The 54032-nt window shown below is 69.7% G+C and carries 42 protein-coding genes, 3 tRNA genes and 1 pseudogene (1 of these 46 only partly in view); 23 read left to right on the forward strand and 23 right to left on the reverse strand.

Annotated features, from left to right (window positions below; translation table 11 throughout):
- Positions 1-134, forward strand: partial view of a hypothetical protein gene (locus ACWIFB_RS08005; RefSeq protein WP_454057907.1) — the 3' end only. The gene continues 355 nt to the left of window position 1, outside the view; the window shows 134 of its 489 coding nt (coding positions 356-489); its start codon lies off the left edge, out of view; it ends in the stop codon at positions 132-134.
- 13 nt (positions 135-147) lie between these two features.
- Positions 148-1338: a tyrosine-type recombinase/integrase gene (locus ACWIFB_RS08010; RefSeq protein ID WP_454057908.1), complete on the forward strand. Its 1191-nt coding sequence runs from the start codon at positions 148-150 to the stop codon at positions 1336-1338.
- An 83-nt stretch (positions 1339-1421) separates the two neighbouring features.
- Here ACWIFB_RS08010 and ACWIFB_RS08015 read toward each other — a convergent pair.
- Together ACWIFB_RS08015 and ACWIFB_RS08020 are read right to left on the reverse strand one after the other, a co-directional pair.
- A tRNA-Arg gene (locus tag ACWIFB_RS08015) sits at positions 1422-1494 on the reverse strand.
- A 53-nt stretch (positions 1495-1547) separates the two neighbouring features.
- A tRNA-Ser gene (locus ACWIFB_RS08020) sits at positions 1548-1639 on the reverse strand.
- A gap of 105 nt (positions 1640-1744) precedes the next feature.
- Between ACWIFB_RS08020 and ACWIFB_RS08025 the strand changes: the two genes are divergently transcribed.
- From ACWIFB_RS08025 to ACWIFB_RS08035, 3 genes are all read left to right on the forward strand, one after another.
- Positions 1745-2803: a histidinol-phosphate transaminase gene (locus ACWIFB_RS08025; protein WP_454057909.1), complete on the forward strand. Its 1059-nt coding sequence runs from the start codon at positions 1745-1747 to the stop codon at positions 2801-2803.
- Positions 2804-2922: 119 nt separating this feature from the next.
- Positions 2923-4698, forward strand: a complete 1776-nt coding sequence (locus ACWIFB_RS08030; RefSeq protein WP_454057910.1) for a bifunctional metallophosphatase/5'-nucleotidase — start codon at positions 2923-2925, stop codon at positions 4696-4698.
- 286 nt (positions 4699-4984) lie between these two features.
- Positions 4985-5860: an alpha/beta hydrolase family protein gene (locus ACWIFB_RS08035; protein WP_454057949.1), complete on the forward strand. Its 876-nt coding sequence runs from the start codon at positions 4985-4987 to the stop codon at positions 5858-5860.
- Here the strand turns inward: ACWIFB_RS08035 and ACWIFB_RS08040 are convergent.
- The 7 genes from ACWIFB_RS08040 to ACWIFB_RS08070 form a co-directional block, all read right to left on the reverse strand.
- Positions 5841-6509: a YoaK family protein gene (locus ACWIFB_RS08040; protein WP_454057911.1), complete on the reverse strand. Its 669-nt coding sequence runs from the start codon at positions 6507-6509 to the stop codon at positions 5841-5843. The two genes, ACWIFB_RS08035 and ACWIFB_RS08040, sit on opposite strands and share 20 nt — an antisense overlap.
- 99 nt (positions 6510-6608) lie before the next feature.
- Positions 6609-8051: a class II fumarate hydratase gene (fumC, locus tag ACWIFB_RS08045; protein WP_454057912.1), complete on the reverse strand. Its 1443-nt coding sequence runs from the start codon at positions 8049-8051 to the stop codon at positions 6609-6611.
- Positions 8048-9691 (reverse strand): NAD-dependent malic enzyme, encoded by a 1644-nt coding sequence (locus tag ACWIFB_RS08050; RefSeq protein WP_454057913.1) that lies wholly within the window; start codon positions 9689-9691, stop codon positions 8048-8050. Before ACWIFB_RS08050 ends, fumC begins: the two co-directional genes overlap by 4 nt.
- 909 nt (positions 9692-10600) lie before the next feature.
- The gene (locus ACWIFB_RS08055; protein WP_454057914.1) at positions 10601-11077 is read right to left on the reverse strand and encodes a hypothetical protein; all 477 of its coding nucleotides are present in this window, start codon (positions 11075-11077) and stop codon (positions 10601-10603) included.
- Positions 11078-11119: 42 nt separating this feature from the next.
- Entirely contained in the window at positions 11120-12355 is a 1236-nt protein-coding gene (locus ACWIFB_RS08060) for an alpha/beta hydrolase family protein (RefSeq protein WP_454057915.1), read from the reverse strand.
- Positions 12356-12357: 2 nt separating this feature from the next.
- Positions 12358-13626: a lipase family protein gene (locus ACWIFB_RS08065; RefSeq protein WP_454057950.1), complete on the reverse strand. Its 1269-nt coding sequence runs from the start codon at positions 13624-13626 to the stop codon at positions 12358-12360.
- Between the two features lie 23 nt (positions 13627-13649).
- Complete coding sequence (locus ACWIFB_RS08070) at positions 13650-13955, reverse strand: hypothetical protein (RefSeq protein ID WP_454057916.1); 306 nt, start codon at positions 13953-13955, stop codon at positions 13650-13652.
- Between the two features lie 171 nt (positions 13956-14126).
- Here ACWIFB_RS08070 and ACWIFB_RS08075 point away from each other — a divergent pair, with 171 nt between their 5' ends.
- Together ACWIFB_RS08075 and ACWIFB_RS08080 are read left to right on the forward strand one after the other, a co-directional pair.
- Complete coding sequence (locus tag ACWIFB_RS08075) at positions 14127-15713, forward strand: AAA family ATPase (RefSeq protein ID WP_454057917.1); 1587 nt, start codon at positions 14127-14129, stop codon at positions 15711-15713.
- The gene (locus ACWIFB_RS08080; RefSeq protein ID WP_454057918.1) at positions 15710-16813 is read left to right on the forward strand and encodes a helix-turn-helix transcriptional regulator; all 1104 of its coding nucleotides are present in this window, start codon (positions 15710-15712) and stop codon (positions 16811-16813) included. Before ACWIFB_RS08075 ends, ACWIFB_RS08080 begins: the two co-directional genes overlap by 4 nt.
- On the opposite strand, the gene ACWIFB_RS08085 is transcribed toward ACWIFB_RS08080, so the two are convergent.
- Together ACWIFB_RS08085 and ACWIFB_RS08090 are read right to left on the reverse strand one after the other, a co-directional pair.
- Positions 16814-17878: an HtaA protein gene (locus ACWIFB_RS08085; RefSeq protein WP_454057919.1), complete on the reverse strand. Its 1065-nt coding sequence runs from the start codon at positions 17876-17878 to the stop codon at positions 16814-16816.
- A gap of 102 nt (positions 17879-17980) precedes the next feature.
- Positions 17981-18066 (reverse strand) — tRNA-Ser (locus tag ACWIFB_RS08090).
- 167 nt (positions 18067-18233) lie between these two features.
- Between ACWIFB_RS08090 and ACWIFB_RS08095 the strand changes: the two genes are divergently transcribed.
- From ACWIFB_RS08095 to ACWIFB_RS08105, 3 genes are all read left to right on the forward strand, one after another.
- Complete coding sequence (locus ACWIFB_RS08095; RefSeq protein ID WP_454057920.1) at positions 18234-19274, forward strand: NAD(P)H-quinone oxidoreductase; 1041 nt, start codon at positions 18234-18236, stop codon at positions 19272-19274.
- A 68-nt stretch (positions 19275-19342) separates the two neighbouring features.
- Positions 19343-20332 carry a helix-turn-helix domain-containing protein gene (locus ACWIFB_RS08100; protein WP_454057921.1) on the forward strand — a complete coding sequence of 330 codons (990 nt, stop codon included), beginning with the start codon at positions 19343-19345 and terminating at the stop codon, positions 20330-20332.
- A gap of 127 nt (positions 20333-20459) precedes the next feature.
- Positions 20460-21638, forward strand: a complete 1179-nt coding sequence (locus tag ACWIFB_RS08105) for a serine hydrolase domain-containing protein (protein WP_454057922.1) — start codon at positions 20460-20462, stop codon at positions 21636-21638.
- Positions 21639-21762: 124 nt separating this feature from the next.
- On the opposite strand, the gene ACWIFB_RS08110 is transcribed toward ACWIFB_RS08105, so the two are convergent.
- From ACWIFB_RS08110 to ACWIFB_RS08145, 8 genes are all read right to left on the reverse strand, one after another.
- Positions 21763-22311: a PadR family transcriptional regulator gene (locus ACWIFB_RS08110; RefSeq protein WP_454057923.1), complete on the reverse strand. Its 549-nt coding sequence runs from the start codon at positions 22309-22311 to the stop codon at positions 21763-21765.
- A gap of 4 nt (positions 22312-22315) precedes the next feature.
- On the reverse strand, positions 22316-23314 hold the full coding sequence (locus tag ACWIFB_RS08115) for an NAD(P)H-dependent flavin oxidoreductase (protein ID WP_454057924.1): 999 nt from the start codon (positions 23312-23314) through the stop codon (positions 22316-22318).
- A 205-nt stretch (positions 23315-23519) separates the two neighbouring features.
- The gene (locus tag ACWIFB_RS08120; protein ID WP_454057925.1) at positions 23520-24236 is read right to left on the reverse strand and encodes a CPBP family glutamic-type intramembrane protease; all 717 of its coding nucleotides are present in this window, start codon (positions 24234-24236) and stop codon (positions 23520-23522) included.
- Positions 24237-24315: 79 nt separating this feature from the next.
- On the reverse strand, positions 24316-25383 hold the full coding sequence (locus ACWIFB_RS08125) for an NAD(P)H-binding protein (RefSeq protein ID WP_454057926.1): 1068 nt from the start codon (positions 25381-25383) through the stop codon (positions 24316-24318).
- 48 nt (positions 25384-25431) lie between these two features.
- On the reverse strand, positions 25432-25920 hold the full coding sequence (locus ACWIFB_RS08130) for a pyridoxamine 5'-phosphate oxidase family protein (RefSeq protein WP_454057927.1): 489 nt from the start codon (positions 25918-25920) through the stop codon (positions 25432-25434).
- Between the two features lie 91 nt (positions 25921-26011).
- A complete protein-coding gene (locus ACWIFB_RS08135; protein WP_454057928.1) occupies positions 26012-26359 on the reverse strand; it encodes a hypothetical protein in 348 nt (115 codons plus the stop codon).
- Positions 26356-27852: a polysaccharide pyruvyl transferase family protein gene (locus ACWIFB_RS08140; protein ID WP_454057929.1), complete on the reverse strand. Its 1497-nt coding sequence runs from the start codon at positions 27850-27852 to the stop codon at positions 26356-26358. Before ACWIFB_RS08140 ends, ACWIFB_RS08135 begins: the two co-directional genes overlap by 4 nt.
- 106 nt (positions 27853-27958) lie before the next feature.
- A complete protein-coding gene (locus tag ACWIFB_RS08145) occupies positions 27959-28975 on the reverse strand; it encodes an NADP-dependent oxidoreductase (RefSeq protein ID WP_454057930.1) in 1017 nt (338 codons plus the stop codon).
- 66 nt (positions 28976-29041) lie between these two features.
- Here ACWIFB_RS08145 and wzm point away from each other — a divergent pair, with 66 nt between their 5' ends.
- The 5 genes from wzm to ACWIFB_RS08170 all read left to right on the forward strand — a co-directional run bounded on the left by wzm (position 29042) and on the right by ACWIFB_RS08170 (position 33101).
- The gene (gene wzm / locus ACWIFB_RS08150; protein ID WP_454057931.1) at positions 29042-29929 is read left to right on the forward strand and encodes a galactan export ABC transporter permease subunit Wzm/RfbD; all 888 of its coding nucleotides are present in this window, start codon (positions 29042-29044) and stop codon (positions 29927-29929) included.
- A 12-nt stretch (positions 29930-29941) separates the two neighbouring features.
- Positions 29942-30760 carry a galactan export ABC transporter ATP-binding subunit Wzt/RfbE gene (wzt, locus tag ACWIFB_RS08155; protein WP_230931178.1) on the forward strand — a complete coding sequence of 273 codons (819 nt, stop codon included), beginning with the start codon at positions 29942-29944 and terminating at the stop codon, positions 30758-30760.
- Positions 30761-30968: 208 nt separating this feature from the next.
- Positions 30969-31913, forward strand: a complete 945-nt coding sequence (glfT1, locus tag ACWIFB_RS08160) for a galactofuranosyltransferase GlfT1 (protein ID WP_454057951.1) — start codon at positions 30969-30971, stop codon at positions 31911-31913.
- Positions 31914-31957: 44 nt separating this feature from the next.
- Positions 31958-32557, forward strand: coding sequence for a TIGR03086 family metal-binding protein (locus ACWIFB_RS08165; RefSeq protein ID WP_454057932.1), 600 nt, complete (start codon positions 31958-31960; stop codon positions 32555-32557).
- A 70-nt stretch (positions 32558-32627) separates the two neighbouring features.
- Entirely contained in the window at positions 32628-33101 is a 474-nt protein-coding gene (locus ACWIFB_RS08170; RefSeq protein ID WP_454057933.1) for a PaaI family thioesterase, read from the forward strand.
- A 31-nt stretch (positions 33102-33132) separates the two neighbouring features.
- On the opposite strand, the gene ACWIFB_RS08175 is transcribed toward ACWIFB_RS08170, so the two are convergent.
- The 4 genes from ACWIFB_RS08175 to ACWIFB_RS08190 form a co-directional block, all read right to left on the reverse strand.
- On the reverse strand, positions 33133-34239 hold the full coding sequence (locus ACWIFB_RS08175; RefSeq protein WP_454057934.1) for a hypothetical protein: 1107 nt from the start codon (positions 34237-34239) through the stop codon (positions 33133-33135).
- A 133-nt stretch (positions 34240-34372) separates the two neighbouring features.
- Positions 34373-36244: a glycosyltransferase gene (locus ACWIFB_RS08180; protein WP_454057935.1), complete on the reverse strand. Its 1872-nt coding sequence runs from the start codon at positions 36242-36244 to the stop codon at positions 34373-34375.
- 26 nt (positions 36245-36270) lie between these two features.
- Positions 36271-38493 (reverse strand): DUF6541 family protein, encoded by a 2223-nt coding sequence (locus tag ACWIFB_RS08185; protein ID WP_454057936.1) that lies wholly within the window; start codon positions 38491-38493, stop codon positions 36271-36273.
- On the reverse strand, positions 38493-39014 hold the full coding sequence (locus tag ACWIFB_RS08190; protein WP_454057937.1) for a GtrA family protein: 522 nt from the start codon (positions 39012-39014) through the stop codon (positions 38493-38495). The genes ACWIFB_RS08185 and ACWIFB_RS08190 overlap by 1 nt, the downstream gene beginning before the upstream one ends.
- 95 nt (positions 39015-39109) lie before the next feature.
- Here ACWIFB_RS08190 and ACWIFB_RS08195 point away from each other — a divergent pair, with 95 nt between their 5' ends.
- The 8 genes and pseudogenes from ACWIFB_RS08195 to ACWIFB_RS08230 form a co-directional block, all read left to right on the forward strand.
- Positions 39110-40540 carry a lipase family protein gene (locus ACWIFB_RS08195; protein ID WP_454057938.1) on the forward strand — a complete coding sequence of 477 codons (1431 nt, stop codon included), beginning with the start codon at positions 39110-39112 and terminating at the stop codon, positions 40538-40540.
- Between the two features lie 140 nt (positions 40541-40680).
- Positions 40681-42129: an FAD-binding protein gene (locus ACWIFB_RS08200; RefSeq protein WP_454057939.1), complete on the forward strand. Its 1449-nt coding sequence runs from the start codon at positions 40681-40683 to the stop codon at positions 42127-42129.
- 203 nt (positions 42130-42332) lie between these two features.
- Positions 42333-43094 carry a decaprenylphospho-beta-D-erythro-pentofuranosid-2-ulose 2-reductase gene (locus ACWIFB_RS08205; protein ID WP_454057940.1) on the forward strand — a complete coding sequence of 254 codons (762 nt, stop codon included), beginning with the start codon at positions 42333-42335 and terminating at the stop codon, positions 43092-43094.
- A gap of 2 nt (positions 43095-43096) precedes the next feature.
- A complete protein-coding gene (locus ACWIFB_RS08210; protein WP_454057941.1) occupies positions 43097-45064 on the forward strand; it encodes an arabinofuranosyltransferase in 1968 nt (655 codons plus the stop codon).
- A 6-nt stretch (positions 45065-45070) separates the two neighbouring features.
- A complete protein-coding gene (locus tag ACWIFB_RS08215; RefSeq protein WP_454057942.1) occupies positions 45071-48439 on the forward strand; it encodes an arabinosyltransferase domain-containing protein in 3369 nt (1122 codons plus the stop codon).
- 22 nt (positions 48440-48461) lie between these two features.
- Positions 48462-51860, forward strand: coding sequence for an arabinosyltransferase domain-containing protein (locus ACWIFB_RS08220; protein ID WP_454057943.1), 3399 nt, complete (start codon positions 48462-48464; stop codon positions 51858-51860).
- Between the two features lie 330 nt (positions 51861-52190).
- Positions 52191-53855: a CapA family protein gene (locus ACWIFB_RS08225; RefSeq protein WP_454057944.1), complete on the forward strand. Its 1665-nt coding sequence runs from the start codon at positions 52191-52193 to the stop codon at positions 53853-53855.
- 10 nt (positions 53856-53865) lie between these two features.
- Positions 53866-54032, forward strand: a pseudogene (locus ACWIFB_RS08230) (amidohydrolase family protein); the annotation flags it as partial.

Consider the following 54032-nt stretch of genomic DNA (forward strand, 5'->3'; position numbering starts at 1 on the left):
AGGCGCTAAGACATGCGGACGATAACCCGTACCTGACCGATGACCGTATCGCCAAGATGGTGAACAGCATTCCCGAGTTGGAGCAACACGCCCGGGAAGATGGCTGGACAGTGAAGGGCCGCGACGATGGCTAGGCGTCGGCTCCGCGTGGGAGAACTCGGAGAAGTCCGCGTTAAACAACTCGGCCCACGCCACCACCGTGCATTCGTCAATGTGCGGTGCCGCGACGATCAACTACGTCAAGTCCAGGCGGACGGCGAGTCCAGCGAGAAGGCACGCGCCGCCGTCCGTATCGCTGCCAAACGTCGCGCCGGTGTCATCGAGGACGGCATCGGCCCGCAGACCAAGTTGTCGAGAGTCATCGACCTTTGGATCGACGGGAAGCTGGAGGCCGGGGAGATCGCCGTTCAGACGGCAGAAACGTACCGTGCTGACGCTCGCGGCATGTCCGGCGACAACGGCGGCATCGCCGACATGCGCCTGGAGGACTGCACGGCGGAGATCGTGCAGACGTGGTTGAAAGACGTGTCGAAGTCTCGGCCCGGATTGGCTAAGCGGTTCAAGGTCATCGTGCGTGGCGCGTTCGCGCTCGCTGATGAACGTGGCGCGAACCTGGATCGGCCCGACCCCGTAGGGCAGGTGCGGTTGACTCGCTCCAAGCGGACAGCTCCACGCGCCGCGACCCTCGATGACCTCCAGGCGGTGCGCCGCCGGATAGCGGCATGGCAGGCAGGCGACGACAGTAAGCAACGCGGAGGCCGTCCACGGTGGCAACACACGGGGCACGCCCTGGACATCATGCTGGCGACAGGATGCCGCATCGGCGAACTGCTGGCACTCACGTGGGATGACGTGGACCTCACGTCGACCCCTGCCACCATCACCGTGTCGGGCACCATCATCCGGCTGGAGGGGACCAAGGCCGAAGGCGGTGGGCTGGTCCGTCAACCGACCCCCAAAACTGCGAGCGGGTATCGGACGGTGGCGCTGCCCCGGTTCGCCGTCGACGCCCTCATGGCCTTGAAGGTGAACGCTCCACGCTCCGACCAGAACCTAGTGTTCGTCAATGCCGTGGGTGGGCCGATTGATCCCCACAACTGGCGTAGGCGGTGGCGGGAGATTCGGGGCGACGAGTACGCCTGGATCACTCCGCACACGTTCCGGCGGACGGTGGCAACGCTGGTGGATCGGGAAGTCGACACTGAGTCGGCGGCGGCGGTGCTCGGGCACTCCGGTACTGCGGTCACTCGGAAGCACTACGTCGAGCGGGCATCGGTCGCGCCGGATATGTCGATGGTTCTGGATCGGCTCGGCCCGCAGGACGTAAACACTGGATAAGTGCTGGATCGGTGAACCCATAACCGACCAAACAGAAACCCCCGCTGACCTCATTCGTGCAGGTCAACGGGGGTTTCTTCTTGTGCGCCCGAAGGGATTCGAACCCCTAACCTCTTGATCCGTAGTCAAGTGCTCTATCCATTGAGCTACGGGCGCATACTCATATTCTTCTGTCGTGCCAGATCAGCCGGTCGCCCGGCTCTCCGACATGGCGGAGGCGAGAGGATTTGAACCTCCGGTCCCCTTTTAGGAGGACAACTCATTAGCAGTGAGTCCCATTCGGCCGCTCTGGCACGCCTCCTGGAGGCTCTGCTGAGCCAACGAGGAATAACAGTACACACAGCCGTCGTCGGTTCGCAAAACGCCCGGTCACCTGCTGGTCGCCCGATAGTCCTACGCTGTACTCATGTCCCCTGACGTGCGCAACGATCTCGACGCCATCCCCGCCTACGTTCCCGGCGCGACAGTGCCGGGTGCGGTGAAACTCGCCTCGAATGAGACGACGACGGGGCCGTTGCCGAGCGTGGCCGTCGCGATAGGTGAGGCCGCCTCCGGCGCCAACCGATACCCCGACATCACGGCGCGCGCGCTCGTGGAGCGGCTCGCCGACTACCTCGGGGTGGCACCGGAAAACGTCACGACCGGCTGTGGCTCGGTGGCGCTGTGCCAGCAGCTCGTGCAGGCGGTATGCGCGCCGGGCGACGAGGTGATCTTTGGCTGGCGATCGTTCGAGGCGTACCCGATCATCACCCGCATCGCCCACGCCGTGCCGGTGCAGGTCCCCAACAGCGCCGACGGCTCGCTGGACCTGGACGCGATCGCGGCCGCCGTCACCGATCGGACCCGCCTGATCTTCGTGTGCACCCCCAACAACCCGACGGGCCCCGCTGTCAGTCGCGCCGAACTCGGGGCGTTCCTGGACCGCATCCCCGATCGCGTCACCGTGGCCCTGGACGAGGCCTATTACGAGTACATGCGTTCCGAGGACCCCGTGGACGGGGTCGTCGAGGCCATGTCCCGGACGAACGTCGTCTCCCTGCGCACCTTCTCCAAGGCCTACGGGCTGGCCGGCCTGCGGGTGGGCTACCTGGTGGGCCCGGCGGAGCTCGTCACGTCGGTCGCCAAGATGATGGTGCCGTTCTCGGTGAGCTCGCTGGCGCAGGCCGCGGGCATCGCATGCCTCGAGGCCGGCGGCGAACTGCGGGTGCGCACCGATGCGGTGGTCGCCGAGCGCGGCCGTGTCCGTGATGCCCTGCTCGGGATGGGCTTCACGGTTCCGGACAGCCAGGCCAATTTCGTCTGGCTGCCGCTGGGCGACCGGTCCGCGGCGTTCGACGAACACTGCGGCGAGCGCCTGGTCATCGTCCGCTGTTTCGCCGGCCACGGGGTGCGGGTGTCGATAGGCGATCCCGATGAGAACGACAGGTTCCTCGCTTCCGCGAAGGAATTCGTAACCGGAATGTGACTGTTCCGGCGGGGTCCCGTGACCTGGCGACGGCACCATGGGCGAGGTTCGGGAAGCAGACCTCAAGTCCGCTTTCCCTTCTGCCACGCCCAACTACGGCCGCCCTGTGAGGAGTCGATGTGCAGCAACTGAGTTCACGCCCTGTGCCGAACTCCGCAGCTGCCCATACGTCCGTAACGACGATCACGTCCCGGCCGGGCTCCGCCGCCACGGTGGCGGCGCTCGTCATCGCGGCCGTCACCGCGCTGGCCATGGGTCTCGTCCAGGCGCCCGTCGCGGCTGCTCAGGCGGGTGCGGCCAACGAAACCAGTAAGCCCTGGAGCCCGTCCGTCGAGGCGCAGACGGTGCGCATCCTCGGGATCGGCGAGTTCTCGGGGGCACTGTCCCGACCGGTCGGCTTCCAGGGCGAGTTGCGCGACGGATCCGGGAACGTCCGCCCCGCCGGCGGGGGTCCCCACCTCGCCGCCACCGTCGCCAAGCTGCGCGCCCAGTCCGACAACGCGCTCCTGCTGGCCACCGGCGACTCGATCGGCGGGACCGCACCCGAGGCGGCGTTGTTGGGCGACCGTCCGACCATCGAGTTCTTCAACCGCATCGGGGTCGACGGGGCCGGCATCGGCCGCCGCGAGCTCGACAAGGGCGCCGACCACATCCGATCCCTGGTCAAGCCCGCTTGCCGGTCCGAGCAGGAGTGCCGGGTCGACCCGCCGCTGCCGCCCTTCCGCGGGGCGGCTTTTCCGTTCCTGGCCTCCAACGTGGTCCCGTCGCACGACGCGGCGCCGACGTTTCCCTTCGCCATCCACCGGGTCGGCGACGTCCGCGTGGGCGTCGTGGCGGTGACCATGCCGCCGGAGGGGGCTCCGGAGACCACCACCCGGCTGGCCGACCCCATGCGCGCGCTCGATGACACGGTGGAGTCGCTGCAGTTCCTGGGCGTCGAGGCGATCGTCGGCCTGGTCCAGTCCGATTCCGTGCACGACAACCTGGACCCCGGGGCCTGTCCGGAGCAGCTCACCGAGATCGACATGGTCAAGAACGTCAACCCGGCGGTCGACGCCCTGATCGTCGGCGCGTCCGGCGGCCCGGCCACGTGCCGCATCCTCGACGCGGACAACGACGAGCGGGTGGTCGTCGCCCCTGCTTCCCACGGCCGCTCGGTCACCGTCGTCGACCTGGCCGTGGATCCCACGACCGGCCACGTCATCCGTCCGCAGACGTCGGTGTTCAACCAGACGGTCAACCTGGACATTGAGCCGGATGCCGCCACCGAGGAGCTCGTCCGTCAGGCGCGGGCAGCCTCGGCGCCGGCTGCCCGCGAGGTGATCGGCGAGGCATCCGAGACGATCCCGCTCGAGATGGACGAGAACGGTGAGTCCCCGCTGGCCGACGTCATCGCCGACGGGCAACTCCACGCGGCGCGCGGCCGGGGCGCGGATCTCGCGCTGTCCAATCCGGATTCACTCCTGGCCGACATGCCGCGAGGCCCCCTCGACTATGCCACCCTGCACACCGTCCAGCCTTACGGCGACCGCCTCTACCTGGTCACCATCACCGGCCAGGACCTCCAGGACGCCTTCGACCAGTTCGCCGACGACATCGGCCACCACGGCCCCGCCGTGTCCTCGAACGTGCGCTACACCGTCGATATGAGCAAACCCGAGGGGGCGCGCGTCACCGAGCTGACGGTGGACGACGAGCCGGTCGACCCGGCCGCCGAGTACACCGTGGTGGTCAACGAGTTCCTCTCCTCCCCCGAGTGGAACGGCTCGCCGTTCGCCGAGCGCGGCACCCGCCGCGAAGCCGGCCTCACGGACATCTCCGCGCTGACGCGCTACGTCACCGATGAAGGACCGCTCACGTCGCCGAAGCCGGGCCGGGTTCGCGTCATCCGCTGACTCACCTGTGCTTTCCGTTGTGGCTCAGCCCCGTACGTGGCGGTACGTTCGCTTCGCCTCAGCCAGACGCTAAGCTGAGCTTCATTCTTTGTGCGGCGTCGTGCCGCGCGAGACGCCCTGCGGACGCTCGCGCCGTGCGAGGTTGCTCTTGTCGAATGAAGACTCTAACGAGGTAGTGACTGTGCCCCTGAGACGTGGTGTCAGCCGTCGTCCGTATACCGCGGCGATCGCGCTGTCCCTGGCCTCTGCGCTCATCGCGCTGCCGGCCTGCGCCTCCCCCGAACCGGTGGCGAAAGTTGACCCGACGGTCGACGGCCCCGCGCGACTGGACGAGGTCGCGGTGCAGCGCTTCGAGTACCCGACTCGTGCCGGTGAGCCCGATCCCGAGCAGAACTGGGCCGATCTCTATATCCCGGCGGGTGAGGAGGAGGTCGATTCCCTGCCGCTGGCCGTGATCATCCACGGCGGCGCGTGGCAGAGCGAGATCGGCGCGGATGCGTTCGACCCACTGGCCCGCGAGCTGGCCACCCGCGGCATGGCGGTCTACAACATCGAGTACCGGCGACTCGGTTCGGGCGGAGGCTGGCCCACGACGTTCCGGGACGTCGCCGACGCCCTCGACCATGTGGTGAAGGTCGACGAGATGTTCCCGCAGATCACGATCGACGACGAGGTGGTCGTGGGGCACAGCGCCGGCGCCCAGCTCGCCGTGTGGGGTGGGACCAGGCATCTTCTCGACGACGACGAGGTCGGCTCCCGTCCCCGGTTCCGCCCCACCCGGGTCGTCTCGATCGCCGGGCCCCTGGACGCGGTCTACGCGGCCGAGAACGGCGACGATCGGATCGTCAAGGCGATCGGCGGCACCCCGTCGCAGGTGCCGGACCGCTACGCGATGGTGGACCCGATCCAGAACATCGCCCCGGACACCCCGGTCGTGGCGTTGCACGGCTCCGAGGACACGGTGGTGTCGCCCGAGAATTCGCGCCGCTACGTCACCTCGGCCCGCCGGGCCGGCGGCGACGCCAAGCTGATGGTCATCGACGGCGAGAACCACGTGTCGATCGTCTCCGGCGACTCCCCCAACTACTCGAAGGTCCTCGATACGATCACGCGGGTGTCAGCAGCGGACCTCGGGGGCGTCGTCAACGACCGACCGTCGTAGGTGAGTCCGTGCGGTGCGGAAGCACGCACGCGACGAGAGCCAGGCCGACGGCACACCACAGCGCGGCGGTACCAAGTTTGCTGAATGCCGCCCCGCCGACAACTGCTCCACCTGCGAAGACCGCCCAGAATCCAAGAGTTTTCGACCATGCCCACGGCCGGTCTGATCCGACTCCCTCCACCAGCTGATGCGCAGCCTTGACAAGGGTGCCGGTGACGTAGGTCAGGCCGACGTGGACATCGGTCTTCGCCGCGAGCGCCGAGTTGATGAGGCCCGCCGCGATCGCTGTGACTACCAGACCGGCCATCGGTGACACCGTGTTGGCGACGATCGTGCCAACCAGTATCACCGCCGCTATCGAGACCATCAGTAGCCGGTGGGCAGCGCGCCCCGCATATCTGACCAGCGCCGCGCCCCCCACGTTTCCGGCGAAGAACAACGCGATCAACACCGCGGACAGACTGGCCGGATGCCAGTGCCCGTTCGCTGACGAGGAACCCAGGATCGTGGTGTTTCCCGACATGAACGCGACGAAACTGCCCTGCAAGACCACGAACGCCACCGCATCGACGAATCCTGCGATTGCCAGCAACCATGCACCGAGCAGCGCCTCGGACTGGCCTACTCGACCAGTCTCAAACCCAACCACGGGATCCTTCTTTCTCGCATCGTGATATCCGGAGAAGGCCTCGGCTCCCGGTGGATGCTGGATGCATCCACCGGGGACCGGGGCCCACCGTGGTTTGCTCTATCCGATCATCTTGCTCGGATCGACGACGTCATCGAAGGTTGTCGCGTCGATGTACCCGGTCGCGAGTGCGGCCTCGCGCAGGGTAGTGCCCTCATCATTCGCCTTGTGGGCGATGGCCGAGGCCTTGTCGTATCCGATCACCGGAGACAGCGCCGTGACGAGCATCAGGGACTGCTTTAGCAGATCGGCGATCCGATCCTCGTTCAGTTCGACTCCCTCGATGCAGTACTCGCGCAGCTTGACCGCGGCGTCGCCGAGGATCCGTGCGGAATGGAGCACATTGTTGATGATGATCGGGCGCATCGCGTTCAGCTCGAAGTTGCCCTGCGAGCCGGCGAAGGCGACGCAGGAATCCTCGCTGAGTACCTGAATGCAGACCATCACCATGGCCTCGCACTGGGTCGGGTTGACCTTGCCCGGCATGATGGAACTGCCGGGCTCATTCGCGGGCAGCGACAACTCACCGAAGCCGCAACGCGGCCCCGAGGCCAACCAGCGGATGTCGTTGGCGATCTTCATCAACGGCACCGCCAGCGCTCGCATACCCGAACTGGCCGCCACCATCGCGTCCAGCCCGCCCTGGGCTGCGAACTTGTTCTCCGCAGTCACAAAGGGATAGCCGGTGAGCTCGGCGATCTTGGCCGCGGCCTCGACGTCGAAGTTCTCCGGCGCGTTCAACCCGGTTCCCACGGCCGTACCGCCCAGGGCCAATTCATACAGCCCCTCGGCGGTCTGCTCCAGCCTCGCGATGCCCTGCTCGAGTTGACGCGCGTAGCCGGACCATTCCTGCCCGACGGTCAGCGGTGTCGCGTCCTGCAGGTGGGTGCGGCCGATCTTGACAACGTCTTTCCACTTCGTCGCATTGTCGACAAAGGCCTTCTGCAACTCCTTGAGGGAGGGCAGGAGCCGCTCATGGATCTCCTTGACGGTGGCGATATGCATCGCGGTCGGAAAGGAGTCGTTGGACGACTGGCCCATATTGACGTGGTCGTTCGGATGGATCGGATCCTTAGACCCCAGTATCCCGCCGACCAACTGGATCGCCCGGTTGCTGATGACCTCGTTGACGTTCATGTTCGACTGGGTGCCCGAGCCCGTCTGCCACACGTAGAGGGGAAAGTGCTCATCGAGCGCTCCGGAGATCACCTCGTCGGCAACCTGCGCGATCACGCCCGATTTCCACTCGGGAAGCCGTCCCGCGGCACCGTTCACCAATGCCGCGGCCTTCTTCACGTAACCGTAGGCGCGGTAGACCTCGTGCGGCATCTTGTCGTTGCCGATCGAGAAGTGCAGCAGAGAACGCTGGGTCTGGGCGCCCCAGTACCTGTCGGCCGGAACATCGATTCTGCCCATAGAGTCTGTCTCATGGCGCTCACCGGTCGCATCGATCCCGATCGGCAGATCCAGAATTTCGGGTGCAGTGGTCTCGTCAGCACTCATTCGGCAACCTCCGGGTAGACCGGCTGCCACATTGCATCCTCGACTGCCTGCACCAAGTTCTCGGGTGTGTTGGTGGCGACCCCCTCCTCCATAGCCTGCTTGGCTACCGCGAGCGCGACGATCGCGGACGACGCACGCAAATCGTCTACGGGTGGCAGAAGCGATGCTCCGAGCGCAGTCGGGTCGACCTGATCGGCAACGGCCTGTGCCGCAGCGAGCAGCATGCCGTCGGTCACATGCGTGGCGCCAGAGACGATGGTGCCCAGCCCCAGCCCCGGGTAGAGAAGGGCGTTGTTCGCCTGACCGATGTTGTAGTCGACCCCGTGGTATGACACGGGGTCGACCGGGATCCCGGTCGCGATGAGCGCACGGCCTTCCGACCAGGGAACGGCATCGGCAGGCATGACCTCGATGCGCTCGGTCGGGTTGGAGAGCGGCAGCAGGATAGGTCGTTCGACACCTGCGGCCAGGGCTTCGACGACGGCCTTCGGGAATCCGTTGTGCATCGTCGACGTACCGATGAGGACCGTCGGCTTCACCTGCCGGACCACATCGAGCAGGCCGATGACGCCGTCGGTCCGTGACCAGTCAGCCACCTCTGCCGCCGGCCGGGCGTAGGCCGCCTGGTAGTTGGGCAGGTCCGGCATGTCGTCGGTCACCAGACCGTTCCGGTCCACCAGCCAGACCCGCGCCTTCGCCTCCTCGGCGGACAGCCCATCCCGGACCATGGCTGCACTGATCTGGTCCGCCATGCCCGTGCCTGCGGTACCTGCACCGAAGACCACCAGTCGCTGTTCGGAGAAGGTCTGCTTGGTCACCTTGAGTCCGGAGAATACCGCGGACATGACGATCGCGCCGGTGCCCTGCATGTCGTCGTTGAAGATCCGGTAGTTCGGGCGGTTCTCTTCGAGGATGCGACGCGCGTTGCTGGGGCCGAAGTCCTCGAAGTGCAGAAGGGCGTTCGGGAACAGCTCGGAGGCTGTCTTCAGGTAGAGGTCGATGAAGTCGTCGTAGCGCTGGCCGGTGATCCGGGCATGCCGGTTGCCGAGATACGCAGGGCTGTTCAACAGCACCTCGTTGTCGGTGCCGACGTCCAGGTTCACGGCGATAACCCGGCCCGGGTCGATTCCTGCAGCAGCGGTGTACACCGCGAGCTTGCCGATCGAGATATCCGTGCCGTTCACGCCCCAGTCGCCGATGCCGAGGATCTCCTGGGCGTCGGAGACGACGATCAGATCGACGTCGTCGGCACCGAGGCCGAGACCCTCGAACGATGCGCGCACGTCCTCCGGGCGATCGATCGACAGGTACACGGCGCGGGAGTCGCGGTAGTCGTTGCTCCATTGCTTGATCGCATCACCGATGGTCGGGTCGTACACGATGGGCAGCATCTCGGCGATGTGGTCGACCACGACCTTGTAGAAGAGCACCTCGTTGCGATCATGCAACTGGTCCAGGTATGTGTACTTCTCCAGGTCAGTCTGGTACTGGCTGATCTGCTTGTAGCAGCGCGCAGCCTGCTCGTCGAGGGTCTCGACCGCGGACGGCAACTTGCCGACCAGGCCGAGACGAGCACGCTCTTCGACCGTGAACGCAGTTCCGCGATTCCGCAACGGGTCATTACCGATTTCTGTGGACATGGCTCCTCTTCGACGCTCCATCGTGGACAAGACTTGTGCGCGCTCGCCATTTCATTTCGCCGTGCGAAGATGAAATACTTCGCTCCGAAAAGAAACCCTTCGTCGCACAATTCTGGATGTTAGCGAAGATTAACGGTTCCAGCAATAGGGGAACAGCAACCGCCGCCCGAGCGCCTCGCCACACCTCACTTAACACACAATTGGCGAAATTATGCGGGTTCTACGAGCTGCGTGACAACGTCCACATGCACGCGCACTAGAACAGCCAAGCCGGCTACCGCGAGGTCACCGGCCGTTACGGAGCCGGAACACTCCGCTAGCTGAGATTCTCCTCAATTAAATCAGTTGCGACAGCAGATGTGCGAGACTGCGAGACGCGCCATTACAAACGTCCTAAGCGGAATTAATCACCATAACTCCGCGCCGAGGAATCACGCGTCCGTATACGTATTAGTTACTGTTCCGTTCACCAATCGACCGCCAGAATTAGCCTCGTGACTCTCACGAACCGTGAGTCAAGCCGCTGAACGCAGTCACGGGTCCGTTCTGGGCTGATTTCGAGGGCGGGGCATGGCCGGGGCCCGACTGGCGCCCCGGGTATGCGGGTTCCGGGAGTCCTTCGGGGGCGTCGGCGCAGAGGTTCGGCAGTCAGCTGAACGCGGTGCGTATTTGGTGCCAGCCTGCGACGACGGCGGTGGCCCAGCGCCAAGTTCTGTCGTTCGTAGGCACGTCTGTCTGGCTGGGGGGGTGATGCGTGCGGCCACATGCAGGACGCGATAGCGGAACGCGGCGATCTCACAGCGGGCCCGCGCCGGATCGCCGTGGAAGGTCATGAGTTTGGTCCAGGCGATCAGGTCGATGGCCATCGTGGCGACCCCGAGCCAGGCGGCCCCGACGCCGAACTGGTGGTTATCGACGGCGAGAACCACGTGGCGATAGTCTCCGGCGACTCCCCCCAACTACTCGAAGGTCCTCGACACGATCGCGCATGCGTCCACCGCGGAACTCGCCGACGTGGTCGGTTGAGCCGCCCTTCGGTCGGGCTCTCCTCGCCCGCCGTCCGGCGGGGTCGGCATAGGTGTTGGTGACGTGGATCATCAGCCTGATGACGGCGACCGGTACGACCCAGTTGAGCAGGAAGTCGAGGAGGTGGGGATCGTTTGTGCTCGCCGCCTGGTCGTCCAGGGCGGTCACGAACAGCGACGCCGCCCCCATGGCGATGATCGCGATGCCCCCACAGCGCCGACTGGACCAGGTTCGTCCGACGGAACGGCGCGCCCCAGCACTCCCTGCGAGGCGCTGGGCCACCAGGGCGAAGCCGATCCACGGGACGAAGCCACCGACGATCGTTAACGTGTGGAGGTTCTTCTCCGATGTGTCTGACATGCTGTGCTCCTCTCTGCGGCGTGGCCGCGAGGCGGCAGCCAGTCAGGACAACGTGGAGTCGAGCCAGGCGAACATTCGGGTGTCGGTGAGTTGCCGCGCCAGCGGTTGGCAGTGGAGGTTGGCGCCCTCGGCCGCGGTGAATGTCGCGACCTCGGTGGGGCCGCCCGCCTCATCCGCGAGACGGACGGACTGGCCGGGCCAGAACTGCTCGCCCTCGGGGTCGGTGACCAGGAGCGGGGTGGTGATCCGCGCGGCCTCCTCGCTGGTCAACCTGTATCGGTGCACCTCCGTGAGCGTGTCGAAGTAGCTGTCGGTGCCGTAGGGGCGTGCGCGGAATGTCCACGTCCGTGCCGTGGTCGGTGAGAACCTCATCCCGAGGGCCATGTCGCGATCGAACGCGTCCTTCTTGCCCGACCGGAACAGCGTCATCAACGGAGACGGGATGTTCGCGTTCCACGACGCCGCCACGTCCACCACGCCGGGATCGGCGATCGCCGCGGCGAACCGGTGCTCGTGGGCCAGCGCCCGCGCCACCCAGAACCCGCCCTGGCTGATTCCGTACAGGGCGAGCCGCCCGGCGTCGACGTCCTCGCGCTGTAGCAGGAAATCGACGACGGGGCTGATCACCGCCTCCCAGTCGGGACGGAAGCCGATCCCCCGCTCGAAGAGCATCGACTGCTGGCCCGGACCGTCGAAGAGGAGCACGTTGTATCCGCGGGCCACCGCGCCTGCGGCGCCGTTGGTCCAGAGCCCGCTGGTGGCCCCGTCGCTGCCGTTGACCATCACGAGGGTGGGCGCCGGTCCGGGGTGGACACCGGATCGGAGGAACCAGCCCGGCATGTGGTCCGCCTCGTACGGGATCTGCACGCGATCGATCGGCCTGTCGGTGGTGTCGACAAAGCGCTCCCAGGCGGAGTGCTGGAGGCGGAACGTGGGCAGCAGTTGTTCATCGGACTGCAGTCCGCTCACCGAGTTGACGGCCACCGAGAAGTAGGTGGACGACCGGAGGTAGGCCATGGAGGCGCTCACCGTTCGACCGGCAGCCGCCTCCTCGTCGGCGGCGGCACGGACCCGGCTCCCGAGGTCGTGCCAGGCCCGGAACCAGTGATCGTGGTCGCCGTCGGCGACATCGTCGACCGTGGCCAGGACCTCGCCGGCCTCGGCGGCCCCGTAGGCGACCGCCCCGAGCAGGCCGCGCACCTCGTAGTCGAAGTCGGCGCTCCGGTAGAAGCCCTTGCTCAGTGCGCGGTGGGGGCGGGCCGAGAAGAAGGTCGTCATGGTCAGCGTCCTCGGCAGTTGGAGGTGGGTGGAAGGCCGGCGAACCGCTCGGTGAAGAACTGCGCGGTCTGGGCCTGGAAGGGCAGGAAGGCCTCACCGTGGGCCAGCCGGTCGTACCGCGCGTACGTCACGGCGACACCGCGACGGCAGTAGTCGCCCGCCAGCCCCGCGACGTCGGCGGTCACCATCACCGAGTCACCTGTGCCGTCGGCGTCCCCCACCGCGAGCAGCATCGGGACACGCGGGGTTCCCGCCGTACCCATGATGTTGTCGTCGATCGCGCTCACGACCGCCGGCACGTCCAGGAGAGACGCATAGGGCTCGCGGACCATCTGCGCGTCGGTGAGGCCGGGGTAGCTGGCCGCGAAGGCGTTGATGCACTGCGTGCTGACGGTGTCGACGATCTGCTGACCGCGATCGGACAGGAAAGTGCTCGTGTCCAGTCCGTAGGCGCGTTGATAGGCGACGACGAGCGCGGGGATGACGCCGGCCCACGAGGAGCTGCCGCTCACGTACGGGAGGTTGTGCGTGGGGTTCACCGGTAGTCCGCCTGCGGCGGCGCCGACGATGTTCAGCTCGGGCGCATAGTCCGGCGCCACCTCGGCTCCCCATTCGGTGGGCACCGAGCCCCCGGAGTATCCGATCAGCCCGACCGGGGTGGAGGGCGGCAAGCCCAGCACGTTCTCGGCCGCCCGGATGCCGTCCAACGCGGCATAGCCCGACTGTCGCCCGATGGTCCACTCCAGGTCGGGGCCCTCGTAGTCCGGGACCACCACGGTGAACCCGGACGCGAGGTATCCGGCGATGACCCCCTGTTCGAACGTTCCCGCCTGGCTGGGAGCGCCGTCGCCGGTCAGGGTGTACGACGGGTCGCACTCGGCGCCGAGCGCGTCGTAGGCCATGTGGTACGAGATCAGTTTGGCCGGGCCGGGTACGACCGGCCGCAGGACCGTGGCGACCGTGGTGGTCGCTCCTCCCGCCTGATCGGTGGTCCGGTACAGGATCTGGGTACCGGTCAACGGGGTCTCGTGGGCGAGCGAACCGTAGGGCATGGTGCGGGTGTCGAGCACCGAGCCCGGCGCCCGGTCCTCCAGCGGGCCGTCGGTCGTGTAGAACGGGTCCGCGGACGGCAGGGGCACCGTCGGCGGAGCCGCGGACTGCGCCGCCGCCGCGCCGGCCCCTGTCGTCACCCCGGCACAGAGCAGGAGGGCGGCGACGCCGGTGGCGGCACCCCGGCGGAGCGCGTTCGTGGTGGGGTTGTCCCACCGCATGGCGATTATCAACGGACGTCCGTCTAGGCGATGAATTCGTGCGGGACCAGGTCACCGATGTCCATCGGTGGGAGGGCTCGGACGCCCATCATGATGACGTCGCAGATCAGCGCGGTGGGAGCGCCGGTGGTGCACACGTAGTTGTCCAGTTTGTCCCAGTTGTCGCAGTAGCCCGCGAAGCAGTAGGTCAGCCCGTCTGGCGAGGCGCTCCAGGGTGGTCCTGCCGGCTTGGGCCGGTCGATGTGGTCGGCCGAGGCTGTGCCCGACGCACCGAGCACGGCTGCCGCGGCGAGACCGCCGGCGGTCGCGAGGACTCGAAGCTGTCGCATCATGACGAGGATTCCGTTCCCGGTCGCCGGGGTCGTGGGAGGGCGGCGGCCGACACGACCATCGTGGCGGCAAAACGCTGTCTGTTCATCGGTCTGTACACGCATTTTTCGCTGCCATCGGCGGTTCCGGACCGCCCGTCCGGGGCGACTCCGTCCGCTACGCTTCGAAAGATGCGATCGCCGCCGCCCGGTTCACGACTGGCGGTGATCGACGACATCGCGTCGGCGGTGGACCTGACGACCGGCGGAACGCGGGCTCGCACCGTGGTCGTCACCGCCGGGCCGGGAGTGGGAAAGACGTACGCCCTCCGCGAACTCGCCGGCCGTCCCCTGGGCAGGGCGACGCGGTGGACGGTCGCCGACGACCTGTCCTGGCGGCAGCCCTACGCGGTGGCCGCCACGCTGCTCGGCGTGCCCGTACCCTGTCCTGTCCCGCTGGATTTCGTCACCTCGCTGGACGCGGTGGTCGATTCGCTGTGCGCGGAGGAGCCCCAGCTGCTGATCGTCGACGACGCCCACAACGCGGACTCGGGCACCCTGGAGTTTCTCGGCTCGTTGTCCGCCGTCGCGCGCGACCTGCCGCTGGCGATCCTTCTGGCCCGCCGACATCTTCCGCTACGTGCGTCGTTGGCCAGACTCCTCTCCCGCCCCTGGGTGGCCGAATGGCACCTGCCCGCGATGGACGAGGCGGAGCTCGCGGCGCTCTGCCACCAGCAGCTGGGCGCGTGGCCAGACCGCGCCCTGGCCGACCTGTTGGCGCGGTCCTGTGGAAACCCGCTGCATGCCAGGGCGATGCTCGACGAGCTCAGGGCGGCGGGCAACGTGGTGGTCGCGGACGAGCGGGCCACCGTCCGTGGCGCGGTGGGCACGGTGTCGTCCGTCTCCCTCGAAACCGCGGTCGGCCAGCAACTCTCCCTTCTCGACGCACAGTCCCGCGCTCTGGTCCAGAAGGTGGCGGTCTGGGGTGGGCCGGTGACGCTCGACGAGTTGGCCCTGCTCGACGACGTCCCGCCCGCCTCGCTCATCGGTGCCGCACAGACGGCGATCGACGCCGGGGTGATCATCGCCGCGGCACAGGGCGGACTCACCGTGACACACGATGTCTACGCGGACGTCGCCTACGACGGCCTCGACCAATCCCTGAGGCGGGTGCTCCACACCGCCATCGCCCGACACCACGAGAGTCGCGGGCGGCCCCAGTTGGTGGCCCACCACCTGCTGGCGGCCGGGGCCGACGGGTCGACCGCGGCCACGGCGATCTCCGACGCGCAGGGAGAACTCGTCGGGGCGCCGGCCGTGGCCGCGGATCTGCTGGACACGGCGGTCGCCTCGGACACGCCACTGCCCACCCGGACCCTTGAACTCGATCTCGCCACCGCACTCGCGCGGTCCGGTCAGCTCGCCCGCGCGACCGAGGTGGCCGAGCAGGGCTTGGCCGCCTGCTCCGACCCGGCCATCCTGGCCCGGCTCCACCGCGTCCTGCTGTTCAGCCTGATCGCGCAGGGACGCACGTCGCAGGTGCTGGAGCTGATCGCGCAGACCCTCCGGCTGCCGGTCGACTCACCGACGCGCGACGTCCTGCTCGATCTGCAACGCTATGTCCGCCTGCTCGCCGGCGAGGCACCTGTGTCCCCGGAGCCGTATCCCGTCTCCGACCCCGGAAACGTCAGCGAGATGGTCACCGAGGCCCTGCGCCGCTTCCTCACCGGGGACGGGATCGGCGGTCTGGGGCTGGCGCCGGCGAGTGGTCCGAGTTGAGCACCTCCGCCGATATCTGGCCGCCGTTCATCGAGCTCTACATCCACGGTCCGGCGGCCGCGGATGCCCTGCTCGACAGCGCGATCCAGCGACGCGCCGAGAGGGGCGTCGGGTGGATGACGGCGTATCACGACTTCACCCGTGCGGGGATAGCGCTGTACCAGGGGCGGCTGGGCGATGCCGTCGCGTCGGCGGATGCCGGTCTCGAGCGGGCCGCCGGCGGTGATCTGGGCTGGACGTCGCTCGCCGAGGGGACGCGGGCGATCGTCGGCGTCTACCGCGGGGAGTTCTCCCGCGCGGCGACCCGCCTGGACCGGTTCGCCGCGTCCGGGCTACCGGACCAGTTCGGCCTCCCTGTGCTCGGGCAGGCGCGGGTACTGCTCCTCGAGATGCAGCGCAAACTCCGGCCCGCGCTGGCCGCTGCGCGCCGGTGCTGGGACCACACCGGGGGCCTGGGCCTCGACGGGTGGCTGCCGGTGATGGCCGTGGACTGTGCCCGGATCGCCCACCGCGCCGCGGACACGGAGTTCTCGCGGGAGATCTCCGCAGCCCTCGCCGGGCTGCCATCGCCGCCGGCGCCCGCGATGGTCGGCCCGGTCGGTCTGGCCCGGGCTGTGTGCGCGGGAGATCCCGGCGTCATCCTCGGGGCTGCCGTGCCCTGCGCGCACTCCGCACGCGAGCTCGGAGACGTCCTCACCGAGTCGGCGGCCTGGGAGGAGGCGGCGTGCGCTGCCGCTTCGGCCGGTGACAAGGCGGCGGCCCGGGGGCACGGCCACCGCGCGGTGCTGCTCTGCCAGAACATGGGGGCTGCGGCGTTGTCCGCCCGCATCACCTCGCGGCTGCGCGCGTCGGGGGTGCGGATGGATGCCCGCAAGGTACGGGAGCGGCCCCGCGCCGGGTGGGAGGCCCTCACCCGCACCGAGATGACCGTCGCCGAGTTGGTGGCGGCCGGGCACAACGGTGCGGAGATCGCCCGCGAGCTCTGCATCTCGCCGCGCACCGTCCAGACCCATGTCTCCCACGCCCTGCACAAGCTCGACCTGCGCACGCGGGTCGAGCTCGCGGCGCTGGTCGCCGCGCGCGGGCAGCGGCGTCGTTGATCAGCCGTCGACGGCTACGTGCCCGACGGTGACGGGCCCCAGGACGACGGGGTGGAGGCCGGCCACGTCAGCCGGCTCCAGCACGCCCAGGTCGACCCGGTGCAGGAGGTCCGCCCCCACATCGTGGCGCTGTGACACCAGAGCGGTGAGCACTCGACTGCCGTCGGCACGGGTCTCGATCCAGGGGTCCTTCATCGCGACCTCGACGATGTTGAACCGCGCCGTGGCCGTGACGGTGCCGCGGTACCGCTGGACACCGTCGCCGACGGCGGCCTCGGCGGCGTGGTCGCGGGTGAAGCTCACGCGCTCCCCATCCTGCTCGGCTGCCCCGGCCCGGGGGTTGATGCCGCCCTGGAGGGCGGAGGTCGCCTGGTGGACGAGGCCGGCGTCCACGACGAGGTCAGGGGTCGGCTCGGGCGGGGTGTCGGGCCCGGGCTCGGGCGAGTAGGCGATCGGGACGTAGAACTCCTCGGCGGCGTTGACCGAGCCGGCGCCGGCGTAGACGTACACGCCCCAGTTGTCGCCCGGGGTGTTCTCGGCAGGGTCTACGACGATCCGGGCGGTGAAGCTGCCGTCGTCGGCCATCGGCTGGGCCACGCGGGCGATCGACCGATGCATGTCGATTGGCGCCTTGGGAATCGCCTCGAGCGTTCCGGCGGGGGTCACCCATGCCATCCGGTCGTGCGGGTGGGTGCGGGAGCCGGACGGGGCGTCCTCGCTCGGCTTCCAGTGGTCGGGGAACGCACTGTAGAGGACGTACACACCGTTCGGGACACCCGGCGGGACCGGCAGTGGGAAGCCGCCCTGGTTGGCCTGCGGGGAGAAGCCGGTGCCGTGGATCAGCAGGACGTCGCCGCGGTGGACGGTGAGGCCGTCGACCGGCCGGCCGTCCCCGGTGGTCACGGTGACCTGTGGGTTCTGCTGGACCTCGGGGAAGAACGGGAGGTCGTCGGGGACCGTCGGCGCGGCGGACGCCGTGGCCGCGGTGCCGGCCACGGCGGGGGCGAAGGGGACGACGACGGCGAGGGCGATCGCGCCCAGGAAGCTCTTCCACAAGCTGGTCATACCCACAACCATAGGTTAGGTGACCCTAAGATCGACCTTCGCCCTCGAGTTCACGCCCGCGCCTTGCGCAGCGCTTGCACTGCAATACCTGCAGGTCTTCTGCGGAAGTGGAGGGATTTGAACCCCCGGTGCTGTTCAGGCACGCTCGCTTTCAAGGCGAGTGCATTCGGCCGCTCTGCCACACTTCCCCGCCGCCGGCCGCGACACGCACGACTGCGTAGTTCCACGTGGAACCACACGCTGACGACGGTGACCATCGTAGTGGACCCCCGACGACCGCACGAAGCCGCGCCTCCACGACCCGATCGATCCCGGCCGGATGCCCGGTCCTGCGGTCGCGACTACGGTCGGGTTCATGAAGGCCATCGAGTACACGAACGGACCCGACACCCTCCGCCTGACCGAGGTCGACGATCCGACTCCCGAGCAGGGCGAGGTCGTGATCGATGTGGCGGCCACGGCAGTGAACCGCGCCGACCTGCTGCAGTCCCGGGGTCACTACCCGCCGCCTCCGGGCGCGTCGGAGATCCTCGGACTGGAGTGTTCGGGTCGCATCTCGGCGGTCGGCGAGGGCGTGGAGGGCCTGGCGATCGGCGACGAGGTGTGCGCGCTGCTCGCCGGCGGCGGCTATGCCGAGAAGGTCGCGGTCCCGGCCGGGCAGGTGATGCCGGTGCCGGCGGGTCTGACGCTGCACGAGGCGGCATCGCTACCGGAGGTGGCGTGCACGGTGTGGTCCAATCTGGCGATGACGGGCGGCCTCGGCCGCGGAATCCTCGCCGGGGACGCCCACTGGGGCGATCAGGAGCTGGGCGCGCCGCGGGTCCTCATCCACGGCGGGGCAGGCGGGATCGGCTCGCACGCGATCCAGGTGTGCCGCGCCCTCGGCGCACGGGTGGCCACCACCGCCGGCGGACCGGAGAAGGTGCAGATGTGCCGCGATCTGGGCGCGGACCTGGTGATCGACTACCGGGACGAGGACTTCGTCGAGACGGTCACGGAGTGGACCGAGCACGACGCGCGCGGCCGCGGTGTCGACCTGATTCTCGACGTGATGGGGGCCAAGTACCTCGAGCGGAACGTGGCATCGCTGGCTCCGGACGGCCGCATCATCGTGATCGGCCTCCAGGGCGGGGTGAAGGGCGAGCTCAACCTGGGCGGATTGCTGCCCAAGCGCGCCGGGATCATGGCGACGAACCTCCGGGCCCGCCCGGTGGACGGGCCCGGGGGGAAGACCGGCATCTGCCGGGAGGTCGTGGATGCCGTGTGGCCGCTGGTCTCCGCGGGCGATGTGACCACCCGCGTCTCACGCGAGATCCCGCTCGCGCAGGCGGCCGACGCACTGGCCCTCCTGGAGTCCGGCGACTCGCACGGGAAGATCCTGCTGACCGTCAGCTGATCGGACTCCGCGGTCCCGGAGCGGTCGATGTGCATCGGCCGAGTACCGGTCGCACGTAATGTGTCCGCATGATCACCGAGTTCGATCCCCGACCGGGATCCGCCCGGAATCGGCCAGGAGCCAGAGACTGGGACTTCATCCGCGCCTGGACCGATGACAAGTACATGAGCTTCGATGTCCGCCCTCACGGGAGGCGGATCACCCCGTCGTCGTCGATGTACTCGGTCGCCATCGGCGAGATGACGATGACGCATTTCACCTACGGCATCCACGTCGACCTGGACGGGTTCGCCGTGGACTCGGGCAACATTCTCGTACTCACCACCGTCGACGGGAACACCCGGCATGCGGGCCTGCGAAACAGCACGGAACTGACCGGCGGCCAGACCTACGTCGTGGACTGTGCGCACTCCCCCTACCGGCTGGAGGCGGACACCGAACACCTGCAGCTCAACCTGACCATCCCCCAGCGTCTCCTCACCGACCTGTCTCTCCGGTGGTACGGCACAGCTCCCGACAGTCGGCTGTGGTCCCGGCCGTGCGTCGTGGGCGGCCCCGGCAGTCCGTGGCTGAGCCTTCTCGACTACACGTCCCGGACCGCCGCGGTGGATCCCGCGGCGGTCGCGTCAGGGCCGGCAGGTCGCCACCTCGAGGAGATGCTGGTCGCCCAACTGCTGGGCGACTGGTCACGCGGGGTCGGCCTCGACCTGTCGTCGCCGCGTTCCGTTCCGGCCCCCGGATACATCCGGACAGCCGTGCACTACATCGATGCCCACGCCCATGACCTGCCCACCGTTTCCGAGATCGCTGCGGCGGCCGGGGTCAGCGCCCGCGCCCTGAGCGGCGGTTTCGCCAAGTACGTGGGAATCTCCCCGCGGGCCTATCTCAACGAACGCCGGCTCTACGGAGTGCGCCGCGAACTGGCCGGCGGAGCCGCTTCGGTCGCCTCTGCCGCGCACGCCTGGGGCTACGTCAACCTCGGTTCCTTCGCCGCCTCCTACCGCCGCCGATTCGGCGAGAACCCGTCACAGACCCTGAGAAGCTCCTCGCACATCTGAGTGCCGACTCCGGACATCCGGTTCCGATCCGCGACGTCAGCTGCCGAGCCGACGGGTGACGATCCTCCCGACCCGCTCCCCGCGGGCCCCTCGGCCGCACCGCGGCCCCGACCTCGGAGGTTGACCGATGTCCACCCTAAACGCCCGCCTCGATGACATTTTGAACCGCACCACGACCGCCACGGTCCCCGAGGCGCGAATCCCCGGAGTCGTCGCCACCGTCACGCGGGCCGACGGCACCATCTACGAAGGCGCGTCGGGGTTGCGCTCGATCGCCGACGAGGCACCGATGTCGACTGACACGGTCTTCTGCATGTTCTCCACCACTAAAGCCGTCACTTCGACCGCGGTCCTTCAGTGCGTCGAGGAGGGTCTGGTCGATCTGGACGCGCCGGCCTCCGAGTACGTGCCGGAGATCGCGGAACTACAGGTTGCCGAGGGCATCGATTCAAACGCCGCGCCCGTCCTGCGCGCCCCGTCCACGCCCGTCACCACCCGGATGCTGCTCCTGCACACGGCCGGCCTCGGCTACTCGTTCTTCTCCGACCTCTACGCTGGATTGCTCGCAGAAACCGGCCAGCCCGACATCATCGGCGCCACCAAGGCCTCACTGATGTCGCCGCTGCTGTTCGAGCCCGGCACACAATTCAACTACGGCACCAATATCGACTGGGCGGGCCTGGTGGTCGAGGCCGTGCGGGGCAAGCGATTGGGCGATGTCATGGGCGAGAGAATCTTCACCCCGCTGGGGATGAACGACACCGCCTTCACCATGACCCCGTCGATGGCAGGACGACTAGCCGCCGTCCACCAGCGCACCGAGGGCGCATTGGCCCCGACCGAACTGGTGCTCCCCCAGGACCCCGAACTCGATATGGGCGGGCACGGCCTGTACTCGACCATGCCGGACTACACCCGGTTCCTCCGGATGTGGCTCCGCGACGGCGACGGAGAACACGGCAGGGTTCTGCAGCCAGCCACGGTGGCTGCCGCGGCGGTAAACGGGCTGGGCGACCTGAAGGTCTCCACAATCAAGACCTCGATACCCGCGCTTTCGCACGACGCGGAGTTCTTCCCGGGGCAGAGCAAGTCGTGGGCGTACTCATTCATGGTCAACGACGAGGAAGCACCCACCGGCCGCAGCGCGGGGTCCCTGTCCTGGGCCGGGCTGGCGAACCTCTACTACTGGATCGACCGCGAGGACGGCGTCGCCGGAATCTGGGGCAGCCAGGTCCTGCCGTTCATGGACCCGGCCGCCGTCGACAACTTCCTCGAGTTCGAGACTGCCGTCTACCAGTCCATGTGACGTGTGAGGCGGCTACTCGGTGAAGCCGCGATCACCTCGGTGCGACATCCCCGTTCTCGACGTCCACAGCGGGAGCCTGCCCATATTCGCTCGATTGGGCGTCCGCCCTGTGAGGGCATCCACCTCACACTTGGAGCCGGTCCAGTGCGCCGAGGGTCTCGTCGCACCACGCGAGCCACGACCGCTCCCCCTCGATGCCCAGGTTGAGCACCCGGTGCTGGAGCACCCCGCGCACATCCGAGGGCTCCACGGCGGGGAAGTCCCTCTCCTCGATGGCGAGGTAGTGCTCGAGGAGGTCCTTCCGTCTCCGGCGGTGATGCTCCAGGGCGTGGCGGAGCTCGTCCGTCCTACCGGTCACCGCGGCCGCCCGCACCCGCACGGCGAGCGTCGAGCGCATCGGCTCCGGCTCGTCCGGTTCGCCGACCCAGTTCTCGAGCAGGCCCCGCCCTTCGGCCGTCACCGCGAAGCGCTTGGGCTGCCCGCGCCGCGGCGGGCCCTCCTGCGGCAGCTCGCGAATGAGGCCGTCGGTGGTCAGTCGGTCGAGCTCCCGGTAGATCTGCTGGTGCGTGGCCGGCCAGAAGTAACCGATGGACTTGTCGAACCGGCGGGCGAGTTCGATGCCGCTGCCCTCCCGCTCGGTGAGCGAGGTGAGGATCGCGAACTTCAGGGACATCCGCTCAGCGTGCGGACGAGGACGTGGTGGTGGCGGCGGCGGTCGCCGAGAGCGCCCCGGCAGCCAACTCGTACTCGGTGCGCAGCCGGTCCACGAGCTCGCGGGAGGTGACGGTCGCCGTCACCGCGCCCACCCCCTGGCCGGCGCCCCAGATGTCGCGCCACGCTTTGGAATCACCGGCCTCGCCGGTGCCGAAGTCCATCGCGGACGGGTCCGACTCGGCGAGGTTGTCCGGGTCCATACCGGCCGCCTCGATGCTGCCGCGCAGGTAGTTGCCGTGGATGCCGGTGAACAGGTTGCTGTAGACGATGTCGGAGGCGGTGCTGTCGACGATCATCTGCTTGTAGCCGTCCGTCGCCCGCGACTCCTGGGTGGCCAGGAACGCCGAGCCGATGTAGGCCAGGTCGGCGCCCGCGGCCTGGGCAGCGAGGATCGAGCGCCCGTGCGAGATCGCTCCCGAGAGCAGCAGCGGGCCGTCGAACCACTCACGGATCTCCTGCACCAGCGCGAACGGCGACTGGGTTCCCGCGTGGCCGCCGGCGCCCGCCGCCACGGCGACCAGACCGTCGGCGCCCTTCTCGATGGCCTTGCGCGCGAATTTGTTGTTGATCACGTCGTGCAACACGATGCCGCCGTACGCGTGCACGGCCTCGTTGACCTCCTCACGCGCGCCCAGCGAGGTGATGACGACGGGCACCTCGTGCTCGACGATCGTCGCGAGATCCTCCTCGAGCCGGTCGTTGGAGCGATGGACGATCAGGTTGACCGCGAACGGTGCGACATACGCGCCGGGATTCGCCGCCGCGTAGGCGGCGTTGCTCTCGGTGATCTGGTCGAGCCACTCGCCCAGCAGCGACTGCGGGCGCGCGTTGAGGGACGGGAACGAGCCGATCACGCCGGCCTGGCACTGTGCGGCCACGAGCTCGGGACCGGAGTAGATGAACATCGGCGAGGCCACCACGGGGACGGTCATCGGGCCGGAGAGAACTGGGGGAAGGGCCATCGGGCTTTCCTTTCGGGGCGGGAGGCGCACACTGGCGCATCGATTCCGACGGTACGTCCGCCCGCGCGTTCATGCAACAGTTTGCATAAAGATCGAGCGGGCCCCGCTGACGAGCCGCCACTACCGTCAGCACATCCCCTGGTGCACGGCAGGGAATGCGTACCGGGGTGACGGCTGGTCACCACGTAGTTGGGGGAGCCACGCACTAGAGGGCTGAGGCGGCGTCCAGAAGCGGCCCCAATGCGATGAGCATGACCAGCGACCACGCGACGTGGGTGATGCACGGGCCCAGGACGCCTCCGGTACAGCGTCGTTGAACCGCCGTAACTACACCGAGAATCACGGCGGCCAGTACAAGAAGCGGGATGCCGGTGGTCGCGGTCACCGCCGCGTAGACGATCGTCGTGATGATGACCGGATGGACCCGCTGCGTGGCGGAGTAGACGGCGCCGCGATGGAAACACTCCTCGGCGATCCCGTTGACGGCGGTGAGCGCGGCGACCGCCACGAGATTGCCGCGGGTGCCGTGCGCGAGGAGGTCGTCCACTGGATCACGTAACGCGGGGATCTGGGCGACGACGAGCGCGCCGGCACAGAAGAGCGCCACCAGCGCCACCGCGATGCCGACAGAGGTCACCACGGGCCGCCGGCCGGGGCGATACGGTTCGCTGCCGAGGTGGACGGGGCCCGAGGCGAACGCGCCGATCAACCACACCAGTGCCAGTGCGGCCGTGGCGGGATAGAACAGCGGGTCGCCAGCCGGGATCCGGAGCGCCCAGGCACTGACGATCACTCCGACGGCGAGCGTGACGATCACCGCGATGAGCCGACGCCGGCGCAGTGCCGACGGGTCCGTCGGGTCCTCGTCCCCGGTGCGTAGCGCTCGCAGGTACCGCCCGGGCACGGTGTCCGAGGCGGTCATCAAGGGTGCTCCGACAGGTACGCCGGGGGAACCAACTCAGCCGTAGTCGTCCGGCACGCGACATCCATGGTAATTCTCGTCAGCTACCCGCCCGCCACAGCACCGGGGGACGGACTCCGGCCCAGTCTGCGTCGGAGGGCAGCTGCGTGGCCGGGTCGCCGAGAGGATCGGCCTCTGGCCAGCTCGCCGGATTCCGCGGGCCGATCGGGACCCGCAGTGCCTGGCGAACCGCGTCTCGATAGCCGGTCCGCCCGCCGGCAGGGGCTCCCAGTACGGACTCCGCGTCGTCTCGATGAACGATCGCCTCGGAGCGCAGCGACTCGATCAGCGGGCCCGCCAACCCCCGGGGAAGGGGCGTGACGAGCCCGCTCCACAGCGCCGACAACGTGGGCGTCAGCAGCGGGACCGGCAGCATGATCCGTCGATGCAGCCCGGCTTCCTCGGCGAAGACCTGCATCATCTCGCCGTACGTCAGCACGTCGGGGCCGCCGACGTCGATCGTGCGGCTGTCCCCGATCGAACAACCGACCGCTGCGGACAGGTAGTGCATCACGTCGGCGACGCCGATCGGCTGGATACGGTTGCCCACCCACCTCGGCGTGACCATGGCCGGCAGGCGACTGGTCAGGTGCCGGATCATCTCGAACGATGCCGATCCCGAGCCGATGACGACACCGGCCTGCAGCACCAGCGCCGGCACGGACGACCCGAGGAGGATGCGCCCGACCTCCACGCGCGAGCGCAGATGGTCCGACAGATCCTCCTCGCCGGGCGGATGCAGGCCGGACAGATGGACGATCCGGTCGATTCCGGCGGCCTCGGCCGCACGGACGAAGGTCCGCGCGGTCTCACGCTCCTCGCGGACGAAATCGGGCGAGGTGCCCATGGCGTGGACCAGGTGGCAGGCGACATCGACCTGACTCAGCGCCGCCGTCAGTGTCTCCTCGTCCTCGAGACCGCCCTTATGGACGGTGACGTCCTCCCGCCACGGGACGTCCTCGAGTTTGTCCGGCGAACGAACGAGCACCGAGACACGCGCCCCGTCGGCCAGCAGCCGGGGGACCAGCCGAGAGCCGACGTAGCCTGTTGCTCCGATCACCAGGACCGCACGAGGTGCGGCAGCGGAATCGCCCCGGGGGGCGCTCATCGGCCGGGCCTGCCGGCGTCGTGCGCGGCCATGGAAGAGTTCGTCATCTCACAGCTCCACTGTGCCGCTCGTGCCCATATCGGGCGTGTGGTCGTCTCCGGACACCGCCGCGCGGACGAACGACGCGACGTGCGCGATGGTGGATCCGCTCGAGTCCCAGTACTCGGCCGAGTCGGCGTGGACGACGAGTCCGACGGCCGTCTCCGGGCCGTCCGGAAACCATGCTTCGGTCGCAGCGTTCCAGTTCTGGTCGACGGTCTCGCGGGAGTCGTCGACCTCCGCCCGGCCCGAGACGGACACGAATCCGTCGGAGGACTGCACGGAGACGTTGACCTTCGAGTCGGCGCGGACCTCGGTGACCAGATCACCGTCGCGCGGGGCGAGGAATCGGATCCGGCCGTCGAATGCGGAGTCCTGCCGCGTCATCGGACGGGCCTCGAGCCGGCCATCGGCCGCGGTGGTGGTGACCATGCAGATGGGCGACTTCTCGACGAGGTCGGCGACGATCTGCTCGGGCGAACGGGTGTCCTCGGACATTTCGGATCCTCTCGCGATCGCGGGTGGCCGTGTCATCGGCCCGTCGTGGGGACGGTACCGCCGCGGTCGCGATCCGAAAACCGCTAGCCGATCATCGGATCTCCTCGACGACGCTGGTGCCCGAGCCCGGACGCGACTCCCAGGCCCAGGACTCGTGGAACCGCACACGGCCGTCGCCCGTCACCTCGATCGTCGACTCGCAGACTCCTCCCGAGGTCTGCCCGTCGGTGCCCAGGTGCGAGTACCGGAAGCGCAGCACCTCCCCGGCGCGGGTGCCCACCAGGTAGCCGCGGACCACGGCGCCGCCGCCGTACTCGGCCCAGATCACCTCGCCGTCCTGGCGGTAGGTGAACACCGTCGCCTGCCCCACCTCGCCGTCGGCGGAATTGGTCACGCCGGCGAAGCGCCGCCCGTCGAGGTCGATGTCCTGCGGCGTCACAGCGGGTACACCTCGTCGGCCAGCGCTTCCGCCGCGGCGATCAGCGCGGACACCGCCGACGAGTCGAAGCCGCCCGCCGTCGGCAGGGGTGGGACCAGGGGGTCGACGACGACGTCGTGCGCGTTCACGGTGACCCACGGCGATCCCGCATCGGCCAGGGACGCGTGCTTGACGTCGTAGTACGCCGACCCGCTCCGGAGTGCCACCCCGGAGGCCCCGCGCGCGGCCGCGAACAGGTGCGGATGGAAACGGGTGGTCAGCCATGCCTGCCCGGACCGTGCGGGCAGTCCCGTGGCCCACAGTTCCTGGAACGGCACGAAACGCGCCATGGGCAGTTGCAGACCGGCGAGCGCGCGGCCCACCTCGTCGTCGTCGCCCCCACCGACGGTCCCCGCGTCGGCGGCGGCGTCGACGGCGGAGACGGCGTCGGCGGCGGAGGCGGCGTCGGCGGCGGAGGCGGCGTCGGCGCGGGCACACACCAGGTCCCACACCACGCGGTCCCCGCCGGGGATCGACTCCACCACGGTGATCCGCTCCCCCGGGATCTTCCAGGCGGCGAGGATCCGCGCGACTGCCTCGGCGATGACCTCCGGCTCCGCCAGATCCGACTGCGCACACAGCACGAGGTCGCGGGCGGCGTGGGGGTCGTCGGAGTAGACGGGGTGGTCGCCGGCCTCGATCCCGCCCCCGCCGGCAAGGGACAGCCAGCCGTCGTCGCCCACCAGATGGACGGGCGCGTCGGTGCCCGCCAGCAGGTGGCGAGACGCGGCGTCGCGGACGGTGACCAGATCGAACCCGGCCATCGCGTCGGCGAGCGGGCCGACGTCCGCGCACGGGGTGAAGCCCTGCCCCGTGGCCACCACGGTCGCGTCCGCCAGCCGGCCGGCCTCCGCCGCGCCGGCCACCACGCCGAGGTGATGCGGCCACTGGTCGTTGACGTAGCCGCCGCCGATCAGATGGATGATGGATGCGCTGCGCAGTAGCTCGATGCCCGAGGCCAGCTCAGGGCGCACACCGAGGTCGGCGACCGCCTGTCGACAGAAGGCGACGGCCGCGGCGGCGGGGGCTGCGGTGACGTCGGAGTCGGCGCCGGCCGCGGAGGGCTCGAACCCCGCGTACTCCCCCGCCAGGCGCCACAGCGTGTCGGTGAACAGCACGTCCGGGTGCTCGGCGTGATGCAGCACCGCGGCCTGGCCGGGCGTGTGGCAGTCCACCACCACGGGCGTACCGGGCAGGCGATGCCGCAGGTAGCGCAGCCAGCCGGCCAGCAGCTGCTCGTCGCCGTGGTTCGGGTGGCCGGCCGGGGCCACCAGGTAGATCGGCCGACTCTCGTCGCGGGGCCGGCCCCAGCGGGCGTCCGCCGCGGCGCGCAGCCCGTCCAGCGAGCGACGCGCCCGCTGCCGGAGCCCGGCGGCGACACGATCCGGCAGACGCTCACCCGGCGAGGGCGGCGACGGATCGACGGACGCGGCACGGCGCAGCGGGGACGACATGGCTCCACCCTGCCGCACCGCGCCCGACGCCCAGCGCCCCACCCCAGGTCATGCGTCCAGGTGACGCGCGGCCCTGCCGCCTCGGCGCCGGCCGTGAGGTGCAGGGTCAGATCTTGACGACCATCTTTCCGACGTTCGCGCCGCCCATCATGTCGAGGAACGCGTCGACGGCATTGCCGATCCCGTCCACCACGGTCTCATCGAAGACCAGTTCGCCGGAGGCCACCCACGGGGCGACCTTGGACACGAACTCCTTGTAGTGGCCCATCTGCTTGTTGATCGTGAAGCCCTGCATCGTCAGCCGGCGCGTGATCATGAGCCAGAGGTTGTCGGGCCCGGGGGCGCGCTCGGTGGAGTTGTAGGAACTGATCGCGCCGCACATCGCGATGCGACCCTCGTCGTTCATCAGGTCCAGCGCGGCCTCGAGGTGGTCGCCACCCACGTTGTCGAAGTAGACGTCGATCCCCTCTCCGTCCCGGTCGCCGAAGTGCCCGCGCAGGAGCGTGCGGACCGGGCCGTCCTTGTAGTTCACCGCCGCGTCGAACCCGTACCGCCCGGTGACCGTGTCCACCTTCTCCTTGCTGCCGGCCGAGCCGACGACCTTCGAGGCCCCCTCGAGCCGCGCGATCTGCCCGACCGCCGAGCCGACCGACCCGGCAGCGCCCGAGACGAACACCGTGTCCCCGGCCGTGAACCGCGCGACGTGCATGAGCCCCACGTACGCGGTGAGCCCGGTGGTGCCGAGGATCCCCAGGTGCGCGGAGTTCGGCACGCCGTCGATCTCGCGGACCACCCGGAACTGCCGGCCCGGCCCCTGGGCCACGTCCCGCCACCCGAGGTCGTGCAGGACCACCGCGCCCACCGGATGCTCGTCCGAGCGGGACTCGACCACGCGGCCCACCGCCCCACCGGTCATGGTCTGGTCGAGCTCGAACGGCGGGATGTAGGAGCGGCCCTCGTTCATCCGGCCGCGCATGTACGGGTCGACGGAGACGAACTCGTTCGCGACCCGGATCTCCCCTTCTGTGAGCTCCGGGAGTTCGACGGTGACCGTGCGGAAGTTCTCGTGCGTCGGCCACCCGCGGGGTCGGCTGGCGAGCTGGATCTGAGTGCTGGTCGTCATGCCTACTGTCTACGCCCCCTCGCGGCGGGGCTGCCGAGGCCCGCCGCTCTAGTAGGCTTCGCGTTCGTGCAGGACCAGTCCAATCCCGATACCACCTCGGCGACGCTCCCCGACGAGCGCGCACGCGGCGAGATCGTCAATGACTCCCAGACCTTCCGGCGTGCCGTGGGCGACCTCCGGCAGGGGCTGCACCAGCGCGAGCTGTGGCTTTCCCTCGGCTGGCAGGACATCAAGCAGCGGTACCGGCGCTCCACGCTCGGGCCCTTGTGGATCACCATCGCCACCGGCGTCATGGCCGTGGCGCTGGGGTTCCTCTACTCCATCCTGTTCCAGATCCCGCTCGCCGACTTCCTGCCCCATGTCACCGTGGGCCTGATCATGTGGGGTTTCATCTCCGGATGCATCAAGGAGGGCTCCGAGGTCTTCATCGCCAACGAGGGCCTGATCAGGCAGCTGCCCAGCGCGCTGAGCGTGCACGTCTACCGGCTGGTCTGGCGTCAGTTCCTGTTCCTGGTGCACAACCTGGTCATCTGGGTGGTGCTCATGATCGTCTTCCCGCGCCCGCTGGGCTGGGAGTTGCTGCTGTCGGTCCTGGGCCTGGCGGTGCTCATGATCAACGGCGTCTGGGTGTCGATGCTGTTCGGCATCCTGGCCACCCGTTTCCGCGACATCGCGCCGCTGCTCGACTCGATGGTGCAGCTGCTGTTCTACATGACCCCCATCGTGTGGACCACGCAGACGCTGTACGAGCAGGGCGGCCAGATCGCCGACCGGGCCCGTATCGCCGAGCTCAACCCGCTCTACCACTACCTGGAGATCGTCCGCGCGCCCATGCTCGGGCAGCCCGTCGCCGCCTACCACTGGTGGATCGTCCTGGGCTGCACCGCGGTCGGCCTGCTGCTGGCCTTCCTCGCCCTGCGTAAGTTCCGCTCCCGAGTCCCGTACTGGGTGTAGGAGGTACAACCCATGAGTCCTGCTGCGCCCACTCCCGGCGGCGTGTCCATCGACTGCGTCGACGCCTGCGTGGATTTCCCGATCTTCGACGCCAAGTCGCGGTCGCTCAAGAAGGCCGTCCTCGGGTCCGCAGGCGGCGCGATCGGGCGGAACGCGTCCAACGTCGTCGTCGTCGAAGCCCTCAAGGACATCACCCTCTCCCTCCGCGAGGGAGACCGCATCGGCCTGGTCGGACACAACGGCGCCGGCAAGTCCACGCTGCTCCGGCTGCTTTCGGGCATCTACGAGCCCACCCGCGGCGCCGCACGGATCCGGGGCCGCGTGGCGCCCGTGTTCGACCTGGGCGTGGGCATGGACCCGGAGATCTCCGGCTACGAGAACATCATCATCCGCGGTCTGTTCCTCGGGCAGACGCGCAAGCAGATGAAGGCCAAGGTCGAGGAGATCGCCGACTTCACCGAGCTCGGTGACTACCTCGACATGCCGCTGCGCACCTACTCCACCGGCATGCGCGTGCGGCTCGCGATGGGCGTGGTGACCTCGATCGATCCCGAGATCCTGCTGCTGGACGAGGGCATCGGCGCCGTGGACGCGGAGTTCATGAAGAAGGCGCGCGTGAAGCTGGCCGACCTGGTCTCGCGCTCCGGCATCCTGGTGTTCGCCTCGCACTCCAACGAGTTCCTCGCGCAGCTGTGCGACTCCGCGATGTGGATTGACCACGGCCGGATCCGGCAGAGCGGCGGCATCGAGGAGATCGTCACCGCCTACGAGGGGCCCGAGGCCGGCCGCTCGATCGCGGAATACATGGAGAGGATGAAGCGTGAGGGCTGAGGCCGGGGCGGGGTCCGGCGGCTCCGGCGCGGGCGACGCGAGGGCGGATGGCGCTGGCGGCGCGCTGGCCGATGGCGCGGGCGGCCCGCAGTCCGGCGCCGGCGCTGACGAGTTGCGCACCCGGAACGACGCAAACAGGGCGCGCAACCCGGCGCAAAGTGCGCAATCCGGGCGCGTAAGTGGGCAGCGATCCGCCGACTCGCGGTGCGTGGTGGCCGTGGTGGTCACGCATCGCCGCCTCGAGCAGCTCCGCGCCTCCCTCGAGGTGGTGTGCGGCCAGACCCGGCCGATCGACCACCTGGTCGTGGTGGACAACGCCGACGAGCAGGCCGTGCGCGAGCTGGTCGAATCGCAGCCGGTCGCGGCCACCTACATCGGCTCCAAGCACAACCTCGGCGGCGCGGGCGGGTTCGCGCTCGGCATGCTGCACGCCCTCGCCACCGGCGCCGACCTGGTGTGGTGCGCTGACGACGACGGCCGCCCCGAGGGCTCCGACGTCCTGGCCACCCTGCTCGGCTGCATGGACCGCCACGGCCTGGCACAGGTCTCGCCGGTCGTGTGTGACCTCGACGACCCCGATCGCCTGGCCTTCCCCCTGCGCCGCGGTCTGGTGTGGCGTCGGTGGCGCAGCGAGTTGTTCGCCGACGACCAGCGCGACGTGGCGACGAACCCGGCCGGCGCGACCGAGGCAACCGGGGCGCCCGGGGCGGGCACCGACCTGCTGCCAGGCATCGCCTCGCTGTTCAACGGCGCGTTGTTCACCGCCGACGCGCTCGACCGCGTGGGCGTGCCCGATCTGCGCCTGTTCATCCGCGGCGACGAGGTCGAGGTGCACCGCCGCCTGGCACGCTCCGGCCTACCGTTCGGCACCTGCCTGACCACCGCGTACCTGCACCCGCAGGGCTCCGACGAGTTCAAACCGATCCTCGGCGGCCGCATGCACACCCAGTTCCCGGACGACCCGGTCAAGCGGCATTTCACCTACCGTAACCGCGGCTACCTGCTGTCCCAGCCGGGCATGCGCAAGCTGATCCCGCAGGAGATCGTGCGATTCGGCTGGTACTTCCTCGTCTCCCGCCGCGACCCGGCCGGCTTCCGCGAGTGGCTGCGCCTGCAACGCATGGGCGCGGGCGAGCACTTCGACAAGCCCTGAGCCGGCGGGATGCGGCGAGGTTGCCGGGAGCGCATGATGGGCGTATGACCGACTGGATCGCCCTGCAAGCCCGCGCCGCCGACGTCTTCGAGGAGGCCCTGGCGGGAGCCACCGACTGGGATGCCGCCACGCCGTGCAGTTCGTGGACCGCGCGGGAGGTGCTCTCCCACGTGGTGGACGAGCAACTCTGGGTCCCGGGCCTGCTCGCGGGCGGGACTGTCGACGAGGTGGCCGAGGACCTCGAGGGCCCGCTGCGCCGCCTGCGTGAGATGTCCGGCCCCGACCTCGTAGACCAGTGGAGTGGGGTGCGGGCGCCGGTGTCTGCCGCGTGGCGGGGGACGGACGCGGACACACAGGTCAACCTCTCCTACGGCAGCGCGCCGGCCGGGCACTATCTGGCCCAGCAGACCTTCGATCTGGCGGTCCACGCCTGGGACATCGCCGCCTCCCAGGGCCGCGACCTGCCGTGGGGCGACGATCTCGAGCAGGCCGTGCTGGAGTTCGTCCGGACCGATCTCGCCGAGAATCCCGCGCCGGACCTGTTCGACCCCCCGATTCCGGGTTTCGACGGCCCCGGTGCCCCCGCGCGCCACACGGCCCTCGCGCTGACCGGTCGCGACCCCGGGCGGTGGCCGCGCGGCTGACCCCGGGCGGTGGCCGCGCGGCTGACCCGGCCGGGCGCGAACTGACCGGCGAGTAAGTTACGATCGTGGCGTGCCCAAGACGATGCTGCACCGCTACTCCGCCAGCCCCACGGCGTTCCCCGTGCTGGCGTCGCTCTACCCGCCTCTGCTCGGGTCGGGGATCCGCATCCGCCACATCGCCCCGGACTGGACCAGCGGAGAGTTGACCATGCGGGTGGCCCCGTGGACCGCCAACACGAACGGCACGGCCTTCGGGGGCGCACTCTTCGCCGCCACCGACGTCCTCTACGGCGCACTGCTGTCCGGTCAGCTCGGTGGCGGCTACCAGGTGTGGACGAAGAGCGCGACGATCGACTTCCACCGGCCCGGCCGCGGCCGGCTGACGTGCAGGGTCGAGGTCCCGGCCACCGAGGCCGACATGATCCGCGACCAACTCTCCGAACAGCGCAGCACCAGCGTGGTGCACACCGCCCTCATCGTCGACTCCCGCGAGAAGGCCGTGGTCGAGGCCCGACACACGATGTCCGTCCGGCGCCGGGGCTGACCTCCTGCGGGAAGCGCCACGCACCCGACGATCACCACGGTGAGCCCCAGAGCCCGTGCGGGTCACTGGCGGCTTCCCCGTGAGCGGGCAGGCGGATCTCGGTCGCCGGCCACCGCGCGGCCAGCAATCCCGCGGCCCTCCGGGGAACGCCCGCCGGTCCTATATCCGGAACCGTGCCCGGCCGCGGCAGTAGAGTCGCGGCCCCTCGCGCCTGTTCACGCACGATGATCACCGTCCAGCCGGCGCCCTGGAGCCGGGACTGGTGACGAGCGGAGGCCCTGTCCCTGCGTGCCCGGAGGGACTCCGTATCCCCCGCCTGCGACGACGTGCCCGACCGCACCGATGCCGATGTCGATACCGCCGATGCCGGTGCCGGTGGTGGTGAGGTGAACACAGCGCATCTCGCGACGGGATCGGCCAGCGGCAGTTCGACCATGTTTCTGCCCAACCGCACCTGGTGTCCGTGTCCAAAGTCCCCGCAACCCGCATCCGCGAGGACCATCCGCGCCCGGGATGACATGGCCGAGACCGACCGTGGGTCGCAGGCGCGCACGACCTGCTCGAAGTCGCGTGCCCCTCGCCCGCTCGGATGCTCGGCCGCTGCCCGCAGTTGGGCGGGCAGCTCCGCCACCATCGCGCACAGTCGCTCGGTTGAGACCACCGCGTCCTCGAACTCGAGGTCCATGGCCAGGTCGCGGCAGGTCCGTAGCGGTGTCGTCACCCGAACGCCGTCGACCTCGGTGATCGCGTGCCCGGGCATCGCCCCGTATCGGTACACCCGCCCCTGACGGGTCCGGCGGGTGGCCGGGAGCCAGATCTCCGGTGGGGCGTCCTCCGGCGCCGAGTCGTCGCCCCACATCAGCGCCGCGCTGCGCCCGCGCAGGACACCGTCCGGAAAGGTCTTTGCCAGCGCGCGGCTGCGGATCTCGAGACCGTCGGACTGGTCCTCGCGCCGATACATGCCGTGCCAGATCCGGTGGTAATGCCTTCTGACCAGCGAGGGCGACACCTGCTGCGCCAGTTCGGCCGACGTCAACGGTCCCGGCGGCAGCATCTGCAGCTCGAGCGGCCAGGACTCACCGGCGGGATCGGGCAGTGCGGGAAACGCCGACGGGGTGATCGGAGCAGACGGATTCATGCCGCCCAGTGTGTACTACGCGGTGACTGCCGCCCCGCCGAAAACGGGCGTCGAGCCGGTCACCTGTGGACAGCGGACGGCCTGTGGAGAAAGTCCCGCGCACGGCCCGGCGTGACTCGTCCCGCACCTGGGCTCACAGTCCGTAGAGTCGCGCCCAGTTCTCCCGCGTGGTCAGCTCGGCCTGTGCCCGTCGCCAGCGCTCCTGCGCGGCCGGGGTCTCGCGGACGAAGCGCGCGAGCAGCGAGGCCAGCCGCTTCTGGAGCTCGGAGGCACGGGCCGGATCCACCTTGCGGTGGTGCACCCCGGTCTGGGAGGCGTCGGTCACGTACACCTCGTCGAACAGCGCCACATGCCACCATGCGGCGTCCTCGTACGGGATCGCCACGACCCCCCGACGCTGCCGGCCGAGCTTCTGCACGAGCAGCCGCTTGGCCAGCACCTGGTCCTCGCGGTCCTCGCGCGGGATACCGACCTTACGCTCCACCGTGATACCGGCCGGCAGCGCCTCTACGCCCAGCTTGGCGGTTTCCGGGTACCCCGCGCGCTCCTCGCGAATCGCCGCCAACGCACGCTGTCCACCGTCCCCGACACCGAACGCGCCGTCGGGACCATCGAGGAACGCCTCGATGCCCCGCAGCCGCGTGGCCGCCAGCCCGTACTGCATGGCCACGATCGCGCGGAGCACGGTGCGCGCCAGGTTCTTGGCCATGTCCTTCGGGTCGATGCCCTGCCGGATCGAAGCCGTGACCAGTGAATTCCGCTGCGAGAAGAACTGGCCGAAGTCGTCGCCGTCCTTCCAGTAGAAGTCGGCGTGCCACACGGCCGCGCCCTGGAGCGTGCACGTGGGCATCCCGGCCTGACGGCAGCGCAACCCGTATTCGATGTCGTCCCACTGGAAGAAGTACGGCATCGGCAGGCCGACCTTCTCCACGGCCTCACCGGGGATGAGGCAGGACCACCAGGCGTTGTACTCGGCGTCGATCCGCCGCTCCTGCAGGTTCTCCACCACCGACTCGTCGCGCAACGCGAACTCGTCCGCATCCAGGCCGCCCTTGAGCTCGGCAAGAGCCGTGCGCTCGGCGGAGACCAGCAGGTAGTCCGGGTTGAACAGATACATCATCTGCGCGCCCACGAGCATCGGCTCCCGCGTCACCGCCGCGAAGGCGAACAGGCGCAGCACGGTCTCCGGCTCGACCCGCACGTCGTCGTCCATGAGCAGCACGTCCACGGGCCCCGGGGCCTCCGGTGCGGTGGCCTCGAACATGCCGCGACTGAATCCGCCGGCCCCGCCGAGGTTCGGCTGGCGAAGGTAGTGCAGGCGGTCGCCGAATTCCTGGGCCGCGTGCGCGAAGGCATCGCGGGTCTCCACCAGGTCGGTGCCCTGGTCCGTGACGTAGAGGTCGTCGATGAGGTCCGCCACGAGCGGATCGGACGCCAACGAGTCCACGGTGGCCGCGCAGTCATCAGCGCGGTTGAACGTGCAGATGGCCACGGCCGCGCGGCGGACCGGCCTCGTCGTCGTCGTACTCCAGGCGACGTCCGACACCGTCGACTGGGCGTCGACCGCGTGGAACTCCAACCACATCGCGCCACCGTCGGTGAACGTGTCCAGCGGGACGCGCAGCACCGCCATCCCGTCGCCGTCGTGGTGGACCATGTCCACCGTGCGCACGTGGGAGCCGATGTCGGAGGCGCGCGCCAGCACGTCCACCCGGCCGGTCGACTCGATCGACACCCGTACCGTCAGCTCGGTGAGATCCGTCCACCGCTGCCAGTAGGAGGCCTCGAACCGGCCGAAGTAGGTGTTGGTGTCGACGACCGCGCCAGGCTCGAGCCGCAGCTCCGTGCGGGTGCGGCGCACGACGCCGCGGCTGACGCGCGAGTAGAGGTCGTCGTTGACCCATTTGCGCGGGCCCGAGAACAGGGTCCGCTGGAGGAGCAGGTCGCGGTCGGCGCTGTCGGCGCCGGCGTCGGCACCTGCGGCGGTCACGGTGGTGGCGTCCATGGGGGCGATGCGCTCCTGAAGATCGGTTATCCGGTGCCGCCCAGGTTAGTCCCCGGCCCCGCCGGGATCGCGTCGACGACCGGTGAGTCGGTGTTCGGCGGCTGCACGGGCGGGGTGATCGCGGGGATACCCGGCGGCGGCAACAGCGGCGGATGGTCCGCGGGCACGGGCAGAACCTCGTAGAGACGGGCGCCCTCGTTCTCCGCCGCCAGGCGCAGGTGGGGGTTGAGGTGGAGACCGATGAAGCCGCCGGGACGCCCCGGGCCGCCCACCACTCCGGTGCCCACCACCACCCACCGCACGTCCTGCCGCTGCACCTCGTGGGTGATCGACGGGTCGAAGCCGTACCGGTTGATCGAGGTGTACAGGGTCATGCGATCGCCGCCGACCTGTGCCACCGGATGGTCAGCCAGCGGCGCGCCGAACACCACCGGCACCCCGTGCAGGGCGTACACCCACGCGGTGCCGTCGAACGGGTCGTTGAGCACGACGCCGCCGTCATACAGTTCGCCCAGCCGGTCCAGCATCTCGCGCTCCTGAACGGTGACGGCCGGCCCGTCCGCGTAACCCCACACCCTCAAGTCGCGCGCGAGGACGGCCTGACCCGAGACCACCGCGAGCGCGCACACGGCCAGCACCACCACGCCGGTGCGGCCCGCCGGCCGCCGCATCACGTCCCGAAGGACCAGCGCCTGCGCCCCGGCACCAGCGAGCACTGCTGTCGGGATCGCCAGAAGAGAGGCGAAGCGGTAGGCGTCATCCCACCAGTAGCCGGTGATGATCCGCACCCAGTCGCCCTCGACCGCGGCAGCGAAGACGTAGAGAATCCAGTAGCCGACGAGCGCGGCCACGATCGCCACGAACGGTCGCCGCCACCGCGAAATTCTCACCGCGGCAACAAGGCCGATGAGCACCAACGCCGTGATTCCGACCGAGGACACGACTGTGGGGCCTGTATCGAAGGCACCCACCATCGCGCGAGGCACGCCCGCGCTCCGCGGCCACGAGAAACCGGCGAGAGCATCGGTGGTATCTGACGAGACCCTCGTCACCACCCACCCTGCGTACAGACCCGCCGGTACCGCGGCGAGCGCGAATCCGCCGGCTACCGCCAATCGCGGCCGCGGTCCGGGTGCCGCCACGACACCCGCGATCGCCGCGACGAACAGCGGGATCGCTGCGGCCAATGCCACGGAAGGATGTACGGACCACGCCCCCGCCAGTCCGGCGCCGAGCAGCAGCGGGTACGCCGCCGGACCCGGCGTACGAGTGGGGAGTGCCGAGACCACATCGTCTCCGGGACACTTCCTCCGGATCCCCTTCGCTCGGTGACCCTGACGTTGGCGTCCCGCGATGTGCTCGGCCAGCAGGAGCAAGCCCGGGATGATCGCCACCCCCAGAGCGAACGGCAAGACCTGCCCACGTCCGAGCGGCAGATACGGGAACGTCCAGCACGAGGCTGCGACGAGCGACGAGCCCACCGCCGCCAGCCGAGATCCGTCGCACAGTCGCCCGGCCAGGACCGCCACGGCCAGTACGAACACCACTCCCGTGACCGCCGAGAGCGCGTCCAGCGCTCCGGGCAACCCGTTCAGGGCCGCGGGGGAACCGTCCCCGGGCAGGTGCAGCAGCAGCGAAGCGAGAGCGTGGTAGGTGTCCGGGTAGTAGTAATGCGGGTTAGCCGGCTGACTGACCGGCGCCAGATCCGACAGGCCTGCGCGCCCCGTCTCAGCGATGAAGCGCGTGGCCCCACCGTGGAGCAGAGCGTCCCAGCCCTGGGGAATCGCCGTGAGGCCGCGGGTCGCGATGAGGACCTGAACCGCAGGGACCAACGAGAGTACGACGACGACGAAGCCCGGCAGCCAGGCCCCCACGACATGCCCTCGGAAGGTGTCGCGACGAGCACCAGCCCGCCCGCCGTGAGCGATGGTCTGACTCTCGGCAGTGGCGGCGCCCTTATCGCGACCTCGATCGCGCCCACGCCCAACGAGCAGCCTCGGGGCGAGGCCCACCACCCCGGCACACAGCAGCGCCGCGAGTGCTGTCGCACCCGCCGAGGCCGGAGCCCATGGCACGTCAGTGGCGGCCGTGACCGTGCAGCCCACAGCAACGACCGCGAGCGTCAGGGCGGGGCCCGCCGCAACCGCTTCGCGCGCCGGCAGACCGGCGGCGAGGCAGATCGCAGCGCCGGGCACCATCACCAGCGCCAGTGCAGCGAACAGCAGGATCACGGCGGAGAGGACGGTCATCAGCGCACCCGGAAGATCACCGTGCGCTGAACTATGAAGTTGGTCACCGTCGCCACACCCTGCGCGATCACGTAGCCGATCGAACTGGCCCAGAACTCATTCCACCCCATGCCCTGGAACCAGGGCATCAGCACCATGAACAGGCCCCACTGGACGCCGAACATCACGGCGTACAGGCACATCGTCGCCACGAACCGGGACCGCGACGGCTCCGCCTGGAACGTCCACCGCCGGTTGAGCGCGTAGGCGGTGAGCGTGCCGGCGACGAACGAGAGCGCCTTGGCCCAGCCCGGACTGACGCCTACCAGCATCAACAGCTGCAGCAGGCCGTAGTCGACGATCGCCGACAGCACGCCGGTCAGGAAGAACCGGATGATCTGAGTCTTGAGGTCGGTCGGGGCGGCCGGGTCGGACTCGTGCCGTGACTCGAGCGGGTCGACGGCGCCGCGCAGCGAATCCAGGACCGAATCGCCCGTCAGGTCCGCGCCGCCCGTGCCCGTGCTGTCTGGGGAGGAACTCACCCGACCAGCGTAGGTCGGCGCGCCGGGAAGTGAACATCGACACCTCCAGCGCAGGTCCGGCGCGTGCGCCCATTTGGTGCCGCTACCGTAGACGCATGACCCCTCGGCCCCGCCCCCTCCCCGGCCGCCTCGTCTCGACACTGGCCCTCGCCGTGGCCTGCGCGATAGCCGGCTCCCCCGCCGCGGTGGCCGACACGACCGGCACCGCACCGACGTTGCCGCCCGGCGCCGCACCGACCCTCTCGCCCGGCTCCGTCGAACTCCCCGACCCCCTGGCCGGCTTCCGCCCCGCGCCCGAACACGAGCGCACCCCGGAGCGGTACCTGCCCAGCCCGTCGCCGGACCCCTGGTACTCGGATCCGCCCGCGGTCGACCCGGCCACCGCGCACGGCACCATCCTCGCCGCCCGGCCGGTGACCGTCCCGCCGATCAACATGCGCAACTTCGGTCGGGGCTGGCAGGTCCTGGTGCAGAGCGCCGACTCGCACGACCAGCCGCAGCAGATCGTCTCCACGATCCTCGAGCCGGCCACCCCCTGGGACGGGCCCGGGCCGCGGCCGCTCGTGTCGTTCAACGTCACGATCGACTCGCTCGGGTTGGAATGCATGCCCTCGCACGTGCTGCCCAACAAGTTCAACATCGAGCTGCCACCTTTCCTGCAGATCCTCGCCGACCGCGGGTACGGACTGGTGGTGACCGACTTCCAGGGCCCCAAGGCCGCGTACGCCGCGGGCCGCGCGAACGGGCGGGCCGTCCTCGACGGGATGCGGGCCGCGCGCGCGTTCGTCCCGCCGGGTGACACCGACCCGCTGTTCGCCGACTCGCGCATCGTGCAGGTCGGCTACTCGGGCGGCGGGATCGCCACCGGGTGGGCGGCTCAGCTGCAGCCGGTGTACGCGCCCGAACTGACCGGGGTGCTGGTCGGCTCCTCCGTCGGCGGGGTCCCGGCCGACTATTCCGATCTGTTCGACAGCATGGACGGCACCGTCGCCTCCGGGCTCTACCGGGCCGCCGTGCTCGGACTCGCCCGCGAGTACCCGGAGCTCTACCCGCTGCTCAACGACACCGGCGACGTGGCCGCCTATCACCTTCGCGACTCGTGCGCCGCCGCCAACACCGCGATCGGGATCCTCCGCGCGCCCCTGTCGATGCTCACCGACGTCGACCCGCGCACCGACCCGACCGTCCGGCGCGTCATGGCCCGAAACCGGCTGGGCACCGCCGACCCCGCCAGCAGCGCCGACCCGCGCGAGGTCCCGACCGGCCCGGTACAGGTGTGGCACGGCGACGCCACCGTCCCGATCGGACCCGGCCCCGGCTCCTCGACGGGCCCCGGCGACTTCTTCGTCCCCGAGTGGACCGCCCGCCGGCTCACCGACGAATGGTGCGAGGCGGGCGCCGACGTCGAGTACACGCCCGTGGCCGGCGAACACATCACCGCCGCCTACACCGCGGTGGGGCCGGCCCTCGGCTGGGTGGACGCCCGCGCCCGGGGCGTGCCCTTCACCAGCGGCTGTCAGGCGTAGCGGGTCCGGCATCCGCGCTCGCGCACAGCCCAGCCGGCATCCGCGCTCGCGCCTGCGCGGTCCGGAGCCAGCGCCTGCGCCGTCTGCCCAGGGTCCACGTGTAGACGAGCCCGGGCCGCTGTGGCGGTAGCCTCGACTGCGTGAGCACTGCACAGAACACGACCCCGGCCCGGCCCTCCCTGGACACCGAGCTCAAGCGCCTGACCGGCTGGGGGCGCACCGCGCCCGCGATGAGCCACGTACTCACTCCTCGGTCGGTCGACGAGATCTCGGCAGCGGTCGCGACGGTCAACGACGCCAACGCCTCGTCTCCGGACCACCTGCGCCGCGGCGTGATCGCCCGCGGCCTCGGCCGCTCCTACGGCGACAGCGCCCAGAACTCGGGTGGCCTGGTGCTGGACATGAGCCGGTTCAACCGCATCCACGAGCTCAACGCGGAGAACGCGATCGCGGTGGTCGACGCCGGCGTGAACCTCGACCAGCTCATGCGCGCGGCCCTGCCGTTCGGCCTGTGGGTCCCGGTGCTGCCGGGCACCCGCCAGGTGACGGTCGGTGGCGCGATCGGCCACGACATCCACGGCAAGAACCACCACTCCGCCGGGTCGTTCGGCAACCACGTCACGCGGATGGAGCTGCTCGTCGCGGACGGGCGGGTGTTGACGTTGGAGCCGGGAGGGACCGACGACGACGAGGACGGCAGTCTCTTCTGGGCGACGGTCGGGGGCAACGGCCTCACCGGCATCGTGCTCAAGGTGTGGATCGCCATGACGCGCACGGAGACGGCGTTCTTCCTCGCCGACGACGACCAGACGGGCTCGCTCGACGAGACGATCGCGCTGCACACCGACGGTTCCGAGGACAGGTACACCTACTCCTCCGCCTGGTTCGACGCGATCAGCGCGCCCCCGAAGCTCGGCCGGGCCGCGATCTCGCGGGGCAACCTCGCGACGCTCGCGCAGCTCGAGGAGTACGCACCCGAGCTCGCCAAGAACCCGCTGACGATGGACGCCAAGCCGCTGCTGACGTTCCCGGACATCTTCCCCAACGGGCTGGCCAACAAGTGGTCCTTCAGCCTGGTGGGCGAGGCGTACTACCGCATGGGCGGGACGCGCCGGAACAAGATCAAGACGTTGCCGCAGTTCTACCACATGCTCGACCTGTTCGGAGAGTGGAACCGGGCCATGGGACCTGCGGGTTTCCTGCAGTACCAGTTCATCGTCCCGCCGGGCGCGGTCGACGGGTTCAAGGAGATCATCGGGGACATCCAGCGCTCCGGCCAGTACTCCTTCCTCAACGTGTTCAAGCTGTTCGGCCCCGGTAACCAGGCGCCGCTGTCCTTCCCGATGGAGGGCTGGAACGTGTGCGTGGACTTCCCGATCAACGACCGGCTGAACGCGTTCGTCAACCACCTCGACGCGAAGGTCATGTCGATGGGCGGGCGCCTGTACACGGCCAAGGACTCCCGCGTCCCGGCCGAGCGCTTCCACGCCATGTACCCGCAGATCGACTCGTGGATCGCGACGCGCCGGCGGATCGACCCCAACGGCGTGTTCGTCTCCGACATGGGTCGGCGTCTCGAACTGCTCTGACCCGGCGGGGCGACGCGGCCCCACCGCCCCCGCCGTCCGTCCATAAGAGCCTTCCGCACATTTCCACTCGCCCGACGTGTGCCGAACACTCTTATCGACCGGAGGGCGGGGGATCCCGGCGGCGCACCGGGGGATCTCGGCGGCGCACCGGGGGATCGAGACGGGCGGCCGGGGGATTGAGGGCCGTCGGTAGACTGCCGTCCATGATCAATGCCGTCGGCGTCCCCCAGACACTGCTCCTGCTCGGGGGTACCTCCGAGATCGGCCTGGCCATCTGCGCCGAGTACCTCACCCAGGGGCCGATGCGTGTGATCCTGGCATGCCTGCCGGGTGACCCCGGGGTCGAGGACGCCAGGGCCGAGATGACGGCCGCCGGCGCGACCGCGGTCGAGGTCGTGGACTTCGACGCCGCGGCCACCGACACCCACCCGGCCACGTTCGAGCAGATCTTCGCCGGGGGCGACGTGGACGTGGCGATCGTCGCGTTCGGCCTGCTGGGGGAGAACGAGGAACTCTGGTCGGACCAGCGCAAGGCGGTCCAGATCGCGCAGATCAACTACACCGGCGCCGTCTCGGTGGGCGTCCTGCTCGCCGAGCGCATGAAGGCCCAGGGCTACGGCCGGATCATCGCCATGAGCTCGGCCGCCGGTCTGCGCGCCCGCCGCTCGAACTTCGTCTACGGCTCCACCAAGGCCGGTCTCGACTCCTTCTACACCGGCCTCGGGTACGCGCTGGCCGAGCACGGGGTCGACGTGCTGGTCATCCGGCCCGGCCAGGTGCGCACCCGCATGTCGGCGCACGTCGACGAGGCCCCGCTGACCATCAACAAGGACGAGGTGGCCCGGATCGCGGTCAAGAACTCCGGTCGCGACAAGGGCGCGGTGTTCGCCCCGGCCGCGTTCGGCGGGGTCATGGCCGTGCTCACCCACGTGCCGCGGCCGATCTTCCGCAAGCTCCCCTTCTGAGCATGCGCCCAGCGCTCCGGGGACTCGGTCTGGCGGGGGCGGCGACCCTCCTCGCCGCCGTCGTCACCGCCGTCGTCCTCGTCGGGTTCTCGCTCGTGACGTTCCCCGCGTACGGCAACTCCAACGTCCTGCGCGCGCTGACCGTCGTGGGGCAGACCGCCGCGCTCGTGCTGGTGGTACTGGGGATCCTCGCCGCGCGTGCGGGTGAGCGGCCGGGCGGTCGGGCCGGGCTGGTGCGTCTGGGCAAGCTCGCCGCGCCCACCGGGTCCGCGCTGCTGGTGGCCGCCACCCTCGGCATCCCGCTGGCGGCGTCCCGCCTCTACCTGCACGGCGTGAGCGTCGACCAGGAGTTCCGCACGCAGTTCCTCAGCCGGTCCACCACGTCGCTCGGCCTGCCGGACATGGCCTACGCCGACCTGCCCTCGTTCTACCCGTCCGGCTGGTTCTGGCTGGGCGGGCGCTTCGCCAACCTCGCCGGGCTCGAGGGCTGGGCGGCGTTCAAACCGTGGTCGATCCTCTCGCTGGCCGTGGCCGCCGCCCTGGTCACCGTCCTGTGGACGCGCCTGCTGCGCACCGACCTCGGCGCCGTGGTGGGACTGGTCTCCACGGCCATGATGCTCACCTACGGCAGCCCCGAGCCCTACGGCGCCGTGGTGGCACTGTTCATCCCGCCGGTGCTGATCCTGGCCTGGCACGCCGTCCACCCCACCGCGGCCCGGCCGGCCGGCGACGCCCCCGGTCCCGTCCCGCAGCCCTCCGGCATCGCGGCCACGGTCGCCACCATGGTGTTTCTCGGCGCCTCCGCCAGCATGTACACCCTGTACACGGCGCTCGCCGCCGGCACCGTCGTGCTCATGGCCGCGATCGCCACCGTGCTGGCGCTGCGCGGCCGCACCGGTTACCCGGCCTGGCTGCCCGCGGCCCGGCTCGCCGTGATCGGCGTCGGCTCCCTCGCGATCGCCCTCGTCGTGTGGGCCCCCTACCTCCTGGCCTCGCTCGGCGGGGCGCCGGCCGACTCCGGCACCGCCCTGCACTACCTGCCTGATTCCGGCGCGCGGTTGCCGCTGCCCATGACCGCCGGCGGGCTGACCGGTCTCGTCTGCCTGGCCGGTCTGATCTGGATCGTCGTCCGGGCCCGGTCCTCGCGCCGCGCGCAGGCCCTCGGGCTCGGTGTGGCCGCCGTCTACCTGTGGTGCCTGGCGTCGATGGCCGTCACCGTTCTCGGCACCACCATGCTCGGCTTCCGCCTCGAGCCCGTGCTCATCGGTCTGCTGATGGTGGCCGGGGTGTTCGCGATCGCCGACGTCGCCGGGCTGCTGGTGCGGGCCGCCGGACGTCAGAACGGCTCGGATCGCCCCGCCGCGGAGGCCACCGGATACCGACGGCGGGCGAGCGCCGCCGTGGGCGTGGTGTCCGCCCTGGCCGTGCTCGCGCAGGTGCAGGGCATCCCGGACCACCTGCACGAGGAGATCCGGCTCGCCTACACCGACACCGACGGGGCCGGCGCGCGGGCCGACCGCTTCCCGCCCGGACCGGAGTCCCACTACGCGGACGTCAACGCCGTGATCGCCGAGGCGTTCCCGGGCCGCGACAAGACCGACCTCGTCGTCGTCAGTACCGCGGACGCCTTCCTCGCCTACAACCCCTACCTGGCCTACCAGGCGGTGACCTCCCACTACGCCAACCCGCTGGGACGCTACGCCGACCGCAACGCGGCGATGATCGCGTGGGAGGAGGCCACCAGCGGCGAGGAGCTCCACGCCCTCATGACCGGCACGGACTGGCGCGCCCCCGACGTGATCCTGGCGCGCCCCACCGGCGACGGCTACTCACTGCGACTGGCCGAGGACACCTACCCCAACGATCCCAACGTGCGGCGCTTCTCCGTCACCATCCCCGCCGAGGCGGTCTCCGGGCCCCACTTCGAGGTCCACGACGTGGGACCGTTCGCCGTGATCGTGGTGCGGTGATCAGGCGTGGCGAACCGAGAGGCGGACGAGCGCGCAGACATCGTCGCTGACCCGCACCGCGACACCGACCCTGACCGGCCACTCGGTCTCCACCCCTACCCGGGAATGGGCCGCGACCGCCGCTGGGCGATCATCACCGGCTTCCTCGGGGCGTTCCTGGCGATCCTCGCCGGCCTGCTGCCGGTGCACCAGGACACCAGTCAGGTGCAGTGGACCGCCGGCCCCGACTACGCCTCGGTCACCTCGCCGCTCGTGTCCGGGCGGCCACTCGATCTGACCATCTCGGCGCCGTGTGGACCGCTGAGCCAGGTCCCGGAAAACACCGTCGTGTTCTCCACGCTGCCCGAGGACGCCCCCGGCCGGATCTCGGACGGGCTCGTGGTGCAGCGGTCCTCCGACGCCGCCGGGGACCCGGTCATCGAGGTGGTGGTCCGCAACCTCACGCTGCTGTCGGTGCCGCTGGTCACGCTGCGCGACGCGGACTGCGAGACCCTGCACGTGCGGGCCGAGACGGGCATCCTCGTCGCCGAGCTGACCGGCCTGGACCGCGATCCCGAGGACGCCGACGATCCCGTCCGCGCCGCCGTCCCCGGCAGCATGCGGCCGCAGGTCACCGGCGTGTTCACCGATCTGACCGCCGCGACCGCGCCCGACGGCCTCGGCGAGTCGACCGTCGAGGTGACGGTCGACTCCCGCTACTCCTCGAGCCCGACGCTGATCAAGCTGGTGCTGATGCTGATCGGGGTGGCGGCCACGATCGCCTCGGTCTGGTTCCTGCACCGCCTGGACCGCATCGACGGCCGCTCCGACCGGCGCTTCGTGCCCCGCTCGTGGCTGCGCCTCTCCGGGGTCGACGGCGTGGTGATCAGCGTCCTGACCTTCTGGCACTTCGTGGGCGCCAACACCTCCGACGACGGCTACCTGCTCACCATGGCCCGCTCCGCCGGACCGAGCGGCTACATGGCCAACTACTTCCGCTGGCTCGGCTCACCCGAGTCCCCGGTCGGCTGGTACTACGAGATCCTGCGGGTCTTCGCCGAGATCTCCACCGCCAGTCCGTGGATGCGCCTACCCACGCTGCTGTGCGGCATCCTCTCGTGGCTGATCATCAGCCGCGAGGTCATCCCCCGCCTCGGCCGGCTGGCCCGCACCTGGCATCGGCCGCGCTGGACCGGCGCCGCCCTGTTCCTCGCGTTCTGGATGGCGTTCAACAACGGGCTGCGGCCCGAGCCGGTCATCGCGCTGGGTGCGCTGCTCACGTGGTCGCTGGTCGAGCGCTCCATCGCCACCCGCCGGCTCGTGCCGGGGGTCGCCGCGATCGGTGTTGCCGCGTTCTCCCTCGGCACCGGGCCCACCGGCCTGATGTGCGTGGCCGCGCTGGCCGCCGGCGCCCGCGAGTTCGTCCGCATGGCCCGCCGACGCGCGAAGATTGTGGGCTGGGCCGCGATCGCAGGCCCCGTCCTGGCCGTGGGCCTGGCGCTGCTCTACACCGTCTTCGCCGACCAGACCCTGGCCGCGGTCCTCGAGGCCACCCGCATCCGCACCGAGCTCGGGCCGAGCCTGCCCTGGTACGGCGAGAAGGAACGCTGGGAGGCACTGTTCAGCGTCTCGGCCGACGGCGGCGTGGCCCGCCGCTTCCCCGTCCTGCTCATGCTCATGTGCCTGGTGCTCGTCTCGGCCGTCATGCTACGACGGGGCGGGATTCCCGGCGCCGCCGCGGGGCCGTCCCGGCGGCTCATCGGCGTGATCGCGGGCTCGCTGCTGTTCCTGGTGTTCACCCCCACCAAATGGACCCACCACTTCGGCGTCTTCGCAGGGCTGGCCGGGGCGCTGGCGGTCCTGGCCGTGATCGCCCTTCGTTCCTCGTCCGTGTCGCTCGCCCGGAGTCGGTGGCTCGTGTGGGCGGCGCTGTGCCTCGTCGTCGGACTGTCCACCGCCACCAACAACACCTGGTGGTACGTCTCCGACTACGGCATCCCCTTCGCCGACTCCTTCCCCTCCGTCGGCGGCGTCCAGATCCAGTACCTCGCCTTCCTCGGCGGATTCGCGTGCCTGCTGGTCGCCGGGCTCATCCACATCGGGTTCCTGCCCGACGAACCCGGACGCGCCCTGTGGCGCCGGGTCACCCGCCACATCCCGTTCCTGCGCTCCCGCGCCGACACCCCCGCGGCGCGGCACCGCGACGGGCGCGGCATCGACGGCGCACCCCTGACGGTCGTGGCGTTCACCGTCGTGATCTTCGAACTGGTCTCCGTCGTCACCGCGGTGTTCGCCCAATCCCCCGCCTACACGGTCGGCCGCGCCAACATGCGCGCGATCGCCGGGCAGCCGTGCTCGCTCGCCGACTCCGTGCTCGTCGAGGAGAACTCCAACGACGGGATCCTCACCGCGATCGGCGCCGGGCCCGAGATCTCGCTCGGCGCCGGCGTCGTCAACGGCTTCGCCCCCAACGGCCTGCCCGATTCGATCACCGTCGACAGCGCCGAGGCCTCCGGCTCGCTCGCCCAGTCCCAGCCCGACGAGCGCGATCCCGGCGACGGCGTCGACGCCGGCACCACCGGCGGCCGCGGCGCACTGACCGTCAACGGCTCCACCGTGGCACTACCGTTCGGCCTCGACCCCGAGACCACGCCGGTGCTGGGCTCCTACCGGCGCGGCCCGCAGGTCGCCGCCGAACTCACCTCGGCCTGGTACCGACTCCCCGACCGCAGCCCCAACCGTCCGCTGCTCGTGATGGCCGTCGCCGGCCGCATCGGTGCCGGCGACGTGCGCATCGAGTACGGCCGGCCGGGCCGCGTGGGCGCGGCAGGGCCCACCGACTTCGAGGTGATGGGCTCCATGACGCCCACCGACATCGGGCCGGCGCCCGCGTGGCGGAACCTGCGGATCCCGCTCGAAGATATCCCCGAGGACGCCCAGGTCGTGCGCGTGGTGGTGGAGGACAACAACCTCGACCCGGACCGCTGGATCGCCGTCACCCCGCCCCGTAACCCGCGACTGAGCACCCTCGACGAGGTCGTGGGCCATACCGATCCCGTCCTCATCGACTGGGTCGTGGCGTTGGCGTTCCCCTGCCAGCGGCCGTTCGTCCACAACGGCGGCGTCGCCGAGATCCCCGAGTACCGGATCCTCGCCGACCGCGAATCCTCGTCCGCCGCCAACTGGTGGCAGAGCGCGGGCGGCGGCGGACCGCTGCTGTGGACCACCCAGACCGTCGAGGCCGTGACCGTCCCCACCTATCTCGACCACGACTGGTCGCGGGACTGGGGCTCCCTCCAGCGGTTCGAGCCACTCGATCCCACGGCCACCCCGGCCGAGCTGATCCTCGGCAGCGAGGTGCGGTGGGGCTGGACCACACCCGGACCGATGAACTGATCGTCGCCTAGAATCTGTCGTCGTGTCAGACTCTTCCTCCGCAGCCGGCTCGGGCGCGTCCCCTGACTCCGACCCGGCCACTCCAGCGGCATCCGATCAGGACGTCGCCCCGGTCGCCCCGGTCGCCTCGGACTCCCGGGTCGCCAGGCTCCGCGTCATCGCCATCGTCAGCGGTCTGGTGGGCACCCTGTGCTTCCTGGCCCTGCCGTTCCTGCCGGTGGCGCAGACGACCTCCTCGGTCCAGTGGCCCCAGAACGGGTCCGTCGAGTCGGTCACCGCGCCGCTCATGGCGCACACCCCGCAGGCGGTCACCGCGACCATCCCCTGCACCCTGGTCGCCGACCTCCCGGAGGACGGCGGCATCCTGCTGTCCACCGCCCCGGCCGCCGGCGAGGAGGCCGGGGAGCGCGCGATGTTCATCCGCGCCTCCGCCGACACGGTCGACGTGGTCTCCCGCAACCGGGTCATCGTCTCCGCGCCACGCGAGCAGGTCGCCGCCGGTGAGTGCAGTGTCCTGAGCGTGGTGGCGGCCCCCACCTACGCGGAGGCGTCCTTCGAGGGTCTCGACGGCCCCACCGCGGCCGGCCGCATCGACGCCGACAACCTGCGCCCCATGGTCGTTGGTCTCTACACCGACCTGCCCCTCGACACCGCCGTGCCGGAGGAGCTCGCGGTGTCGGTCGAGGTGGATTCGCGCTTCACCACCGATCCCACCACGCTGAAGTGGGCGGCGATCGTCCTGGGCCTGCTGTCGACGGCGGTCGCACTGTGGGCGCTGCACGGGCTCGACCAGACCGACGGCCGGCGGAGCCTGCGATTCCTGCCCCGCGGCTGGTTCCGCCCGCGTCTGCCCGACGTGGCCGTGATCGGCACGCTCGCCGTGTGGCACTTCGTCGGCGGCAACACCTCCGACGACGGCTACATCATGTCGATGGCCCGGGCCGCCGAGCCCGCTGGCTACATGGCCAACTACTACCGCTGGTACGGCGTCCCCGAGTCACCGTTCGGCTCGCCCTACTACGATCTGCTGACCCTGTTCGCACAGGTCTCCACGGCCAGCCCCTGGATGCGTCTGCCCGCGCTGATCGCCGCGATCCTGTGCTGGCTGGTCATCAGCCGCGAGGTGCTGCCGCGCCTCGGGCGAGCCGCCCGCACCACGCCCGTCGTGGTGTGGAGCGCCGCCGCGGTGTTCCTCGCGTTCTGGATGGCGTTCAACAACGGCCTGCGCCCCGAGCCGGCGATCGCGCTGGGCGCGCTGCTGACCTGGGTCTCCGTCGAGCGCTCCATCGCGACCCGCCGGATGCTGCCGTTCGCGGTGGCCGTGATCATCGCCTCGTTCTCACTGGCCACCGGGCCCACCGGGCTCATGGCCGTGGCCGCGCTCATCATGGGCCTGCGGGCCGTCGTCCACACCGTGGTGGTGCGCGGCCGCCAGGTCGGCTCCTACCTGGCGCTCGTCGCGCCCGTCCTGGCCGCCGGGACCATGGTGCTCATCTGCGTGTTCGGCGTGCAGACGCTCGCCGCGGTGCTCGAGGCCATCCGGGTGCGCGGCGAGATCGGCCCCAACCTGGCCTGGTACGAGGAGTTCGTCCGCTACTACTACCTGATGATCCCGACGGTGGACGGGTCACTGTCCCGCCGCCTGCCGGTGCTCCTGGTGCTGCTGTGTCTGGCTGTGGTGATCGGCACGCTGCTGCGGCGTGGCAAGGTCCCCGGCGCCGCGTCCGGCCCCGTCTGGCGCCTCGTGGGCGTCGTGGTGGGCACCGCGTTCTTCATGATGTTCTCCCCCACCAAGTGGACCCACCACTTCGGCGTGTACGCCGGGATCGGTGCGGCGATCGCCGCGCTGGGGGCGCTCGCCATCTCCGCGTCGGCCGTACGCACCGCCCGCAACCGGACCCTGTTCCTCGGTGTGATCCTGGTGGTCCTCGCGTTGGCGTTCGCCGGCCCCAACGGGTGGTGGTACGTCTCGAGCTACGGCATCCCCTGGTGGGACAAGGCGCCGAGCGTCAGCGGGATCTCCGCGTCCAACGTGCTGCTCGTCCTGGCGGTGCTCACGTTCGCGTTCGCCGGCTGGCAGCACCTGCGCCGCGACTACACCGGCGATCAGGCGCCCAGGACCACGGCGGGCCGCCGTCGGATGCGGACCTTCGCCGCCGCCCCGATCGCGGTGGTCGCAGGCCTGCTCGTGATCTTCAACGTCGCCTCGTTCGCCAAGGGGCTGCAGAAGCAGTTCCCGGCGTACTCGATCGCCGCGGGCAACGTGTCGGCGCTCGCCGGCAACCCGTGCATGCTCGCCGACCGGGTGCTCGTCGAGCCGGACGCCAACGCGGGCATGCTCGCCCCGCTCGGCGCGCCGCGGCTGCCCGACGGCTCCGTCGACCCCCGGGCCATGGCCGAGGCGATCGAGGCCGGCGGCAACACCGGCTTCACCCCGAACGGCGTCGCCCCCGACCTGTCCGCCGACGCGGTGGTCTCCGACCCGGGTGCCGCCAACACCACCTCGGACCCCGGCGGCGGCCCCTCGGTCAACACCGGTGAGAGCGCCGGTACGGGAGGCGGCCGCGGTGCCGAGGGCGTCAACGGCTCCACCGTGGCCCTGCCGTTCGGTCTCGACCCAGCCACCACGCCGGTCCTGGGCTCGTTCTTCGCGGGCCCGCAGCAGCAGGCCGACCTCGAGACCGGCTGGTACGAACTACCGGACAACCGCGAGGCGCACCCGCTGCTGGTCATCTCGGCGGCCGGCCGGATCGGGCGCTTCGACGCCGACGGCATCTACGAGTACGGCCAGGAGGTCACCGTCGAGTTCGGCCGGGACACCGGCAACGGCGTCGAGATGGTCGGCGCCCCGGTCGTCCCGTACGACATCGGCCCCGCCCCGACCTGGCGGAACCTGCGGGTGTCGATGGAGGACGTGCCCGCCGACGCCGACGTCATGCGGATTCGGGTCGACGACGACGACCTCACCCCCGACGAATGGGCGGCCATCACCCCGCCGCGTGCGCCCGAGCTCGTGACGGTCCAGGAGATGGTCGGGTCCACCGCGCCGGTCCTGCTGGACTGGGCCGTGAGCATGCAGTTCCCCTGCCAGCGTCCGTTCTCGCACTTCGCGGGTGTGGCCGAGCTGCCGGAGTTCCGGATCATGCCGGACCGGCCTCTCGCGGTCAGCGCGACCGGTACGTGGATGTCGTACGAGGGCGGCGGCCCGCTCGGGTGGGTGGAGACCGCGCAGAGTGCCCGGACGATCCCGTCGTACCTGCGTCACGACTGGAACCGCGACTGGGGCTCCATCGAGGCCTACGCGCCGCTGGGCACCTACCAGTCCGAGCCCCCGCGGCCGGCCGACGTCACCGTGGACACGGTGGACCGCTGGGGCTGGTGGTCGCCCGAGGGGCCGATCCTGGTGACCAACCCGGAGTAGACCGAGCCCACCGATGCTGCTGCTGTGCCCCGTCCTCGCGCGCAAGGACGGGGCACAGTTCGTTGTCCCGGGATTATTCTGAGAAACTGCTGACGTTCGTGGCCCCGATCCGCGCAGCGGCTCATTTGAACTGTACTAACGGTGCGCCGGTACATATTAGAGAATCTTCGCTCCGCCACTCCGGACACTTGTTATCGTGCGTCCAAGAAAACGCCACTCACATTGCCGCCGGACGCCCCGGATCTGATCAAGGCGACTGTCACGCGCCTGTCACAGAATGGCGACGAGGTTCTCGACACACTCCGCCGGGTCTCGACCGGGGAGCTCGAGATGATCGAGACCATCACCGACGCCAGTAGAGACCTCACCCGTCGGCTGTTCAGTTGGATCCTGGAAGCCGAGCCGGTGCTCGCGCACGCCGTCGACCATCCCGAGGTCGCCGCGTTGCTCGGCCGGGAGCACGAATCCCTCCCCGGCAAGATCAATGACGACATGATCACCGCGGCCCAGCACGTGCCGGGCATCGTCATCGCGGCAGTGCGGAAGTTTGCCACCGACCACCGAATCATCGATCCCGGGTTCGACGCACTTGCTCAACCCATCCGCGAATTGATCGAGATCCTCGATGCGGCGAAGCGGGAGTACGACCACGGCCTGACGGGGCTCGCCCTGGTGACGGCGAGCTACGTGTTCTACGAGACCTTCCACTATCCGCAACCGGCGACCGGGGTGTACGACATCGCCCACAGCACCGCCGACAAACTCAAGTGGGTGTATCGGTACTGGTTCAACCAGTTGGAGGTCGCGCAGCGTGGCTCCGGCCTGGAGGACTTCTTCCGCGGCCAGGTCCTGCAGAACAGCTTTCCCATGGATGCCACCGAGGTGGAGTCGATCTCCCGCGTCTCACTCTCGTGTGCCGGCGACCTACTGGCGGTCGACGTCCTGACGCCAGAGAACACCACCCGCCTGTTCGAGGACATCACGGACTTCTACAGCAGCACCGACATCGTGAGCGCCAATCTGGAGTCCACCGTGTACAGCGTCCAGGCACCGGGCCGAAATGGGGAGGAGTCCGGCCAGCCCTTCAAGATGAACACCTCGCCCGAGATGTTCGACAGGTTCCGTGACGACGCAGGTATCAACTTCTTCAGCACGGCGACCAACCATTCCAACGACTGGGGTACCGCCGGGCTCCTGGCGACCCTTGACGTGCTGGACGCCTCGGGGGCGGAGCACTCGGGCACCGCCCGAGATCAGGCGGGCCAGGATGATGTGGTCGTCGTGGACCGAAATGGCATCAAGATCGGACTGCTCACCTTCACCTTCGACCTTAATGGTCGGCCGCTGCCGGAGGGGCACGGGTATCTCGTCAACGAGGTGCGGTTCAACGACGCACAGCCAGGGCCAGACTACTCGCTTGTCGAGTCGCAGGTCGCGGCCGCCAAGGCCAAGGGTGCGGAGTTCATCGTCGCCTTCTGCCACTGGGGTTGGGAGTTCGAGATGTACCCCCACCCGAACGTCACCGACGCCGCTCACGAGGTCGTGGCCCGTGGCGTGGACGTGATTCTAGGGAACCATCCACACGTGCCGCAGCCAGCGCAGATCATCGACCGCGGGCCGGACACGCCCAAGGCCCTCGTCACCTACGCCTTCGGCGATTTTGTGAGCTACCACCCCGAGAGCCGCAACTCGAAGCTCACCTACTCCATCAAGTTCGACATCGCCAAGGTGGTTACCGCCGGCGGCACCTACGTCTCGTGGGATCACCTCGAGACGATGCCGCTCTACATCGTCAACGCGCACCTCGGTGACGACCGTTACGACTGCAGGATCGTCCAGTTCGACAAGGTCATGGAGAATCCGGGCGATTTCGGCCTGACCGACCGGGAGAAGGCTGAGCTCCCGCACCTCGAGAACGCGGTCTGGAAGGGCATCCTCTCGCCACTGTCGACTATCCCTCCCGGCGGGTGGTCGGGGCCGAAACCTCATGAGTAAGGTGATTTTTATGACGACCACTATTCTGCATAACGCCCGCCTCATCGACGGCACCGGTGCCGATCCGGTTGCCGATGCTGTTGTGGTGATCGACGACGGGAAGATCACCTACGCCGGGCCGGCGGACAAAGCGCCGCAGTCCGATGATGCGGCCACCAAGATCGATGTCGGTGGCAA

Source organism: Dietzia sp. NPDC055340 (genome assembly GCF_053645335.1).

What these genes read in the sequence shown, in the direction of transcription:
- ACWIFB_RS08025 (WP_454057909.1), top strand. Translation starts at nt 1,745, where the DNA reads ATGTCCCCTGACGTGCGCAACGATCTCGACGCCATCCCCGCCTACGTT.
- fumC (WP_454057912.1), bottom strand. Translation starts at nt 8,051, where the DNA reads ATGAGTGCTGACGAGACCACTGCACCCGAAATTCTGGATCTGCCGATC.
- ACWIFB_RS08050 (WP_454057913.1), bottom strand. Translation starts at nt 9,691, where the DNA reads ATGTCCACAGAAATCGGTAATGACCCGTTGCGGAATCGCGGAACTGCG.
- ACWIFB_RS08055 (WP_454057914.1), bottom strand. Translation starts at nt 11,077, where the DNA reads ATGTCAGACACATCGGAGAAGAACCTCCACACGTTAACGATCGTCGGT.
- ACWIFB_RS08060 (WP_454057915.1), bottom strand. Translation starts at nt 12,355, where the DNA reads ATGACGACCTTCTTCTCGGCCCGCCCCCACCGCGCACTGAGCAAGGGC.
- ACWIFB_RS08065 (WP_454057950.1), bottom strand. Translation starts at nt 13,626, where the DNA reads ATGCGGTGGGACAACCCCACCACGAACGCGCTCCGCCGGGGTGCCGCC.
- ACWIFB_RS08070 (WP_454057916.1), bottom strand. Translation starts at nt 13,955, where the DNA reads ATGCGACAGCTTCGAGTCCTCGCGACCGCCGGCGGTCTCGCCGCGGCA.
- ACWIFB_RS08075 (WP_454057917.1), top strand. Translation starts at nt 14,127, where the DNA reads ATGCGATCGCCGCCGCCCGGTTCACGACTGGCGGTGATCGACGACATC.
- ACWIFB_RS08085 (WP_454057919.1), bottom strand. Translation starts at nt 17,878, where the DNA reads ATGACCAGCTTGTGGAAGAGCTTCCTGGGCGCGATCGCCCTCGCCGTC.
- ACWIFB_RS08095 (WP_454057920.1), top strand. Translation starts at nt 18,234, where the DNA reads ATGAAGGCCATCGAGTACACGAACGGACCCGACACCCTCCGCCTGACC.
- ACWIFB_RS08100 (WP_454057921.1), top strand. Translation starts at nt 19,343, where the DNA reads ATGATCACCGAGTTCGATCCCCGACCGGGATCCGCCCGGAATCGGCCA.
- ACWIFB_RS08105 (WP_454057922.1), top strand. Translation starts at nt 20,460, where the DNA reads ATGTCCACCCTAAACGCCCGCCTCGATGACATTTTGAACCGCACCACG.
- ACWIFB_RS08110 (WP_454057923.1), bottom strand. Translation starts at nt 22,311, where the DNA reads ATGTCCCTGAAGTTCGCGATCCTCACCTCGCTCACCGAGCGGGAGGGC.
- ACWIFB_RS08115 (WP_454057924.1), bottom strand. Translation starts at nt 23,314, where the DNA reads ATGGCCCTTCCCCCAGTTCTCTCCGGCCCGATGACCGTCCCCGTGGTG.
- ACWIFB_RS08120 (WP_454057925.1), bottom strand. Translation starts at nt 24,236, where the DNA reads ATGACCGCCTCGGACACCGTGCCCGGGCGGTACCTGCGAGCGCTACGC.
- ACWIFB_RS08125 (WP_454057926.1), bottom strand. Translation starts at nt 25,383, where the DNA reads ATGAGCGCCCCCCGGGGCGATTCCGCTGCCGCACCTCGTGCGGTCCTG.
- ACWIFB_RS08130 (WP_454057927.1), bottom strand. Translation starts at nt 25,920, where the DNA reads ATGTCCGAGGACACCCGTTCGCCCGAGCAGATCGTCGCCGACCTCGTC.
- ACWIFB_RS08140 (WP_454057929.1), bottom strand. Translation starts at nt 27,852, where the DNA reads ATGTCGTCCCCGCTGCGCCGTGCCGCGTCCGTCGATCCGTCGCCGCCC.
- ACWIFB_RS08145 (WP_454057930.1), bottom strand. Translation starts at nt 28,975, where the DNA reads ATGACGACCAGCACTCAGATCCAGCTCGCCAGCCGACCCCGCGGGTGG.
- wzt (WP_230931178.1), top strand. Translation starts at nt 29,942, where the DNA reads ATGAGTCCTGCTGCGCCCACTCCCGGCGGCGTGTCCATCGACTGCGTC.
- ACWIFB_RS08165 (WP_454057932.1), top strand. Translation starts at nt 31,958, where the DNA reads ATGACCGACTGGATCGCCCTGCAAGCCCGCGCCGCCGACGTCTTCGAG.
- ACWIFB_RS08175 (WP_454057934.1), bottom strand. Translation starts at nt 34,239, where the DNA reads ATGAATCCGTCTGCTCCGATCACCCCGTCGGCGTTTCCCGCACTGCCC.
- ACWIFB_RS08180 (WP_454057935.1), bottom strand. Translation starts at nt 36,244, where the DNA reads ATGGACGCCACCACCGTGACCGCCGCAGGTGCCGACGCCGGCGCCGAC.
- ACWIFB_RS08185 (WP_454057936.1), bottom strand. Translation starts at nt 38,493, where the DNA reads ATGACCGTCCTCTCCGCCGTGATCCTGCTGTTCGCTGCACTGGCGCTG.
- ACWIFB_RS08195 (WP_454057938.1), top strand. Translation starts at nt 39,110, where the DNA reads ATGACCCCTCGGCCCCGCCCCCTCCCCGGCCGCCTCGTCTCGACACTG.
- ACWIFB_RS08205 (WP_454057940.1), top strand. Translation starts at nt 42,333, where the DNA reads ATGATCAATGCCGTCGGCGTCCCCCAGACACTGCTCCTGCTCGGGGGT.
- ACWIFB_RS08210 (WP_454057941.1), top strand. Translation starts at nt 43,097, where the DNA reads ATGCGCCCAGCGCTCCGGGGACTCGGTCTGGCGGGGGCGGCGACCCTC.
- ACWIFB_RS08225 (WP_454057944.1), top strand. Translation starts at nt 52,191, where the DNA reads ATGATCGAGACCATCACCGACGCCAGTAGAGACCTCACCCGTCGGCTG.